Annotated in this window: 39 protein-coding genes; 30 read left to right on the top strand and 9 right to left on the bottom strand. The window is 71.6% G+C overall.

All coding sequences use genetic code 11. The annotated features are described in order from the left end of the window. Window positions 1-376 precede the first annotated feature (376 nt). From AB0E02_RS33500 to folE, 5 genes are all read left to right on the top strand, one after another. A complete protein-coding gene (locus tag AB0E02_RS33500) occupies window positions 377-1,522 on the top strand; it encodes a zinc-dependent metalloprotease (protein ID WP_030414977.1) in 1,146 nt (381 codons plus the stop codon). Between the two features lie 191 nt (window positions 1,523-1,713). Then, on the top strand, window positions 1,714-2,721 hold the full coding sequence (gene tilS, locus AB0E02_RS33495) for a tRNA lysidine(34) synthetase TilS (RefSeq protein ID WP_362146580.1): 1,008 nt from the start codon (window positions 1,714-1,716) through the stop codon (window positions 2,719-2,721). Between the two features lie 86 nt (window positions 2,722-2,807). After that, window positions 2,808-3,347, top strand: coding sequence for a hypoxanthine phosphoribosyltransferase (hpt, locus tag AB0E02_RS33490; RefSeq protein ID WP_030414979.1), 540 nt, complete (start codon window positions 2,808-2,810; stop codon window positions 3,345-3,347). A 280-nt stretch (window positions 3,348-3,627) separates the two neighbouring features. Beyond that, window positions 3,628-5,640: an ATP-dependent zinc metalloprotease FtsH gene (gene ftsH, locus AB0E02_RS33485; RefSeq protein ID WP_362146577.1), complete on the top strand. Its 2,013-nt coding sequence runs from the start codon at window positions 3,628-3,630 to the stop codon at window positions 5,638-5,640. Between the two features lie 117 nt (window positions 5,641-5,757). After that, window positions 5,758-6,363: a GTP cyclohydrolase I FolE gene (gene folE, locus AB0E02_RS33480; protein ID WP_030414981.1), complete on the top strand. Its 606-nt coding sequence runs from the start codon at window positions 5,758-5,760 to the stop codon at window positions 6,361-6,363. Between the two features lie 79 nt (window positions 6,364-6,442). On the opposite strand, the gene AB0E02_RS33475 is transcribed toward folE, so the two are convergent. After that, entirely contained in the window at window positions 6,443-7,558 is a 1,116-nt protein-coding gene (locus tag AB0E02_RS33475) for an alpha/beta hydrolase-fold protein (RefSeq protein ID WP_362146573.1), read from the bottom strand. Between the two features lie 140 nt (window positions 7,559-7,698). Between AB0E02_RS33475 and AB0E02_RS33470 the strand changes: the two genes are divergently transcribed. The 10 genes from AB0E02_RS33470 (at window position 7,699) to AB0E02_RS33425 (ending at window position 17,379) form a co-directional block, all read left to right on the top strand. After that, entirely contained in the window at window positions 7,699-9,540 is a 1,842-nt protein-coding gene (locus tag AB0E02_RS33470) for a phosphatidylglycerol lysyltransferase domain-containing protein (protein ID WP_362146570.1), read from the top strand. A 121-nt stretch (window positions 9,541-9,661) separates the two neighbouring features. Beyond that, window positions 9,662-10,585, top strand: a complete 924-nt coding sequence (gene folP, locus AB0E02_RS33465) for a dihydropteroate synthase (RefSeq protein ID WP_362146567.1) — start codon at window positions 9,662-9,664, stop codon at window positions 10,583-10,585. A 5-nt stretch (window positions 10,586-10,590) separates the two neighbouring features. Then, complete coding sequence (locus AB0E02_RS33460) at window positions 10,591-11,061, top strand: nuclear transport factor 2 family protein (protein ID WP_362146592.1); 471 nt, start codon at window positions 10,591-10,593, stop codon at window positions 11,059-11,061. Between the two features lie 403 nt (window positions 11,062-11,464). Continuing rightward, window positions 11,465-11,839 carry a dihydroneopterin aldolase gene (folB, locus tag AB0E02_RS33455; protein ID WP_030414985.1) on the top strand — a complete coding sequence of 125 codons (375 nt, stop codon included), beginning with the start codon at window positions 11,465-11,467 and terminating at the stop codon, window positions 11,837-11,839. Continuing rightward, window positions 11,823-12,419, top strand: a complete 597-nt coding sequence (folK, locus tag AB0E02_RS33450; RefSeq protein ID WP_030414986.1) for a 2-amino-4-hydroxy-6-hydroxymethyldihydropteridine diphosphokinase — start codon at window positions 11,823-11,825, stop codon at window positions 12,417-12,419. Before folB ends, folK begins: the two co-directional genes overlap by 17 nt. A 131-nt stretch (window positions 12,420-12,550) precedes the next feature. Further along, window positions 12,551-13,036 (top strand): DUF3180 domain-containing protein, encoded by a 486-nt coding sequence (locus AB0E02_RS33445; RefSeq protein WP_030801654.1) that lies wholly within the window; start codon window positions 12,551-12,553, stop codon window positions 13,034-13,036. Window positions 13,037-13,328: 292 nt separating this feature from the next. Further along, a complete protein-coding gene (locus AB0E02_RS33440; protein WP_362146562.1) occupies window positions 13,329-14,081 on the top strand; it encodes an ABC transporter permease in 753 nt (250 codons plus the stop codon). A 3-nt stretch (window positions 14,082-14,084) separates the two neighbouring features. Then, a complete protein-coding gene (locus tag AB0E02_RS33435; protein ID WP_362146559.1) occupies window positions 14,085-14,804 on the top strand; it encodes an ABC transporter permease subunit in 720 nt (239 codons plus the stop codon). A 195-nt stretch (window positions 14,805-14,999) separates the two neighbouring features. After that, window positions 15,000-15,965: an ABC transporter substrate-binding protein gene (locus AB0E02_RS33430; protein WP_362146557.1), complete on the top strand. Its 966-nt coding sequence runs from the start codon at window positions 15,000-15,002 to the stop codon at window positions 15,963-15,965. A gap of 190 nt (window positions 15,966-16,155) precedes the next feature. After that, complete coding sequence (locus tag AB0E02_RS33425; RefSeq protein ID WP_362146589.1) at window positions 16,156-17,379, top strand: hypothetical protein; 1,224 nt, start codon at window positions 16,156-16,158, stop codon at window positions 17,377-17,379. A gap of 264 nt (window positions 17,380-17,643) precedes the next feature. Here the strand turns inward: AB0E02_RS33425 and AB0E02_RS33420 are convergent, their stop codons facing one another. Then, window positions 17,644-18,786, bottom strand: coding sequence for an NADH-quinone oxidoreductase subunit D (locus AB0E02_RS33420; RefSeq protein WP_030414992.1), 1,143 nt, complete (start codon window positions 18,784-18,786; stop codon window positions 17,644-17,646). Window positions 18,787-19,049: 263 nt separating this feature from the next. Next, a complete protein-coding gene (locus AB0E02_RS33415; protein ID WP_362146553.1) occupies window positions 19,050-20,120 on the bottom strand; it encodes an SAM-dependent methyltransferase in 1,071 nt (356 codons plus the stop codon). A 173-nt stretch (window positions 20,121-20,293) separates the two neighbouring features. On the opposite strand from AB0E02_RS33415, the gene AB0E02_RS33410 reads away from it, so the two are divergent. Continuing rightward, window positions 20,294-21,499 (top strand): sensor histidine kinase, encoded by a 1,206-nt coding sequence (locus AB0E02_RS33410; RefSeq protein WP_362146550.1) that lies wholly within the window; start codon window positions 20,294-20,296, stop codon window positions 21,497-21,499. Window positions 21,500-21,714: 215 nt separating this feature from the next. After that, window positions 21,715-22,398, top strand: coding sequence for a response regulator transcription factor (locus AB0E02_RS33405; RefSeq protein WP_030414995.1), 684 nt, complete (start codon window positions 21,715-21,717; stop codon window positions 22,396-22,398). Between the two features lie 277 nt (window positions 22,399-22,675). Here the strand turns inward: AB0E02_RS33405 and AB0E02_RS33400 are convergent, their stop codons facing one another. Both AB0E02_RS33400 and AB0E02_RS33395 read right to left on the bottom strand, forming a co-directional pair. Then, entirely contained in the window at window positions 22,676-23,785 is a 1,110-nt protein-coding gene (locus AB0E02_RS33400) for a DUF5937 family protein (RefSeq protein WP_362146546.1), read from the bottom strand. A gap of 529 nt (window positions 23,786-24,314) precedes the next feature. Beyond that, window positions 24,315-25,544 (bottom strand): beta-eliminating lyase-related protein, encoded by a 1,230-nt coding sequence (locus tag AB0E02_RS33395; protein WP_362146543.1) that lies wholly within the window; start codon window positions 25,542-25,544, stop codon window positions 24,315-24,317. A 454-nt stretch (window positions 25,545-25,998) separates the two neighbouring features. On the opposite strand from AB0E02_RS33395, the gene AB0E02_RS33390 reads away from it, so the two are divergent. From AB0E02_RS33390 to AB0E02_RS33345, 10 genes are all read left to right on the top strand, one after another. Then, on the top strand, window positions 25,999-27,033 hold the full coding sequence (locus tag AB0E02_RS33390) for a DUF2520 domain-containing protein (RefSeq protein ID WP_362146540.1): 1,035 nt from the start codon (window positions 25,999-26,001) through the stop codon (window positions 27,031-27,033). Further along, window positions 27,030-28,181 (top strand): pantoate--beta-alanine ligase, encoded by a 1,152-nt coding sequence (panC, locus tag AB0E02_RS33385; protein WP_362146537.1) that lies wholly within the window; start codon window positions 27,030-27,032, stop codon window positions 28,179-28,181. Before AB0E02_RS33390 ends, panC begins: the two co-directional genes overlap by 4 nt. Then, the gene (locus AB0E02_RS33380; protein WP_362146534.1) at window positions 28,178-29,953 is read left to right on the top strand and encodes an L-aspartate oxidase; all 1,776 of its coding nucleotides are present in this window, start codon (window positions 28,178-28,180) and stop codon (window positions 29,951-29,953) included. Before panC ends, AB0E02_RS33380 begins: the two co-directional genes overlap by 4 nt. 66 nt (window positions 29,954-30,019) lie before the next feature. Further along, complete coding sequence (gene nadC / locus AB0E02_RS33375) at window positions 30,020-31,102, top strand: carboxylating nicotinate-nucleotide diphosphorylase (RefSeq protein ID WP_201810397.1); 1,083 nt, start codon at window positions 30,020-30,022, stop codon at window positions 31,100-31,102. Between the two features lie 5 nt (window positions 31,103-31,107). Beyond that, window positions 31,108-31,905 carry a type III pantothenate kinase gene (locus AB0E02_RS33370; protein ID WP_030416769.1) on the top strand — a complete coding sequence of 266 codons (798 nt, stop codon included), beginning with the start codon at window positions 31,108-31,110 and terminating at the stop codon, window positions 31,903-31,905. A gap of 151 nt (window positions 31,906-32,056) precedes the next feature. Then, complete coding sequence (locus AB0E02_RS33365; protein ID WP_030416768.1) at window positions 32,057-32,674, top strand: hypothetical protein; 618 nt, start codon at window positions 32,057-32,059, stop codon at window positions 32,672-32,674. 61 nt (window positions 32,675-32,735) lie between these two features. Further along, on the top strand, window positions 32,736-32,951 hold the full coding sequence (locus AB0E02_RS33360) for a hypothetical protein (RefSeq protein ID WP_362146530.1): 216 nt from the start codon (window positions 32,736-32,738) through the stop codon (window positions 32,949-32,951). A 142-nt stretch (window positions 32,952-33,093) separates the two neighbouring features. Further along, window positions 33,094-33,654 (top strand): BlaI/MecI/CopY family transcriptional regulator, encoded by a 561-nt coding sequence (locus AB0E02_RS33355; protein WP_362146527.1) that lies wholly within the window; start codon window positions 33,094-33,096, stop codon window positions 33,652-33,654. A gap of 9 nt (window positions 33,655-33,663) precedes the next feature. Next, entirely contained in the window at window positions 33,664-34,182 is a 519-nt protein-coding gene (locus tag AB0E02_RS33350) for an amino-acid N-acetyltransferase (RefSeq protein WP_362146524.1), read from the top strand. 156 nt (window positions 34,183-34,338) lie between these two features. Next, the gene (locus AB0E02_RS33345) at window positions 34,339-34,674 is read left to right on the top strand and encodes an Lsr2 family protein (RefSeq protein ID WP_362146586.1); all 336 of its coding nucleotides are present in this window, start codon (window positions 34,339-34,341) and stop codon (window positions 34,672-34,674) included. On the opposite strand, the gene AB0E02_RS33340 is transcribed toward AB0E02_RS33345, so the two are convergent. Next, the gene (locus tag AB0E02_RS33340; protein ID WP_362146584.1) at window positions 34,605-35,219 is read right to left on the bottom strand and encodes an SCO3374 family protein; all 615 of its coding nucleotides are present in this window, start codon (window positions 35,217-35,219) and stop codon (window positions 34,605-34,607) included. The two genes, AB0E02_RS33345 and AB0E02_RS33340, sit on opposite strands and share 70 nt — an antisense overlap. Before the next feature lie 609 nt (window positions 35,220-35,828). On the opposite strand from AB0E02_RS33340, the gene AB0E02_RS33335 reads away from it, so the two are divergent. Further along, entirely contained in the window at window positions 35,829-38,354 is a 2,526-nt protein-coding gene (locus AB0E02_RS33335) for an ATP-dependent Clp protease ATP-binding subunit (RefSeq protein WP_030416763.1), read from the top strand. A 308-nt stretch (window positions 38,355-38,662) separates the two neighbouring features. On the opposite strand, the gene AB0E02_RS33330 is transcribed toward AB0E02_RS33335, so the two are convergent. Next, window positions 38,663-41,296 carry an NACHT domain-containing protein gene (locus tag AB0E02_RS33330; protein WP_362146520.1) on the bottom strand — a complete coding sequence of 878 codons (2,634 nt, stop codon included), beginning with the start codon at window positions 41,294-41,296 and terminating at the stop codon, window positions 38,663-38,665. Between the two features lie 63 nt (window positions 41,297-41,359). Beyond that, entirely contained in the window at window positions 41,360-44,596 is a 3,237-nt protein-coding gene (locus AB0E02_RS33325) for an NACHT domain-containing protein (RefSeq protein ID WP_362146517.1), read from the bottom strand. Between the two features lie 731 nt (window positions 44,597-45,327). Between AB0E02_RS33325 and AB0E02_RS33320 the strand changes: the two genes are divergently transcribed. Beyond that, complete coding sequence (locus AB0E02_RS33320) at window positions 45,328-46,026, top strand: M23 family metallopeptidase (RefSeq protein WP_362146514.1); 699 nt, start codon at window positions 45,328-45,330, stop codon at window positions 46,024-46,026. Here AB0E02_RS33320 and AB0E02_RS33315 read toward each other — a convergent pair. After that, a complete protein-coding gene (locus AB0E02_RS33315) occupies window positions 46,008-46,622 on the bottom strand; it encodes a helix-turn-helix domain-containing protein (protein WP_351535509.1) in 615 nt (204 codons plus the stop codon). The two genes, AB0E02_RS33320 and AB0E02_RS33315, sit on opposite strands and share 19 nt — an antisense overlap. Before the next feature lie 187 nt (window positions 46,623-46,809). Here AB0E02_RS33315 and AB0E02_RS33310 point away from each other — a divergent pair, with 187 nt between their 5' ends. After that, a complete protein-coding gene (locus tag AB0E02_RS33310) occupies window positions 46,810-48,384 on the top strand; it encodes an MDR family MFS transporter (protein WP_362146510.1) in 1,575 nt (524 codons plus the stop codon). The last annotated feature ends 294 nt before the right edge of the window (window positions 48,385-48,678 follow it).

The raw sequence follows: 48,678 nt of genomic DNA, 5'->3' as shown, positions 1-48,678 counted from the left end.
CGGAGGGGCCGGTGTTTGGGACGTAAAGCGACAGCAGTCCCAAACACCGGCCCCGGAGGTCCGTCACCGCACCCAACACCCACCCAGCCCGCCGCAGGCGCAACGGCGAACCACACCCCGCGGCGCAGCAGACAGGTACGTGCGGAGCGCCGCAAAGCGCAACGGCGAGCAAGCCCCTCGGCGGGACAGACGGGTACGTGCGGGGCGCCGCAAAGCGCAACGGCGAGCGAGCCCCGCGGCGCAGTAGACAGGTACGTGCGGGGCGCCGCAAAGCGCAACGGCGACCAAGCCCCGCGGCGGGACAGACAGCTACGTGCGGGGCGCCGCACAGCGCAACGGCTACCCGGCGCCCTCGCGCCCACGTACCGTGAATGGCATGACGAGCATCGGTGGAACCGAGATGGTCGACTGGAACCTCGCGGTCGCGACCGCGACCCGGTTCGTGCGGCCGGGCCCAGAGGTCAGCCGGGACGAGGCGCGGGCGATCGTCGCCGAGCTGCGCAAGCACGCCAAGGCGTCCGAGGCGCACGTGCGGGCGTTCACGCGGCTGGCGCAGCCGGACGCGCAGGGCGAGGTGCCGCACGACACGCCCGTCCTGGTCGTGGACCGGCCCGGCTGGGTCAAGGCGAACGTCGCCGGCTTCCGGGCCGTGCTCAAACCGCTGCTCGCCAAGATGGAGGACCGCCGCTCGACGGTCCCCGGTGGCGCGGTGCTGGGCGCGGTCGGCGGCAAGGTGACCGGCGTGGAGCTGGGGATGCTGCTGTCGTTCCTGGCGTCGCGGGTGCTCGGCCAGTACGAGACGTTCGCGCCGCCCAGCCGGGACCTGCCGGCCGGTGAGCAGGGCGGCCGGCTGCTGCTGGTCGCGCCGAACATCGTCCACGTGGAGCGCGAGCTCGAAGTGGAACCGCACGACTTCCGGCTGTGGGTGTGCCTGCACGAGGAGACGCACCGCACCCAGTTCACGGCCGTGCCGTGGCTGCGCGACCACATCGAGGGCGAGATCCAGTCGTTCCTCGGGGAGACCGACATCGATCCGGGCACCCTCCTGGAGCGGCTGCGGGAGGCCGCCCAGTCGCTGGCCGGTGCCCGGCCGGAGGGCGAGGAGGACGAGGACGGCGGCCGTTCGATCGTCGATCTCGTCCAGACGCCGGCCCAGCGCGAGATCCTGGCGCGGCTGACCGCCGTGATGTCGCTCCTGGAGGGGCACGCGGACTACGTGATGGACGGGGTGGGGCCGGACGTGGTGCCGTCGGTCGCCGAGATCCGGGAGAAGTTCCAGAAGCGGCGGGCCAGCGGTGCCGGGCGGCTCGACCAGGCACTGCGTAAGCTGCTCGGGCTGGACGCCAAGCTGCGGCAGTACCGCGACGGGGAGCGGTTCGTCCGCGCGGTCGTCGACGAGGTCGGGATGGACGGCTTCAACCGGGTCTGGACGTCGCCGAACACCCTCCCCACCAAACAGGAGATCGCCAAACCGGCGGACTGGGTCGCGCGGGTGCACCGGAAGGCGGACGGGGCACCGTAGGCGAACGTTGTGAGCTGGGCACACCGCGTGGCAGTAGAGCGCCCCTTCAATCACCCGTCCGAGGGACCGTTACCGATGGATAGGCGTGCAATGCTCGGGGAACCGCTCGCCTCTGTCACCATCTAGGCACTCTGTGTGACGAAAAGCCCTCACCGGCCCGAGGCACCCCAGCTGAACGATTGGAAACGGACATGGGTCCCCATCCAGCGGTCGCCGCGATACGCCTGGCGGTCCGCCGCGTACTCCACGACGTGCTCACCCACCACAGCGCACAGGACCGGCACGAGCCCCCGCTCGTGCTTGTCGCATGCTCCGGCGGCGCCGACTCGATGGCGCTCGCCTCCGCCCTCGCCTTCGAGGCGCCCAAGCTGGGCGTCCGGGCCGGGGGCGTGACCATCGACCACGGCCTCCAAGAAGGCTCCGATCTGCGCGCCGCCGAGGTCGCGCTGCGGCTGCGGGCCCTGCGCCTCGACCCGGTCGAGGTCGTCGCCGTCACCGTCGGCCGTGAGGGCGGTCCGGAAGCCGCCGCCCGTGACGCCCGGTACGCCGCTCTGGACGCCACCGCCGAGCGCCACGGCGCCACCGCCGTCCTGCTCGGCCACACCCGCGACGACCAGGCCGAGACCGTGCTGCTCGGCCTCGCCCGCGGCTCCGGGACCCGTTCGCTCTCCGGTATGGCCGCCACCAGCGGCACCGGCGGCCGCTACCGCCGCCCGTTCCTGGACGTCGACCGCCAGACCGCCCGCAAGGCCTGCCTGATCCAGTCGCTGCCCGTCTGGGACGACCCGCACAACGCCGACCCCGCGTACACCCGCTCCCGGCTGCGCCACGAGGGCCTGCCCGCCCTGGAGAAGGCGCTGGGCAAGGGCGTCGTCGAGGCGCTGGCCCGGACCGCCCAGCTCTCCCGCGACGACGCCGACGCCCTGGACGCCTGGGCGGCCGACGCCGAGGGCACGGTCCTCGACGACACCGGCGGCCTCGACGTCGCGGCCCTGTACGCGCTGCCCCCCGCGGTCCGCCGCCGGGTGCTGCGCCGGGCCGTGATCGGCGCCGGTTCCCCCGCCGGTTCGCTCTTCGCCCGCCACATCGAGGAAGTGGACCGGCTGATCACCGCCTGGCGGGGCCAGGGCGCCATCAACCTCCCCGGGCGGGTCGGTGTTCGGCGGCAGGGTGGCAGACTTGTCATCCGGCAGGGCTGAGCCGCACACGCTGCCTTGCATCTGAAGTCTCACGGCTGACGTGAACACCGAACCGAGCGAGAGTGGCACGGGTGGACGACAAGGACATGGGCTCCGACCTTCAGTCGGTACTCATCAGCAAGGAAGAGATCGACGCGAAGCTGGCCGAGCTGGCTGCCAAGATCGACGCGGAGTACGCGGGCAAGGACCTGCTCATCGTCGGTGTCCTCAAGGGCGCGGTGATGGTGATGGCGGATCTGGCGCGCGCGCTGTCCACCCCCGTCACGATGGACTGGATGGCCGTGTCGTCGTACGGCGCGGGCACCCAGTCCTCCGGCGTGGTCCGCATCCTCAAGGACCTCGACACCGACATCAAGGGCAAGCACGTCCTGATCGTCGAGGACATCATCGACTCCGGCCTGACGCTGTCGTGGCTGCTGTCGAACCTCGGCTCGCGCGAGCCGGCCTCGCTGGAGGTCGTCACGCTGCTGCGCAAGCCGGAGGCGGCCAAGGTCGCCATCGACGTGAAGTGGATCGGCTTCGACATCCCCAACGAATTCGTCGTGGGGTACGGCCTGGACTACGCCGAGAAGTACCGGAACCTGCCGTTCGTCGGTACCCTCGCGCCCCAGGTCTACGGCGGCTGACGGCGCCCGCGCGCCCGTCCGGCCGGGGTGGCCGGACGGGTCCGGCGCAGTTGCCGCGGCCCGTCGGGAACCCTTCGTGGCCGCCCGCCGTTGGAGCAGGGAGAGCCAAATCCCCGGCTGCATGTTCTCTGTCGGCGCAGGCGCCGGGTGACAATGCTGGGGTACCGTCCGAAGGCAGTTGTTTTTCGGGCCAGTAATACACCGTACGCACGACCAGCCCTCAGAGGGCGTTGTGCCTCACTGTGGCAGGAGGGACGGGGCCGCCAACGGCTCCGTATGGATGGACGTGAAGCGATACTTCCGTGGGCCGGTCATGTGGATCGTGCTGGCCGTCCTCGCCGTGGTCGTGTTGATGCAGGTCGTCGGCTCGTCCGGCGGCTACAAGACGGTGGACACCGGTCAGGTCGTCAAGGCGATCGCTGACAACAAGGTGAAGTCCGCCGAGCTCACCACCGGCGACGAGAACAAGATCAAGGTCGAGCTGTCGGGCTCCAACAAGGTCGACGGCTCCAACAAGATCCAGGCGAGCTACATCGGCGACCAGGGCGTCGATCTGGCGAAGAACCTGCAGGCCAAGTACCAGACCGGCGAGATCAAGGACGGGTACACCGTCTCCCCGTCGAAGACGAACCCGTTCGTCAGTCTGCTGATGACGCTGCTTCCCTTCATTCTGATTCCGGTCGCCTTCCTGTTCCTGATGAATCAGATGCAGGGCGGCGGCTCCCGGGTGATGAACTTCGGGAAGTCGAAGGCGAAGCTGCTCACCAAGGACACCCCCAAGACGACCTTCGCGGACGTCGCGGGCTCGGACGAGGCCGTCGAGGAGCTCCACGAGATCAAGGAGTTCCTGCAGGAGCCGGCCAAGTTCCAGGCGGTCGGCGCCAAGATCCCCAAGGGCGTGCTGCTGTACGGCCCGCCGGGAACGGGCAAGACGCTGCTCGCGCGCGCCGTCGCCGGCGAGGCGGGCGTCCCGTTCTACTCGATCTCCGGCTCCGACTTCGTCGAGATGTTCGTCGGTGTCGGTGCCTCCCGGGTGCGTGACCTCTTCGAGCAGGCCAAGGCGAACGCCCCGGCGATCGTCTTCGTCGACGAGATCGACGCCGTCGGCCGGCACCGCGGTGCGGGTCTCGGCGGTGGCCACGACGAGCGTGAGCAGACCCTGAACCAACTCCTCGTCGAGATGGACGGCTTCGACGTCAAGGGCGGCGTGATCCTGATCGCCGCGACGAACCGTCCGGACATCCTCGACCCGGCGCTGCTGCGCCCCGGCCGTTTCGACCGGCAGATCGCCGTCGACCGTCCGGACCTGCAGGGCCGTCTGGAGATCCTCAAGGTCCACCAGAAGGGCAAGCCGGTCGCCCCGGACGTCGACCTCTCGGCCGTCGCCAAGCGCACCCCCGGCTTCACCGGTGCCGATCTGTCGAACGTCCTCAACGAGGCCGCGCTGCTGACGGCCCGGAGCGACGAGAAGCTGATCAACAACCACTTCCTGGACGAGGCGATCGACCGCGTCGTGGCGGGCCCGCAGAAGCGGACCCGGATCATGTCCGAGAAGGAGAAGAAGATCACCGCGTACCACGAGGGCGGACACGCCCTGGTCGCGGCGGCCTCCCCGAACTCCGACCCGGTCCACAAGATCACGATCCTGTCCCGCGGCCGGGCCCTGGGCTACACCATGGTCCTGCCCGACGAGGACAAGTACTCCACCACCCGCAACGAGATGCTCGACCAGCTGGCGTACATGCTGGGCGGCCGCGCGGCGGAGGAGCTGGTCTTCCACGACCCGACCACCGGTGCCGCCAACGACATCGAGAAGGCCACCGCCACGGCCCGCGCGATGGTCACGCAGTACGGCATGACCGAGCGGCTCGGCGCGATCAAGTTCGGCACCGACAACTCCGAGCCCTTCCTGGGCCGTGAGATGGGTCACCAGCGCGACTACTCCGAAGAGGTCGCCGCGCTGGTCGACGAAGAGGTCAAGAAGCTGATCGAGACCGCGCACAACGAGGCGTGGGAGATCCTGGTCGAGAACCGCGACATCCTCGACAACCTCGTGCTGACGCTCCTGGAGAAGGAGACGCTCGGCAAGGAGGAGATCGCGGAGCTGTTCAAGCACGTGGTCAAACGCCCGGCCCGCCCGGCGTGGACCGGATCCTCGCGGCGTACGCCGTCGACCCGCCCGCCGGTGCTCTCGCCCAAGGAGCTGGCCCCGGCCAACGGCTCCGTGACGGCGGCCACCGTCTCCACGGAGAAGAAGGCGGAGAGCTCCGAGGAGCCGCACCCGGAGAGCTGACCTGGGCCTTCACAGGCCCTGGAATACATGCCGCGCCCCCCAGGTTTAGCCTGGGGGGCGCGGCATTTTCCGCGATGGAAACCGCGTTCGAGCGGGCGCAGAAGGAACGAGGCACATATGACGGACCCTGTGACGCTGGACGTCGACGGCACGATCGGTACGTTCGACGAGAAGCGGGCCGAGAACGCCGTGCGCGAGCTGCTGATCGCGGTGGGCGAGGACCCGGACCGCGAGGGTCTGCTGGAGACGCCGGCTCGGGTGGCACGGGCGTACAAGGAGATCTTCGCCGGGCTGTGGCAGAAGCCGGAGGATGTGCTGACGACCACGTTCGACCTGGGCCACGACGAGATGGTGCTGGTCAAGGACATCGAGCTGGTCTCCAGCTGTGAGCACCACCTCGTCCCGTTCGTCGGGGTGGCGCACGTCGGCTACATCCCGTCCGCCGACGGCAAGATCACCGGACTGTCGAAGCTGGCCCGCCTGGTGGACGTGTTCGCCCGGCGCCCGCAGGTGCAGGAGCGGCTGACCACGCAGATCGCGGACTCGCTGATGGAGATCCTGGAGCCGCGCGGCGTGATCGTCGTCATCGAGTGCGAGCACATGTGCATGACCATGCGCGGGGTGCGGAAGCCGGGCGCGAAGACGACGACCTCGGCCGTCCGCGGTCAGCTGCGCGACGCGGCCACCCGGGCCGAGGCGATGAGCCTGATATTGGCGCGCTGACGCCCGCGGGAAGGCGACGGGGCGGCGCACCGGCCGTCCCGCCGCACGGAAGGCCCTTTGAAGGGCCCGGCGCAGGGCGTCACGCCTTGAGGTGGTTGCCCAGCCATTCGAGGGCCGCGGGGATCTCGCGGCGCCAGGTGTTGAAGTTGTGGCCGCCGCTGTCGAGGATGATCGACGAGACGCGGGTGGGCGACTTCGTCTGCTCGATGAAGCGGAGCGTCTGCTTGTAGTTGCCCTCGCCCTGCTTGCTGCTGGTGACCAGGAGGTTCACCGGCGGGGCGGGCAGGTGGCGCTGACGCCACAGCAGGTTGTTCTCCCGCTCCAGCCGCAGGTCGCCGCCGAAGAGGTCGCCGGTGGTGGCGTCCAGCGGGGCCTTGTAGGCGCCGGAGAGGGCCACCGCGGTGGAGTACGCCTCGGGGTGGCGCATGGTCATCTTCAGCGCGCAGTAGCCGCCGGTGGAGTCGCCGATGACGCCCCAGCTCTTGGCCTCACGCCCTATTCGGTAGTGCTCGGTGATGTCCGCGCGCAGGTCCTTGGTGAAGAAGCTCTCGGTCTGCGGGCCGTTCGGTATGTCGACGCACTCGGTGTCCCGCGGCGGCGCGACGGTCGGCCGCATCATCACCAGGACCGTCGGCCGCATCCGGTGCTCCTTGAGCAGGCCGTGCTGGGTCTGCGGGAAATGCAGCTTTTTGTAGAGGGCCTCGGCGGTGCCCGGGTAGCCGGTGAGCACCAGTGCCGCCGGGAATTTCTTCTTCGCGTATTTCTTCTGGAAGTACTGCGGCGGCAGATAGACGAACGCCGGGCTGGCGATCCTGGAATGCTCGCCGCGGATGAGCACCTTGTCGATACGGCCGGCCGACGAGGGCCGGGAGCCGTTCTGGACGCTGATGCGTTCGGTGCCCAGCATCTGCAGCTTGGTGCCGTTCGGGCCGGTCTGGTAATTCGTCACCACACCCGGTTCCTGCTCCTGGCCGAAGAGGTCGGCCCAGGAGGCGTAGAAGCCGAAGGAGTTGTTGGCGAACAGGCCGACCGCGGCGAAGAGGGAGAGCTGGGTCGCCAGCAAAAGCCCGACCCGGCCCAGGACGGTGCGCCAGTTCCCCTTGGACAGGCGCGGCCAGAGCCAAACGGTGAGGATGAACAGTGCTACCGCGACGAGGACGGCAAGAAGCAGCACTTTCTTGCTGGTGAGACCCATGTGGTGCTTTCTTCCGGGCGGCCGGGTCATCCGTACCGCTGGTGGAACCCCGAGCCCTGAAACGCCGTCATACAGGGCGCAAAAGTCCAGATGCTGCGACTAGGCTCGCACGTCTTCTCGACCGGGGCGACGGGAAAGTGATGTCTGACAGGCTAGATGGCGAAAAGTCGGAGAAGGTTGCGTGGCGAACGCCACGCTGGCTCCGCGGCCCACGGCCCGAAGCGGTGCCCGGGCTCATCGGGACCGCCGGCGCGGCCGTCGGCCTGTTGAACCTGGTCGCCGGAGTGTTCCCGCGTTTCCGGCACAGCCGGGTGCACGCCCTGGCCGAAGTACTGCCGGGCGCGGTCAGTCCGCTGGCGGCCGCCGCCTCCATCGTCGTCGGCATCCTGCTGCTCCTTCTGGCCCACGGCCTCAAACGGCGTAAGCGGCGGGCCTGGGGAGCGGCGGTGGCGCTGCTCCCGGTGGGGATCGCCGCCCAGCTGGTGTACCGCCACTCCGTCTTCGGCGCGGTGCTCTCGACCGCGCTGCTGGGCTTCCTGGTGTGGCACCGGAAGGAGTTCGCGGCCCTGCCCGATCCGCGCAGCCGCTGGAAGGCGCTGGCCAACTTCGTGATCCTGGGCGGTGCGAGCTTCGCCATCGGCATGGTGATCGTCAGCTCCCACCCGGGCAAGATCGTCGGGTCGCCGTCCTTCCTGCAGCGTGCCGAGCACGTGCTGTTCGGCCTCTTCGGCTTCGAGGGCCCGATCGGCTACACCCACCAGGTGGACTACACCGTCGGCTACTCCCTCGGCGCGCTGGGCCTGCTGACCGTCGCCACCACCGCCTACCTCGCCTTCCGCCCCGAGCACCCGGCGGCCCGGCTGACCGACGAGGACGAGCGGCAGCTGCGCGAGCTGCTGGCCCGGCACGGCGGCCGGGACTCGCTCGGCTACTTCGCGCTGCGCCGCGACAAGGGCGCGGTCTTCTCCCCGTCCGGCAAGGCCGCGGTCTGCTACCGGGTGATCTCCGGCGTGATGCTCGCCAGCGGCGACCCGATAGGAGATGTGGAGGCCTGGCCGGGCGCCATCGAGCGCTTCATGGAGGAGGCGCGGGCGCACTCCTGGACGCCGGCGGTGCACGGTTGCAGCGAGACCGGCGGCCAGGTCTGGACCCGCGAGACCGGGATGGACGCGCTGGAGCTGGGCGACGAGGCGATCGTCGACGTCGCCGACTTCACGCTGTCCGGCCGGGCGATGCGCAACGTGCGCCAGATGGTCAAGCGCATCGAGCGCAACGGCTACACCACGCAGGTGCGCCGGGTGCGCGATCTGGAGGCGGAGGAGCTGGAGCGGGTGCAGAAGGCCGCCGACGCCTGGCGTGACACCGACGAGGAGCGGGGCTTCTCCATGGCGCTGGGCCGCATCGACGCGGTCAAGGACGGCGACGCGGTGATCGCTACCGCGCATCTGGCCCCGGCGGAGGGCGAGGAGCCCGGCCCGTTCGGTGACCTGAAGGCGTTGCAGTACTTCGTGCCCTGGGGCACGGACGGCATCTCGCTGGAGCGGATGCGGCGCGACCGCAGCGCCGACCCCGGCATGAACGAGCTGCTGATCGTCGCCGCCCTGCAGGCCGCGCCGGACCTGAAGATCAAGCAGCTCTCGCTGAACTTCGCGGTCTTCCGTTCCTACCTGGAGCGCGGTGAGAAGCTCGGCGCGGGGCCGGTGATGCGCATCACCCGGGGGACGCTGCTCTTCCTTTCGCGCTGGTACCAGATCGAGTCGCTCTACAAGTTCAACGACAAGTTCAGCCCGCGCTGGGAGCCGCGCTTCGTGGTCTTCCGCACCACGCGGGACATCCCGCGGATCGGCCTGGCCACCATGCAGGCCGAGGGCTATCTGGAGCTGCCGCGCGTACTGCGCCGCAGGAAGGCCGCGGAGCCGCGGCCCTGCGCGCACACGGTGGAGCCGGTCCGGGCCGCGGAGGCGGTCGAGCGGGTGGCCTGACGGACACCCGGACGGCCGTCGGTCGGGGGCGGCGCGGGGTGTCCCCGTGGTACGGCCCCGGCCGTTCCCGGCAGGCGGCGGTCGCAATCCGGCCGGTCGGCACACGGCCTACGCTGGTCCCATGAGTACCTTGCGTGGCCAGGTGGCCGGACTGCCGGACTGGGACCGCTGCGCGGTGATGGGCGTCGTGAACGTGACGCCCGATTCGTTCTCCGACGGCGGTGAGTGGTTCGACACCGAACTCGCCGTCAAACACGGCCTGGACCTGGTGGCGCAGGGCGCCGACCTGGTGGACGTGGGCGGCGAGTCGACCCGTCCGGGCGCGGCGCGGGTGGACGAGGCCGAGGAGCTGCGGCGGGTCGTCCCGGTCGTACGGGAGCTGTCCGCGGCCGGCGCCGTGGTGTCCGTCGACACCATGCGCGCCTCGGTCGCCGAACAGGCGGTGCAGGCGGGGGCGCGGCTGGTCAACGACGTCAGCGGCGGTGCCGCCGACCCGGCGATGGTGCCGGTGGTGGCCGCGCACCACGTGCCGTTCGTCGTGATGCACTGGCGCGGGCAGTCCATCGACATGAACAACCGCGCCGTCTACGGCGACGTGGTCGCCGAGGTCGTCGAGGAGCTCGGGAAGGCCATGGAGCGCGCGGTGGCCGGCGGCATCGACCCGGAGCGGATCGTCATCGACCCCGGTCTGGGCTTCGCCAAGCAGGCGGAGCACGACCTGGCCCTGATCGCCCGTCTGGAGCGGCTGCGGGCGCTGGGCCGGCCGCTGCTGGTGGCGGCATCGAGGAAACGGTTCCTGGGCAGGGTGCTGGCGGGGGACGAGGGAACGGCCCCGCCGCCGGCCCGGGAGCGGGACGCGGCGACGGCGGCGGTATCGGCGATGGTGGCGCGAGAGGGGGCCTGGGCGGTGCGGGTGCACGAGGTCAGGGCGAGCGCGGACGCGGTACGGGTGGCCCGTGCCGTGGAGGGCGCGGCGGCCCCGGCCGCCGGGACGGACGCGGCGGACGGTACGACGCGGACGTCGAAGACGACGGGAGCGGTGTGAGCGGCTTGGGCCCACGGACGGACATCGAGCTGGTCGAGCAGGCGAACACGACCCTGTACGAGACCATCGAGCGCGGCGATCACGAGGCGCTGTCCGAGCTGTGGCTGGACGGTCAGGTGAGCGTGGTGCACCCCGGGTGGCCGGTGCTCCGCGGGCGCGGCGAGGTGCTCCGTTCGTACGCCCTGATCATGGCGAACACCGAGTACATCCAGTTCTTCCTGACCGACGTCGAGATCGACGTCGCCGGGGACACCGCGCTGGTGACCTGCACCGAGAACATCCTCAGCGGCGGGCCGGCCGAGGACGACGGGTCGGTGGGGCCGCTGATCGGCCAGTTGGTCGTGGCGACGAACGTCTTCCGGCGCACGGACGACGGCTGGCGGGTGTGGTCGCACCACGGGTCGCCGGTGCTGGCGGACCGCGAGGACGACGAGGACGAGGACGACGAGGGGGAGCCGGACGCGGGCGCGGTGTGAACGGGACGTGGCCGGTGCGTGGCGGGGGCCGCGCCCGGGGCCGGCCGGTGTGTGAGCCTTGCCATGGCCGTCCGGACTTGCGCCGATGGCCCGGTTCTGTGCCGGCGTCAGCGGCGGGCGTCAGCCATATGGACGAGGGCGCACCCGTTCGAGCCAAGTGCGGGACGGGTAGGGGTGGGGCGCGGACCAGGGGGTAAGAGGCGCGCGGACGATCTCCCGGCCCGCTCGATGCGGCACGCCTAGCAGCAGGACGGGGTCTTGTCCATAGCCCCCGTGGGCGAGGACTGTCGGTGCTCGAAGGTAGATTCGATGGCGGGGCAGTGTTGCCGGATCGCTCCGGCGCCTGCCCGGAACCGACGAACAGTGGCGCCAGAGGTGCCGTGGACCAGACGGAGTGATTCGCGTGGATCGTGTCGCGCTGCGTGGGCTGAAGGCCCGAGGCCACCACGGGGTGTTCCCGCGGGAGCGCGAAGAAGGCCAGACCTTCATCGTCGACCTGGTGCTCGGTCTGGACACCCGTCAGGCGGCCGCCTCCGACGATCTCGCGAAGACCGTGCACTACGGCGTCGTGGCCGAGGAGGTGGTGGCCGTCGTGGAGGGCGAGCCCGTCGACCTCATCGAGACCCTGGCGGAGCGCATCGCCGACCAGTGCCTCAAGCACGAGGGCGTGCAGGAAGTGGAGGTGGTGGTGCACAAGCCGGACGCGCCGATCACCGTCCCCTTCGACGACGTGACCATCACCATCACTCGGAGTCGAGTACATGAACACCAGCAGTGACCCGACCGTACAGCCGGTGCCCGCCTCCGTCGTGGAGCAGGTGGACGCCGCCGATGTGACGCTCTCCAATCCCAAACACGCCGTGATCTCCCTCGGCAGCAACCTCGGCAACCGCCTGGAGACCCTCCAGGGAGCCGTCGACGCCCTGGAGGACACCCCCGGTCTGCGGGTCAAAGCGGTCTCCCCGGTGTACGAGACCGAGCCGTGGGGCGTCGCGCCGGGCAGCCAGCCGTCGTACTTCAACGCCGTGGTGCTGATCAAGACGACCCTGCCGCCGGACTCCCTCCTGGAGCGCGGGCACGCCATCGAGGAGGCCTTCAAGCGGGTCCGCGACGAGCGCTGGGGGCCGCGCACCATCGACGTCGACATCGTGGCCTATCAGGGCATCGTCTCCGACGACCCGCGGCTGACGCTGCCGCACCCGCGCGCCCATGAGCGGGCCTTCGTCCTGGCGCCGTGGCACGACATCGACCCGGAGGCGGAGGTTCCCGGGCGCGGTGCGGTGGCCGAGCTCCTCTCGGTGGTCGGCCGCACGGGCGTGCTGCCGCGCGCGGACCTGGAACTCCGGCTGCCGGAGTAGTCGTTGGACCGGAGGAGTCGTGGGACCGGCGCGGTCGTGGACCGGAGTGACGGTCAGGGCGACGGCGGTACGACGACGAGGACGGCCGTGGTGGCGGTAAGGGGCAGGACGGTGCGAGGGGCGATCGCTCGGTGAAACAGCTACACATCAAGGTGCTGGTCGGGCTGTTCCTGGCAGCCGGGGTGCTGGCCTGGGGCGGCGCCCGGCTGTGGGACTCCTTCGGCACGCTCCCGAGCGTGCCGGTGGCCGCGCCGATCGTCCTGGCGTTCCTCGCCGCCGTGCTCGCGGGCACCGCCTTCGAGCTGCGCGGACGGCTGCGGGCCCAGCGGGAGCGGCGGCCCGGCGCCAAGGGCGTCGATCCGCTGCTGGCCGCCCGTGCGGTGGTCTTCGGCCAGGCGAGCGCCCTGGTGGCGTCGCTGGTGGCCGGGCTGTACGGCGGCGTCGGCGTCTTCCTGCTGACCGCCGGCCTCGAAGTCGACCCCCGCCGGGACCAGGCGATCTACGCCGGTCTGTCGGTGCTCGCCGGCGCGGCCGTGGTGGTCGCCGCGATCTTCCTGGAGCGGGTCTGCAAGCTGCCGGACGACGAGGGCGACGGCGGGGCCGACGCGCGGGCCTGACCCGCACAGTGACACCGGGCGGGGCCCGGCCTGCGACAGCGAGACGCTGCGCGGGCCGGGCCCCGCGGCGTTGGGGGGCGGGCCCGTGCGCCGGCCGTGAACGGGGTGTTGCGGGTGGATGGCGATATGGGCCGGTGGGCGGCGGGGCCGGCGCGATTGTCAGTGGTCGGGTCTAGGGTCGATCACACGACATCGAAAAGTTGAGCGAACGGGTTGCGCCACGGCGCAGGTGCCGCACGGGTGCGGCCGGGCGGGCGTGGCCGGGCGAGGACCGGCGGGGGAGGTGACGGAGATGAGCGGCCGGGCGGGCGGGGCGAATTGCCTGGAGGCGAACGACTGGGTGTGCGGTGAGTATCTGCGCACCCGCAGCCAGGAGTTGCTGGACGCCACGCTCCAGCACCTCGGCATCACCGCCGTGTCCGTCGCGCTCGGCCTGCTGCTCGCCTTCCCGCTGGCGCTGGTGGCGCGGAGCCGGCGGGGCGCGGCCGGGCCGGTCCTGGGGCTGACGACGGTGCTGTACACGATCCCCTCGCTGGCGATGTTCGCGCTCCTCACGCCGGTCTTCGGGGTCTCGGCGGCGGTGGTCGTGACGGGCCTGGTGCTGTATTCGCTGACGATCCTGGTGCGCAACATCCTCGCCGGTCTGCAGGCGGTGCCCGCCGGGGTGCGGGAGGCCGCCCGCGGGATGGGGTACGGCCCGGTGCGGCTGCTGTTCGGCGTCGAACTCCCGCTGGCCATACCGGCATTGGTGGCCGGGCTGCGGATCGCCACGGTCTCGACGGTGGCGATGACGACCGTCGGCTCCGTCGTCGGCTACGGCGGTCTGGGCAATCTCATCGCCAGCGGAATGGCCGGCTTCTTCAAGGCCGAGGTGCTGACGGCCTCGGTGCTGTGCGTGCTGCTGGCGCTGGTCGCGGACGTCCTGCTGATGGCCCTGCAGCGGCTGCTGACGCCGTGGACGCGGGCCGGGGCCCGGGCCGGGGCGTGGAGCAGGGCGGCGGCGTGGGCGCGCGGCCGGGACCGTGCGGTGAAGGCGGCGGGCTGAGCGATGGGGGTGCTCGTGGGGGCCTGGCAGTGGCTGACGACGGCCGCCAACTGGGCGGGCGAGAAGGGCGTGACGCACCGCCTCGCGGAGCACGTCCGGCTCAGCGCGGTGTGCCTGGCCCTGGCCTGCCTGATCGCGCTGCCGGTGGCGCTCTGGCTGGGGCACCTCGGCAAGGGCGGTGCGCTGGCGGTCAATCTCGCCAACATCGGGCGGGCGGTGCCGACGTACGCGGTCCTGGTGCTGCTGACGCTCAGCCCGCTGGGCCGGCACGGAGACTGGCCGACGGTCCTCGCGCTGGTGCTGTTCGCGGTGCCGCCGCTGCTGACCAACGCCTATCTCGGGATGCGGGAGGCGGACCGCGATGTGGTCGAGGCCGCGCGCGGGATGGGCATGTCCGGGCCGCAGGTGCTGTTCCGGGTCGAGATACCGCTCGCCTACCCGCTGATCATGACCGGCCTGCGGTCGGCCACGGTCCAGGTGGTGGCCACCGCGACGCTGGCGGCGCTCGCCGGCGGCGGGGGCCTGGGCCGGATCATCACCGCCGGCTTCGGCAACTACGACACCGCACAGGTCGTCGCGGGCGCGCTGCTGGTGGCCGTCCTCGCCCTGGCCGTGGAGGGCGTCCTCGTCCTCGCCGAGCGCCTCCTCGACCCGATGCGGGGCGGCCGGCGGGCCACGCGGTCCGCCGCCCCGGCCAGCGCAGAGCTGATACCGGCGGACTGAGGGCTTACGGACCGACGGGCCGGCGGGCCGGCGGGCTGACGGGCGGAGAGGCCGAAGCGGCCGATGGGCCGGCGGACTTACGGACTGAACTGACGGACGGGCTGAAGGGGCATCCACATGGCATCGACGAGAAGCAACACGACACGCACCGCACGTACGGAACGCACTGCACGGACGGAACGCACTGGACGCGGGGTGCGCACGGCACGCACGGTGCGTACCGCGGTGGTCGCGGGCACGGTGCTGGCGGTGGCGGCCGGGCTGGCCGCGTGCGGCGGCCCGACCCTGGAGGAGAAGGGCGGCGGCGACGGCAAGGGCGCAAAGCGCGGCGAACTCGTCATCGGCTCGGCGGGATTCACCGAGTCCAAGGTGCTCGCCGAGATCTATTCCCGGCTCCTGCAGGACGCCGGTTACCGCACCCGAGTTCAGACCCTCACCAATCGTGAGCTGTATGAACCGGCCCTGGAGAAGGGCCAGATCGACGTCGTTCCCGAATATGCCTCCACGCTCGCCGAATTCCTCAACGCGAAGAAGAACGGCAGCAAGGCGAAGCCGGTCGCGTCCGCCGACATCGGCAAGACGGTCGCGGCACTGAAGAAGCTCGCCGGACCGCGCGGACTGAAGGTGCTGCCGGCAGGCCGTGCGACGGACCAGAACGCCTTCGCGGTGAGCAAGGAATTCGCCGCTCAGCACAAGCTCTCCACCCTCTCCGACCTCGGAGAATCGAAGCAGAAGATCAAACTCGCCTCGGGTGAGGAGTGCGAGACCCGGGTGTTCTGCAAGCCGGGCCTGGAGAAGACGTACGGCATCGACATCACGGGCCTGGACCCCAAGGGAGTCGGGACGCCGCAGGCCAAGCAGGCCGTCAAGGACGGCACCGATCAACTGGTGCTCACCACGACCACGGACGCCACGCTCGACAGCTTCGGACTGGTGCTCCTCAAGGACGACAAGCGGCTGCAGAACGCCGACAATGTGCTGCCGGTGGTGAATGCGGAGAGCGCCGGGGACAAGCGGATCGAGAGCGTCCTCGCGAAGCTCACCCGCACTCTGACCACCGAAGACTTGATCAACTTGAACCGCAAGGTGGATGCCGAGCGGCTCAAGCCCGCGGATGTCGCCCAGTCATATGTGGAGTCGAAGGGACTGGTCAGGAAGTAACCAGCCGGAAACGGATTTGTGGGCCGGGCCCCATAGATCCCGCACGCACGGTAAGTTTCTGGCCATGCCACGAGGACGCCACCGCCATTCCCCACCCCTCCACCGGCTGCTTCCTCCCACGACGGTCGCCGGTGTGTCCCTTGTCTGCGCCGCGGGCCCGTGGTTTGTCGGCGATGATCTGGTCCAACGCGTGCTCGCCGCGGGCGCGGCGGCCGCGGCCGTCACCGGTGCCGTCCTGCTGAGGAGCTGGGACCGCAAGGCCGGCCGACGGGTCGCCGAACTCACCCGCGCCCGGGTGCGCGACGAGTGGTGCACCGAGGAGCGGATAGCCGAGCTCGAAACCGACATCGAGGAGTCCCGCGAGCTCCGCGCCGCCCTCGACACCAAGCTGCGCGCCAAGCGCGCCGAACTGGCCCGGCTGCGCAGCGAACACGCCGAGCTGCTCCGCCGTTACGCCACCGCCGAGACCGAGCGGGCCAGCGCCCTGGAGGGCCGCCGGCTGCTCGCCATCGAGGCGTCCGCCCCGGCCCGCGCGCTCCCGGCCGCCGCCGGCGCCTCCCGGGCGCCCGAGTCCGCAGGAGCGGCGGTGCCCACCGCCCCTGACGCCCCGGCACCGGGCCGCCGGGGACGGGCGGACCGCCAGACGTCGGACCGTCAGGCCTCGGCGGACCGTGAGACCTCGGGCCGGCCGTCGACGGACCGGCCGGTGCCGGCCCCGACCGCCGCGGCGTACGCGCAGGCCGCCCAGGCGCTCCGTCAGTTGGCGCGCAACGCCGCCCGGCAGCGTGCGGCCGCCGAGCGGCCCACGCAGCCCGCGCCGGGCGGCCCCACCGCATCGGGCGGCCACACCGGCCAGGACGGGGACAACGGCCGGGGGAACGGCCAGGCGGCCGCCGCACAGCGCACGGGCGGCGCCCTCCCCGCCCGTACGGCCACCGCCGCCGGACCCGCGCTCCGCCCCGTCCCGTCCGCCGCCGCGGTCGCCCCGTCCCGTCCCACCGCCTCGCGCACCGTGGGCGGCTTCGACTTCTTCGGCAACGCGACCGCTGCCGGCCCCCGTCAGCTGCCCGCGCCGCTGGAGGACGACCTGGCGGACGTCGTCGGCGACGAGGCCCTCGCCGAGCACTCGGCCCGGACGGCGGCCCGTATGGCCCTCCCCGGGGCCCGTACGGAGGCGGGGGGCGCGCCGGAGGCCGGTGCTGCGCCGGCCACCGGTGAGCGGGCCGCGGGCGACGCGCAGGACGAGCAGGACGCGGCGGAGGCGCGGTCCGGGGCGCCCGCCGAGGGCGCGCAGGACGGCGTGGTGACCGCGGACGGCGAGACGACCAGCGGTGCCGGCGAGGTCATCGACCTGACCGCCCACGACGAGACCGAACAGCTCGACGTCGGCGCCCTCCGGACCGCCATTTCCTGACCGCCGTTGCCCTGACCGCCGTTTTTCGGCCCCATTTTCCGACCCGGCTCGGCGGGGCTCCCGACCGCCCGCCCGCCCTCGCTCTGCATTCGGCCCCGAAGCCCGCCCGGCTCCGGGGCCGAGTGGTTTTCGGGGCAAGCGGTCTCGAGAGCAAGCGGCTTCGGGGACGCGGGAGTGGCGTCGTGATGTTGTCCACAGCCTGTGGACAACATCGGCGCTCTACTCGCCGCGGTTCTAGTCGCCGCGGCTCTCCTCGCCCTTGCTCTACTTGTCGATGTCGCCGACGACGAAGAACATCGAGCCGAGGATCGCGACCATGTCGGCGACCAGCGTCCCCGGCAGCAGCTCCACCAGCGCCTGGATGTTGTTGTACGACGCGGAGCGCAGCTTCAGGCGGTACGGCGTCTTGTCGCCCTTGGAGACGAGGTAGTAGCCGTTGATGCCGAGGGGGTTCTCGGTCCAGGCGTACGTCGCGCCCTCGGGCGCCTTCAGCACCTTCGGCAGCCGCTGGTTGATCGGTCCCGGCGGCAGTTCCGCGATCCGGTCCAGGCAGACGTCGGCGAGATCCAGGGCGTTGTGGCTCTGCTCCAGCAGGCACTCGAAGCGGGCCAGGCAGTCGCCCTCCTCACGGGTGACCACCTTGAGCGTGGACGCCAGCTCCCCGTACGCCAGGTACGGCTCGTCGCGCCGCAGGTCGAAGTCGACGCCCGAGGCGCGGGCGATCGGCCCGGAAACCCCGTACGCGTGCACCGTCTCCGGGGCGAGCACCCCGACGCCCCGCGTCCGGCCGCGGAAGATCTCGTTACCCAGGACCAGATTGTCGAAGACGTCCATACGGGAGCGGACATCCGCGACGGCCTGCCGGGCCCGGCCCAGCCAGCCGGCCGGCAGGTCCTCCTTGAGGCCGCCGACGCGGTTGAACATGTAGTGCATCCGGCCGCCGGAGATCTCCTCCATGACGGTCTGGAGCTCCTCGCGCTCACGGAACGCGTGGAAGACGGGGGTGATACCGCCCAGTTCGAGGGGATACGAGCCGAGGAACATCAGATGATTCAGTACGCGGTTCAGCTCGGCCAGCAGTGTCCGCGTCCACACCGCGCGCTCGGGCACCTCCATGCCCAGCATCCGCTCTACGGCCAGCACCACACCCAGCTCGTTGGAGAACGCCGACAGCCAGTCGTGCCGGTTGGCGAGCATGATGATCTGGCGGTAGTCGCGGGCCTCGAAGAGCTTCTCGGCGCCCCGGTGCATGTATCCGATCACCGGCTCGGCGTGCTGGATCCGCTCGCCGTCCAGGACGAGGCGCAACCGCAGCACACCGTGCGTGGAGGGATGCTGCGGGCCGATGTTCAGCACCATGTCGGTGCTTTCCGCCGCGCCGCCGATGCCGACCGTCGTCTCCGTCATGGGAACAGTTTCGCAGCCCGCCACCCCGGTGGACGCCCTGGGCCTGCGCCGTCCCACCCCTTGGAACGCCGGCGCGCAACGAATGCCTCAGCCAACGAATGCCTCAGCCCCGTCAGCAGCCTCATGGCTTGAGCCGGCCTCTCGTACGGCCCGAGCAGGCCCGGCCTCACGGCCCGAGCAGGCCCGCCCTCACGGCCCGAGCAGGCCCGCCCTCGCGCCCGAGCAGGGCTGCCCGGCCTCGCGCCCGAGCAGGCCGCCCGCCCTCACGGCTTGAGCAGCCCCGCGCACTCCCCGCCCACCGGCTCCACGAGCCAGCCGAAGCCCCCGAGACCCGCCGGATCGGTCAGTTCCGCCGCCGCGCCGGCCGTACCGAGGGCCCGGATGTACGCGGCCGGGTCGGTGGACGCCAGGGAGAGCGGTGGACGGCGGCCGTCCACCCCCAGGGCGTGCAGCGCCTCGCGCTGGGTCAGCAGCTCGGCCGACGGCCCGGCGCAGGCGTCGAGCGCCACATGTGCCGTGATGTCACAGCTGCCGTCCGGTACGGGGCGCACCTCGCGGCCGTCTCGGAAGCCGGTGAGGGTGCCGAAGGGCGGGCGGTCCTGGCGCGCATGCGCGTAGTCGGCGGCGACCGCGAGCCCGGCGCGCAGCGTGCGGACGGCCCGCGCCCACGCCTCGTCCCGAGGGCGCCCGATCTCGGCTCGGAGCCCCGGGGAGAGCGGGGAGAGCGGGGAGAGCGCGGTACGGGCAGTGGGGGCGGGAACAGTGGAGGCGGCGGACCGGGCCGGCTGCGACGACCACCAGCGCCGCAGCCACTCCGCGTCCGCACCGTCGACCGGCTCGCCCAGCCGCTCCGTGCCGTCCGCGCGGACCAGTACCCGGCGGGCCACCCCGTCCCCGTCCGTCTCGACGACATCGACCGGCACGTTGTCCAGCCACTCGTTCGCGAACAGCAGCCCGGTGACCGAGCCCGGCGCCGGCAGTTCGCCCAGCCAGTCGATCCGCGGATCCAGCCCTCCGGGGCGCGCGGCCCGCTCGACGGCGTACGGGCGAAGCCGGGCGGCCACCTCGTCCGGCAGCGCGGCCAGCACCCCCGTCAGCAGCTCACCGCGGCCCGCGCCCACATCGACCAGCGCCAGCTCCTCCGGATGGCCCAGCGCGCCGTCCACCCGGCGCAGAAGGGCCGCGACGGCACCGGCGTACAGCGGGGAAACATGCACCGACGTGCGGAAATGGCCGGCCGGGCCGGGGCCACCGGGCCGCGTGTAGAAGCCGTCGTCCGCCCCGTACAGCGCCCGCTCGGTCGCGTCCCGCCAGCCGCACCACTCATTCGTCACCACCCCACGGTACGGGCGGGGCGGCCAGGTCGACCCAGGGGTTGATGTGCGGACCGTCCCCCGGTCCGACACATTTGGTGCATGGAGTCTCCACCTTGGGGAGTAGAGCTGACGTAGAGGATCGCCCCTCCGGTTGACTCGTACACCTATCCGCTCTGCCTACGCTGGGTGACGTGCAGCGCCTCTATGACTTCCTCCGCAGGCACCCGACGGGAGTGGACACCTTCTGGGCCGTCCTTCTCCTCGGGTTCACCAGCCTGTGGGTCGCCGGCGAGGTCAGTGGCGCGCACCAGCTCGCCGCCGCGATCTTCACGGTCGGCCTCTGCCTCGTCGTGGCGCTGCGCCGCAAGGCCCCGGTGAAGATGCTGCTGCTGACGGCCGCCATCGGCGTCGGTCAGCTGATCTTCGACATCCCGCCCAATCCCGGCAACTTCGCGATGTTCGTGATCACGTACACCGTCGCGTCCGGCACCTCCACCGCCCGCTGGGCCTCCCGCTGCGCCCTCCTCGGAGCCCTCGTCGGCCCGGCCCTGTCCCTGGTGCGCTTCGGGGAGGGGCCAGGGACCCGGCAGCTGTGGGAAAGCCTGTTCTTCACGGTCCTGCTCACCGTTCCCTTCGTGCTGGCCTGGGTCCTCGGCGACTCCGTGCGCACCCGCCGCGCCTACTGGGCCCAGCTGGAGGAGAAGGCCGCCCGGCTGGAGAAGGAGCGCGAGGCCCAGGCCCGTATCGCGGTCGCCGCCGAGCGCGCCCGGATCGCCCGCGAACTGCACGACGTCGTCGCGCACAACGTCTCCGTCATGGTCGTCCAGGCCGACGGTGCCGCCTACGTCCTCGACGCCGCGCCCGAACAGACCCGGCAGGCCCTGGAAACGATCTCCGGCACGGGCCGCCAGGCACTGGCCGAGATGCGCCGCCTGCTGGGTGTGCTGCGCACCGGGGAACAGGCCGAAGGCGGCGAATACGTCCCCCAGCCCGGCGTCGAACAGCTCACCGACCTCATCGACCAGGTCCGCGGCGCCGGCCTGCCGGTCGACTTCCGGGTGGAGGGCGAGCCGCGCCCGCTGCCCAGCAGCGTCGAGCTGACCGCGTACCGCATCGTCCAAGAAGCGCTCACCAACACCCGCAAACACGGCGGCCCCGACGTCGCCGCCACCGTCCGCCTCAGCTACCAGGACGACGACCTGGAACTGCTCGTCGAGGACGACGGTCGCGGCGCGCAGCACGAGCTCTACGAATCGGGCGGGGCGGACGGCCTCGGCCACGGCCTGATCGGCATGCGGGAACGGGTCGGTATGGTCGGCGGCACCCTGATAGCCGGCCCGCGCCCGGGCGGCGGTTTCCGCGTCAGCGCCGTACTCCCCCTGAAACCGGGCCGGTGAGGCATGTGATGCGCTGAGCCGAGCAGGGTGCCGTGCGGCAGCCCACCCAACCCACGGCCCCACTCGACCCACTGCGCCCCACACGACACATGCGATCCACTCGACCCACTGCGCCCTGCTCGACCCGCGCCATCCGCTCGACCTGCTCCACCCGCTCGACCCGCTCGACCCGCTCGACCCGCTCCGCCATCAGCCCACGAAGGGACCCCTGACCCATGACCATCCGCGTGATGCTCGTCGACGACCAGGTGCTGCTGCGCACCGGGTTCCGGATGGTGCTGGCCGCCCAGCCGGACATGGAGGTCGTCGCGGAGGCGGGGAACGGCGCCGAGGCGCTGGAGGTGCTGCGCTCCACCAAGGTCGATGTGATCCTCATGGACGTCCGGATGCCGCATCTGGACGGGGTCGAGGCCACCCGCCGGATCTGCGAGGGCGGCCAGAAGGAGGACGCCCCCAAGGTGCTCATCCTGACCACCTTCGACCTGGACGAGTACGCCTTCTCCGCGCTGAAGGCCGGGGCCAGCGGATTCATGCTCAAGGACGTGCCGCCCGGCGAACTGCTCGCGGCGATCCGCGCGGTGGAGAGCGGCGACGCCGTCGTCGCACCGTCCACCACCCGCCGGCTCCTCGACCGCTTCACGCCCATGCTGCCCGCCACCTCCGGCGAGCCCGGCCGCCCCGAGCTGGAGCGGCTCACGGACCGCGAGCGCGAGGTGCTGCTGCTGGTCGCCCAGGGGCTGTCCAACGGCGAGATCGCGGCCCGGCTGGTGCTGTCCGAGGCGACGGTCAAGACGCACGTGGGCCGCATCCTGACGAAGCTGAGTCTCCGCGACCGGGTCCAGGCGGTGGTGCTGGCGTACGAGACGGGGCTGGTGCGGGCCGGCGGAGCGGGGGCGTAGGAGCGGGCGGGAACGCAGGGCAGGGGGAAGCGCCGGCGGCCAAGAGCCGGGGGCCGGCAGGGGCTGTGCATGTGCTGGGGGAGGGGAGAGGGAGGCGCCGAGGCGTGCCGGGGGAGGGCCTCGGCGCAGTACGCCCTCCAGCGAAGTGCGCCCTCCAGCGAAGCAGGTCCTGCAGTGCAGGACGCCCGTCAGCGCAGTAGAGCCCCCAGTGCAGGACGCCCGTCAGCGCAGTAGATCCTCCAGCGCAGGGCGTACCGCGCTGCAGTAAGCAAGCCCGTCAGCGCAGTACGCCCTCCAGGAAGTCGCTGCCCAGCCGGGCGACCACCTGGAGGTCCAGCTGGTGCAGCACATAGCGCCCACGGCGCCGCGTCTGGATCAGCCCGGCCTTCTTCAACGTCGTGACGTGCCGCGACACCTCCGGTGAGGTGATGCCGTACGCGTTCGCCAGCTCCCCCGTCGTATGCGGCCCCCGCGCCAGCGTGCGGCACAGCTGCATCCGCATCGGATGCCCCAGCGCCTCCAGCCGCTGCTGAGTGAGTTCGAGCGTGACCGGCGCCGGCAACTCCCGGCTGGCGACGGGGTACTGGATCACCGGACGCCAGCCCGGGGCGTGACTGACCAGCAGATGCGGCCAGCCGAACGACGTCGGCAGGAACGTGACGCCGGGATCCTCAGGGCTCGCGAACGCCGTCGTACGGCCCCTGGCCAACTTGTCCACCACGATGCGGACGCCGCCGCTCCCGTCCTGCGCCTCGTCCAGCGACAGCGCGATCGAAGTCGCGGGCAGCGTCTCGGCCAGGCCCTTGCGCCGCAGCAGTTCGGTCTTGTGCCGGGCATCGGCCGCCAACTGGATGCCCACCCGGCGCCAGATGTCCCCGAAGAACGCGTCCTCGCAGTCCTCCAGCAGGCGGCGCAGCCAGACCCGCAGGCCGTCGGGGTCGGTGAGCATCCGGTCGGTGAAGGCCGCCTGCCGCGGACCGCGCGCGGCGGCCATCTCCCTTACCCGCGCCCGTTCTTCGGCATCGACCAGCGGCGACGGCGTGCAGCGGGTGTAGGTCGTCGAGCAGGAGATCTCGAACGCGGCGGCCACGAACCGCTCGTCGTCGATCTTGTCCAGCTCGTCCAGTTCCTCGGCCAGCGACGATCCGGGGCGGGCCGGCAGCAGGATGTCGGAACGGGAGGACCGCCACAGGAAGTCCGCCTCGCACAGCCGGTCGGCGAGGTCGGTCTTCAGGGCCGCGTTGGTGGCGGTGACCCAGCCGTGCAGCCCGGGGTGGTGCCCCGGCTCCGACAGCGCGTGCAGCGCGGCACCCAGCTCCGCGAGGGGAGAGGGGGCGAAGACGATGCGCTCCGGGGGCAGCCCGGTGATGTCGATGACGTTGGCCATGGGCCCATCATGCGCGAGCCCGCGACCTGCCCGGTCGTCGATTGACGGCTCCCGTCAATCGATGCGCCGCGGGCGGACCGTCCGTTCCAGAGTGGCGGCATGAACGCGAACCAGCAGCACCTTCTCGACGCCTACCGAGCCGCCCGACGAGGCGAGACCGCCCCGCCGCTCCCCGGCACCCACACCGTGCGCACCGTGCGCGAAATCCGTTGGTGGCGACGCCTCCGGAGGGCGACGCGGGGAGTTTTGGCTGCGGAGCGAGGGACGTCGGCTGCGGCGCGGGGGACGTCAGGTGCGGAGCGGGGAGCCTCGGGTGCGGAGCGGGGGACGTCGGGCGCGGAGCGGGGAACCTTGGGTGCGGTGCGGGGAACGTCGGGCGCGGAGCCGGGAACCTTGGTTGCGGCGCGGGGAACCTCGGGTGCGGTGCGGCCCTTGGGGGGCTAGCCCGGGGTTTCCCCCGCCTTCCCCCCGGGGCCCCGCCCCCACCCCCAGCCCCGCCCTCACCCCCACCCCATGAGACGAAAGTCCGTCAAGACCCCGACCCGGCCCGCACCTCCTCCACGCTCCGCATGAAGTCCACAACTGCCGTACGGACGTCCTGCGGTGTCCAGTCCAGGGCGGGCGCGGCGATCGTGACCTCGGTCAGGGCCACTCCCGGCGGTTCGGTCAGGCCTCGTTCGAACCAGCCGCGGAACAGCGCCGTCCTGCTCTCCTCCGCCTGCCGTATGACGGCCTCGTCCAGAACCTCGGAGGGGTACGGCAGCCACACCTGGAACTGATGGGTGTGCGGCACCTCCGGGTGGACCCTGAACCACGGCACGCCGGCCGCCGTCAGGCCCTCGCGCAGCGCCTGCGCGATCACCTTGGCGTGGGCGACGTACTCCGGCAGCCGGGGCAGTTCGCGGTCCAGGCCCGCCAGGGCGGCCAGTGCGGCGGGCCACTGCTGGAACAGCTGGCCGCCGTAGCGGTGGCGCCAGGCACGTGCCTCGGCGACGAAGTCCTCGGAACCGGCGAGCGCGGCGCCCGATATGCCGTCCAGCGACTTGTAGTAGGAGACGTAGACGCTGTCCGCGAGTGCGGTGATCTCGCGGAGCGTGCGGCCGAAGTGCGGGCCGCATTCCCACAGCCGGGCGCCGTCGAAGTGCACCACCGCGTCCCGGTCCCGGGCGGCCGCCACCACCGCGGTCAGCTCGTCCCACTCCGGCAGGACGAAACCGGCGTCGCGCAGGGGGAGTTCGAGGGCCAGGGTTCCGAACGGCTCCTGGAGGCCGTGGATCTCCTCGGCGGTCGGCAGCCGGGGCGCGCGGGTCGGATGGACCATCCGCAGTCCGCTGACCACTGCGTACGCGTCCCGTTCGTGCATCTCCAGGTGGGAGAGCGGATGGCCGGCGACCGTTGCGTTGCCGGTACGTCCCGCCCAGCAGCGCAGCGCCACCTGCTGGGCCATCGTGCCGGTCGGGAAGAAGGCGGCGGCCTCCGTGCCGAGCGCCTCGGCGGTGCGGCGTTCCAGCTCGCCGACTATCCCGTCGTCGTTGGCGTAGACGTCGGTCATCCTGTCCAGGTCATAGGCGGTGGGGGCGTCGGCCACCAGGCGGTCCAGCCGTTCGCGGACCGTTTCGGGTCGTGGGGCCGGTGCGAGCGACCGCTTCACCCGGCGCAGTGCGGCGATTCGCCGCGCGTCCCGGGAACTGTCGCTCCCGGCCTCGCTCACGCCGTGGCCGTGCTCTTCCCCCTCGCTGTCCTTGTCGCTGTCCTGCATGGGCCCTGTCGTCCCCGTCATTCCCGTCGTCCCTGTCATCCCCGTCGTCCCCCTCATTCCCTGGCCCTTCGTGAGCCTGTCTGTGGCCATGAGCCTGTCTTCGGCCGCGAGCCTGTCTTCGGCCGTGAGTCTGTCTTCGGCCTGCCCGCGGTCCGCCCGCCTGCTGTTTTCGCGACGATTCCGTTTCGCCCGTGCGATGTGTTGCCGTGCGATGGGTTGCCCTGCGGTGGGTTGCCGTCGGGACTGATTCGCCGGTGCGTGGGTCGCCGTCGGGACCGATCATGACGCAGCTGCGCACAGCCCGCGAGCCCTGTGGAAAAACCTGTGGATAACTCTGGTGAGAGATCCGCGTCTCACCCTCCGTACAGCTCTGAAGTCCCCCGGAAACACTCGCGTAGCATGGCGAGGAATCGTCCGGTACCCCCTGAGGACTGGAACGGAAGGCCATCGCCACGTGAACGCACATCCGCCCACCGAGGCCCAGGACCGCCCCGCCCGGCTGACCGTCGGGGTCGTCGGCGCCGGCCGGGTCGGCCCCGCCCTGGCCGCGTCCCTGCAGCTCGCCGGGCATCGCCCGGTCGCCGTGTCGGGGGTCTCCGACGCCTCCGTACGGCGGGCGGCCGAGTTGCTGCCGGACGTCCCGCTGGTCACCCCGGCCGAGGTGCTCGCCCGTGCCGAGCTGGTCCTGCTGACCGTCCCCGACGACGCCCTCGCGGGCCTGGTGAGCGGCCTCGCGGAGACCGGCGCCGTACGGCCGGGACAGCTGCTGGTGCACACCTCCGGGCGCTTCGGGACGGCGGTGCTGGACCCGGCCACCCGGGCCGGGGCGCTGCCGCTGGCGCTGCACCCCGCGATGACGTTCACCGGCACCTCCGTGGACGTCCAGCGGCTGGCCGGCTGCTCGTTCGGGGTGACCGCGCCCGAGGAACTGCGGATGGCCGCGGAGGCGCTGGTCATCGAGATGGGCGGGGAGCCCGAATGGATCGCGGAAGCGGATCGTCCGCTCTACCACGCGGCGCTGGCCATCGGCGCGAACCACCTGGTCACCCTGGTTGCCCAGTCGCTGGAACTGCTGCGTGACGTGGGCGTGCAGGCCCCGGACCGGATGCTGGGCCCGCTGCTCGGCGCGGCCCTCGACAACGCGCTGCGGTCCGGCGACGCCGCACTGACCGGCCCGGTGGCGCGCGGTGACGCGGGCACCGTCGCCGCCCACGTCGCCGAACTGCGCCGGCACGCCCCCCAGAACGTCGCCGGGTACCTCGCCATGGCCCGGGCGACCGCGGACCGGGCGCTGGCCCACGGTCTGCTGAAGCCGGAGCTGGCCGAGGACCTCCTCGGCGTGCTCGCCGGTGCCGCCCCCGACTCCTCGCCCACCACCGGCCCGAAGGGCCCGGGCCCGAACAGCCCCGGCCAGGACGGCCACCAGGACGGCCCCGGTCCGAACGAGCCGGGCCAGGACGGTCACGGCCCCGAGGGAGACGAGCGATGACCCTCCTCCACACCGCTGCCGCGCTCCGTGACCTGCCGCGCCGTAGTGGCACGCGGGCCGTCGTCATGACCATGGGAGCGCTGCACGAGGGCCATGCGACCCTCGTCCGCGCCGCCCGCCGGCGGGCCGGAGCGCAGGGCCAGGTCGTCGTCACCGTCTTCGTCAACCCGCTGCAGTTCGGGGCCGGCGAGGACCTGGACCGCTATCCGCGCACCCTGGACGCGGACGTCGAGCTGGCCCTGGCGGCCGGTGCGGACGCCGTCTTCGCGCCGTCCGTCGACGAGGTCTATCCGGGCGGCGAACCGCAGGTCCGGATCACCGCCGGGCCCATGGGGACGCGCCTGGAGGGGGCCAGCCGGCCCGGGCACTTCGACGGCGTGCTGACCGTCGTCGCCAAGCTGCTCCACCTGACCGCGCCCGACCTCGCGTTCTTCGGGCAGAAGGACGCCCAGCAGCTCGCCGTCATCACCCGGATGGCCGCCGACCTCAACTTCCCCGTCGAGATCATCGGCGTCCCCACGGTGCGCGAGGACGACGGCCTCGCCCTCTCCAGCCGCAACCGCTATCTGTCCGCCCCGGAGCGGCGCACCGCGCTGACGCTGTCCGCGGCCCTGTTCGCGGCCCGCGACCGGCTCACCGCCGAGGAGGCGCTGCGCGCCCGGGCCGCCTGCACGGCGCACGCGGCCCAGGACCGTTCGGCGGCGCTGGCCGCCCTCGGGGAGGACCGGGCGGCCGCCGATGCGCACGCCGTCGCGTACGCCGCCGCGGTCCCCCGGCACGCGCCGTCCGTCGCCCGCGCCGCCGCCCGCGCCGTCCTGGAGGACGCCGCCCGGCTCGACCCGCCCCTGGTGCTCGACTACCTGGCGCTGGTCGACCCGTCCGACTTCACGGAGATCTCCGACGCGTACGTGGGGGAGGCGATCCTGGCGGTGGCCGCCAAGGTCGGCACCACGCGCCTCATCGACAACCTCCGCCTCACCTTCGGCGCGGAGTCTCCGGCCTCCGCCGCCGCTTCCGATGACCGCGACGACGTGACGCCCGTCCACCAGGAAGCCCCGGCACCCGCCTCCGCCGCCCGCGAGCGGTCCGCCCCCGCGACCGCCGTACCGCCCACCCCACCCACCGGCCCCCTCGGAGCGACCCGATGACCGTGCCCGCCACCGGAACAGCCACCGGCCCCGGCCCCATACCCGGCACCGGCATACGCCTGAAGGCCCCCGCCCCCGGCTGGGCCATCGAGGCCGACGTCGTCGTCGTGGGATCCGGCGTGGCCGGGCTGACCGCCGCGCTGCGCTGCGCCGCGGCCGGCCGGCGGACCGTCGTGGTCACCAAGGCCCGCCTCGACGACGGCTCCACCCGTTGGGCGCAGGGCGGTATCGCCGCGGCCCTGGGCGACGGCGACACCCCCGAGCAGCACCTGGACGACACCCTCGTCGCGGGCGCCGGACTCTGCGACGAGGCGGCCGTACGCACCCTGGTGACCGAGGGCCCGGACGCCGTCCATCGGCTGATCGCGGCCGGCGCCCGCTTCGACACCACCCCGGACGGCGACGAGATAGCGCTCACCCGGGAGGGCGGCCACCACCGGCGCCGGATAGCGCACGCCGGCGGCGACGCCACCGGCGCCGAGATCTCCCGCGCCCTGGTCGAGGCGGTCCGCGCCGCCGGACTGCGCACCATCGAGAACGCTCTGGTCCTGGATCTCCTCACGGACGGGGCGGGCCGCACCTCCGGCGTCACCCTGCACGTCATGGGGGAGGGCCAGCACGACGGCGTGGGAGCCGTGCACGCCCCGGCCGTGGTCCTCGCCACCGGGGGCATGGGTCAGGTCTTCTCCGCGACCACCAACCCGCCCGTGTCCACCGGCGACGGCGTCGCCCTCGCGCTGCGCGCCGGCGCCGAGGTGTCCGACCTCGAATTCGTGCAGTTCCACCCCACCGTCCTGTATCTGGGGCCGGATGCGGAGGGCCAGCAGCCGCTGATCTCCGAGGCCGTACGGGGCGAGGGCGCGCATCTCGTCGACGCCGGCGGCACGCGTTTCATGGTCGGGCAGCACGAGCTCGCCGAACTGGCGCCGCGGGACATCGTCGCCAAGGCGATCCTGCGCCGGACGCTCGAACAGGGCGTCGAGCACATGTATTTGGACGGCCGGCACTTCGGCGCCCTGATGTGGGAGAGCCGTTTCCCCACCATCCTCGCCGCCTGCCGCAGCCACGGCATCGACCCGGTCACCGAACCGATCCCGGTCGCCCCGGCGGCGCACTACGCCTCCGGCGGTGTCCGCACCGACCTGCACGGCCGTACCACCGTGCCCGGCCTCTACGCCTGCGGTGAGGTCGCCTGCACGGGCGTCCACGGAGCCAACCGGCTCGCCTCCAACTCCCTTCTGGAGGGCCTGGTCTTCGCCGAGCGGATCGCCGCCGACATCGCCGGGGGCGGCCCCGCGCCGCGCCCCGCGGACGACCCCGCCCCGGTGGCCGACGGTGCGCCGGCCGCGCCCCGGACCACCCTCCCGCTGCTGGCTCCCGAGACGCGCACGGCCGTCCAGCGGATCATGACCGCCGGCGCCGGCGTGCTGCGCAGCGCCGAGAGCCTGGCCCGCGCCGCCGCCGAGCTCGACCGCATCCACCGGGAGGCCACCGAGGCGGCCGCAGCGGAGGCCGGCGCCCCCGAGGCCGCACAGAAGGCCCCCGAGCCCGGTGTGGAGGCCTGGGAGGCCACCAACCTGCTGTGCGTCGCCCGGGTGCTGGTCGCCGCCGCCCGGCGCCGCGAGGAGACCCGCGGCTGCCATTGGCGCGAGGACCACCCCGACCGCGACGATGCCTCCTGGCGCCGGCACTTCCGCATCACCCTGGACGCGGACCGCGCGCTGACCGTCCGTACCACCGAGGACGCCGGCTTCCCGCCGGCCCTCCCGTAGCCCGCCGGGCCCGCCCGCCCCGAAGACCCCCACCGACCACCCCATCCCGAAGACGGAGCCCATCCCGTGAGCAGCACCCCCGACGACCTCCCCCTCCTCCAGATCGGCGGGCCCCGCGGCGGCGCCCCCACCGGTGGCTGCGGCGACGCCTGCGGCTGTGGTGGCGGTGACGACGCCTCGTACGAGCTCGACCCGCTGACCTGCGGACTCGACCCCGATCTGGCCGCGCTCCTGGTGGCTGCCGGGCTCGACCCCGTCCAGGTCGAGGACATCGCGCACCTCGCCGTCGAGGAGGACCTCGACCAGGGCGTGGACGTCACGACCGTCGCCACCGTCCCCGAGGACGCCGTCGCCACCGGCGACTTCACCGCCCGCGAGGCCGGCACGGTGGCCGGTCTGCGGATCGCCGAAGCGGTGCTGTCCATCGTGTGCACCGACGAGTTCGCGGTCGAACGGCACGTCGAGGACGGCGACCGGGTCGAGGCCGGCACCAAGCTGCTGAGCGTCACCACCCGCACCCGCGACCTGCTCACCGCCGAGCGCAGCGCCCTCAACATCCTGTGCCGGCTCTCCGGCATCGCGACCACCACCCGGGCCTGGGCGGACGTCCTCGAAGGGACGAAGGCCAAGGTCCGCGACACCCGTAAGACGACGCCGGGACTGCGCGCCCTGGAGAAGTTCGCGGTGCGCTGCGGCGGCGGCGTCAACCACCGGATGTCGCTGTCGGACGCCGCGCTGATCAAGGACAACCACGTCGTCGCGGCGGGCGGGGTGGCCGCGGCGTTCACCGCCGTACGGACCGAGTTCCCCGGTGTGCCGATCGAGGTGGAGGTCGACCGGATCGACCAGATCCCGCCGATCCTCGCCGAAGGTGCCGACCTGATCCTGCTGGACAACTTCACCCCGGAGCAGACCAAGGAGGCCGTCGAGCTGGTCGCGGGCCGCGCGATGCTGGAGTCCTCCGGCCGGCTCACCCTCGCCAACGCCCGCTCCTACGCCGAGACCGGCGTCGACTACCTGGCGGTGGGCGCGCTCACGCACTCCTCGCCGATCCTCGACATCGGCCTGGACCTGCGCGAGGAGGACGGCGGGCACGAGGACGGCGAGGAGGCCGGCTCCCGGGACGCCGAGCCGCGTGAGGACCGCTGACCGCCATGCTGCTGACCATTGACGTGGGCAACACCCACACCGTCCTCGGGCTCTTCGACGGTGAGGAGATCGTCGAGCACTGGCGGATCTCCACCGACGCCCGCCGCACCGCCGACGAACTCGCCGTCCTGCTCCAGGGCCTGATGGGCATGCACCCGCTGCTCGGCGACGACCTGGGCGACGGCATCGAGGGCATCGCCATCTGCTCCACGGTGCCCTCCGTCCTCCACGAGCTGCGCGAGGTCACCCGCCGCTACTACGGCGACGTGCCCGCCGTCCTGGTCGAGCCGGGCGTCAAGACCGGCGTGCCGATCCTCATGGACAACCCCAAGGAGGTCGGCGCCGACCGGATCATCAACGCCCTGGCCGCGGTGGAGCTCTACGGCGGCCCCGCGGTGGTCGTCGACTTCGGCACGGCCACCACGTTCGACGCGGTCAGTGCGCGCGGCGAATACGTCGGCGGGGTCATCGCGCCGGGCATCGAGATCTCCGTGGACGCGCTGGGCGTCAAGGGCGCCCAGCTCCGCAAGATCGAACTGGCCCGGCCGCGCAGCGTGATCGGCAAGAACACCGTCGAGGCGATGCAGTCCGGCATCCTCTACGGCTTCGCCGGCCAGGTCGACGGCGTGGTCCACCGGATGGCGCGGGAGCTGGCCGACGACCCCGACGAGGTGACCGTGATCGCCACCGGCGGCCTCGCGCCCATGGTCCTCGGCGAATCCTCGGTGATCGACGCGCACGAGCCCTGGCTCACCCTCATCGGGCTGCGCCTGGTCTACGAGCGGAACGTCGCCCGGTCCTAGGAGGGGGACGGCCCGGCGCGGGAGGTCCGCCCGCGTCCGCCGTACCGGTTCTGTCGGTTTCTGCCGCGCCACCATTCACGAATTAAGCCGGTTTTGTCGGAATCGGTCGTAAAGTCGCCACATGCCAATGCCAAACGGAACCCGCGGCGGCATGGCGTTCAGCGCCGATGAGTTGCGTGTGCTCCGTCGCGCCCTCGCCCATGCCCTGACCACGACGTCCTCCGCCGCCCCGCCCGGCACCCCCGGGCCGGAGCGCGACCGGGACATCCAGGAATACCTCCGGCTGGCCGAGGCGGTCGACGAGGCGGTCCGCGAAGGCGGCCGGCTGCGCACCTTCCTGCTGGCCGACCTCGCCCGCTACCGCGACGCCCTGCCCGGCTCCGCCGCCGGCTACCTCGCGCAGCTGAAGGAGGCACTGGCCGCCGGGCACGTGCCCGGCCCCGACGACCTCGCCGCACTGCGCTCGCTGCGCACCCGCTGCGCCGGCGGGGCCGAACTCGCACGCCGCAGCGCCCTGCTGCGCCACTGCGAGCAACTGGCCGAACAATCCGTACGGGTGCGGCTCCGCGCGCTGCCAGGCGGCCGCTCAGGGGCCCGCAACGGCCGCGAACAGGAACCCGCGCGGGAGCCCGAACCCAAGCGGCCCCCGCAGCCGCAGCGCGAGCCGCGGCCCAAGGGCCCCCGCCCGGACCGGCCCATCCCCACGCCCGGCGAGGTCTTCCCGCCCCGCCGCAAGCCCGCCCCGCCCCCGGAGAGCCGCACCGCCTGAGTGCTGCGTACCCTGGCTGCGTACCCTCGGCGGCTTACGCCCTATAAGGAGGCCATACGCCATGGATTACGTCGCAGCCCTGCTCCCGCCCGTCGTGATGGCGGTGGCTTTCACCTGCCTGATCGTGACGATGATCAAGAGCCAGGGCGGTGCGAACAAGTCCAAGGAGGACGCCGCCGTGGACGCGGCGCTGGCCCGGACCGAGTCGTCGGGGGCGCCGGTAGCCTCGGGAACCTCGGTTTCCCCGGCGCCGAAGTCCACCGCGCACGGCGCCTGATCCGCCGGCCGCCGCACCGGCGGCCCGCACGCCTCCACGGCCCGGGACCGAGTGTCCCGGGCCGCCTCCTTTTCCGGCTTTCCCTCCTCCAAACGCAACGAGATCAACGGGCATTCTGGACATCTCCCACTATTGTTCTTGTGTGCCGAGACGCTTGGGTGATCTGGAAGACGCGGTGATGACGCGGGTCTGGGAGTGGAACCGCCCGGTCACCGTTCGAGAAGTCCTGGAAGATCTCCAGAAGGAACGGTCGATCGCCTACACCACGGTCATGACCGTATTGGACAACCTCCATCAGAAGGGCTGGGTGCGCCGCGAAGCAGAAGGCCGCGCCTATCGATATGAGGCGGTCTCCACCCGCGCCGCCTACGCCGCCGCACTGATGAACGAAGCGTGGTCCGCCAGTGACAACCCCGCCGCCGCACTTGTGGCCTTCTTCGGCATGATGTCGCCGGAACAACGGCAGGCTCTGCGCGATGCCGTACGGATGGTGCAGGTCGACGAGCCGGCGGAAGACCCGGAAGACACCGAAGGCACCGAAGGCACCGAAGGCACCGGAGAAGCCACCGGACAAGGCGAACGGGCGGAACAGACCGGCCCGGTGGAAGAAGACCGCACGCCCGCCGCACCGGAAGCGGCCGGCGAACCCGGAGCCGGCGAAGGGCGAGAACCCGGGGCGAACGCCGGCGGCAAGGGGCGATAGCGTCCCGGCATGCCCGCGCATTCAAAAGGCCTCACCGTCCGCCGCGCCAGGACCGGCGATGTCCCCGCCGTACGCCGTCTCATCGACGCCTACTCCCGCGACGGGATCCTGCTCGACAAAGCCACCGTCACGCTTTACGAGGACATCCAGGAGTTCTGGGTCGCCGAGCGCGACGAAGACGCCGAGGTCGTCGGCTGCGGCGCACTCCACGTGATGTGGGAAGACCTGGCCGAAGTGCGCACCCTGGCGGTGGATCCGCAGCTCAAGGGCGCCGGCGTGGGCCATCAGGTGCTGGAGAAGCTGCTGGCCACCGCGCGCCGGCTCGGAGTGCGGCGCATTTTCTGTCTCACCTTCGAAGTCGACTTCTTCGGCAAGCACGGCTTCGTCGAGATCGGCGAGGCCCCGGTAGACGGTGATGTCTACAGCGAGCTGCTGCGTTCCTATGACGAGGGCGTTGCCGAGTTCCTCGGCCTCGAACGAGTGAAGCCCAACACCCTGGGTAACAGCCGGATGCTTCTGCACCTGTGATGAGTGTTCTATGTCCGAATCGCTCCCCTATCTCATGGCTACGGAAGCATGCGTTCCCCGGTCTGCGGGCAAGTGAACCCTACCCAAGGGTTTGTGTTTTTCCCGGAAAAGCGGTTTGCTTTCCGTCGTAATCCGCATTCGATGAAAGGGAAACCGGTGGCACAGAAGGTTCAGGTTCTTCTTGTCGACGACCTCGACGGCGGCGAAGCCCACGAGACCGTGACGTTCGCGCTCGACGGTAAGGCCTACGAGATCGACCTCTCCGACAGCAACGCCGAGAAGCTGCGTGAGTCGCTCGCGGACTTCGTGAAGGCCGGCCGTCGTACCGGTGGACGTTCCGGCGGTCGTGGCAAGGCGCGTGTGGCGGCTTCCGCCGGCAGTCAGGACACCGCGAAGATCCGCGCTTGGGCGAAGGAGAACGGCTACAACGTCAATGACCGCGGCCGTGTCCCCGCCGACATTCGCGAGGCATTCGAGAAGGCCAACGCCTGATCGCCGCACACGCGGTCCGATTGGGCATTACGAGCACGCAACAACCGGGCACGGTGGCACTCCGTCGCCGCCGCGCTCACAAGCCGTACGAGGTCGGGGACGCCTCCACCGTCCCCGATTCCTGTCCCGAAGCCCGTGGCGGGCAGGGAATTCTCCGCCTCGTGCCCGGTCCGGGGAGGTCGCACCCATACCGCGGCCTCCCACGAACCGAATGCAGCAGGTGATGAGGGGTCGAAGGGGAACGCCGGTGCGGGCATCCTGCCGCCGGCCCCCCGCGCCGTGAGATCCCCGGCGAGTGCGCCCCACTCCAGCCATTCCAGGATTCCCGGAAGTTCCTCGGCGCCGCCCGGCGCGACGAGAACGAGCAATTTCGGCCGGTTACCCGGACGGTTCGCGTCGCCTCCCGGCCGCAGCAGCGCCACCGGGCCCAGCAGCGGCCACCGCCGCAGCACCGCACTCCCGGCGCCGGCCGGCATCTCCAGCACGTCGAATCGCACCCCGGTCAGCAGCTCCAGCGGCTCCGTAGGTGCCGTCGGCCATCCCATGCCGTCCTCGTAACGGCGACGGAGGGCGGAGAGCGGGCCCGAGGGGTCCTGCGGACCGGAGCCCTCGTGGGGGCCGTGGGCGGTGCGGGGGCGCGGGAGCACGCGGGGCATGACCGGTGCAACTGCCCGCAACCACGGAAGTTACGGTGAGTGCGGACCTGCATACGTACCGTGCTCGCGTAAGGGGCTCGGTGAGGCTTCCGGCGGCGTGCGGATGTTCGCCCGTAGCGGATGGAAGCGGCCCGCGCCGCATGGAGTGTCAGAGGCAGCGGGTAAGACAGTCTCAGTGGGAAGAGACGGTGTGACCGGCGCACGAAGCGCCTCGGCCCGGCTTTCGGCGGGATGCGGGCGGCGTGTCGGGGAAGGGCGCGTTCGCCACGGGCGTAGTGGCGGAGGGCGTATATGCCTGGCCTGCGGGAACATCGTCTCGCACCATCGAGTTGGAGCAGATGTCAGCTGTTCGGCAGTAAATTTCCCCGCCGGAGCGGGGGTGATCCGGACGGGTGTCGGCAGTTGGAATGAGCTGTCCCGCCCCGCGGGACTAGCATGCGGAAGGACAGGGAGGGGACCGACCCCTAACTGCCTGACCGCTCTGAGGAGCGATTAACGATGTTCGAGAGGTTCACCGACCGCGCGCGGCGGGTTGTCGTCCTGGCTCAGGAAGAAGCCCGGATGCTCAACCACAACTACATCGGCACCGAGCACATCCTCCTGGGCCTGATCCACGAGGGTGAAGGTGTCGCCGCAAAGGCCCTGGAGAGCCTCGGCATTTCGCTTGAGGCGGTCCGTCAGCAGGTGGAGGAGATCATCGGTCAGGGCCAGCAGGCCCCGTCCGGGCACATTCCCTTCACCCCCCGTGCCAAGAAGGTCCTGGAGCTGTCGCTCCGCGAGGCCCTCCAGCTCGGCCACAACTACATCGGCACCGAGCACATCCTGCTCGGCCTGATCCGCGAGGGCGAGGGCGTCGCCGCCCAGGTCCTCGTGAAGCTGGGCGCCGATCTCAACCGGGTGCGGCAGCAGGTCATCCAGCTGCTCTCCGGCTACCAGGGCAAGGAAGCCGCCACGGCCGGCGGCCCCGCCGAGGGCACGCCCTCGACCTCCCTCGTCCTGGACCAGTTCGGCCGCAACCTCACGCAGGCCGCTCGCGAGACCAAGCTCGACCCGGTCATCGGGCGCGAGAAGGAAATCGAGCGCGTCATGCAGGTGCTGTCGCGCCGTACGAAGAACAACCCGGTCCTCATCGGCGAGCCCGGCGTCGGCAAGACGGCGGTCGTCGAGGGCCTGGCCCAGGCCATCGTCAAGGGCGAGGTGCCCGAGACCCTCAAGGACAAGCACCTCTACACCCTCGACCTCGGCGCCCTGGTCGCCGGCTCCCGCTACCGCGGTGACTTCGAGGAGCGCCTGAAGAAGGTCCTCAAGGAGATCCGCACCCGCGGCGACATCATCCTGTTCATCGACGAGCTCCACACCCTCGTGGGTGCGGGCGCCGCCGAGGGCGCGATCGACGCCGCCAGCATCCTCAAGCCCATGCTGGCCCGGGGCGAGCTGCAGACCATCGGTGCCACCACGCTCGACGAGTACCGCAAGCACCTGGAGAAGGACGCGGCCCTGGAGCGCCGCTTCCAGCCCATCCAGGTCGCGGAGCCGTCGCTGCCGCACACGATCGAGATCCTCAAGGGCCTGCGGGACCGCTACGAGGCGCACCACCGCGTGTCCATCACGGACTCCGCGCTGGTCGCCGCGGCGACCCTGGCCGACCGCTACATCTCCGACCGCTTCCTGCCGGACAAGGCGATCGACCTGATCGACGAGGCCGGCTCCCGGATGCGGATCCGCCGGATGACCGCGCCGCCGGACCTGCGCGAGTTCGACGAGAAGATCGCCGACGTGCGCCGGGAGAAGGAGTCCGCGATCGACTCGCAGGACTTCGAGATGGCCGCGGGCCTGCGCGACAAGGAGAAGCAGCTCCTGTCCGCGAAGGCGAAGCGGGAGAAGGAGTGGAAGGCCGGCGACATGGACGTCGTCGCCGAGGTGGACGAGGAGCTGATCGCCGAGGTCCTGGCCACGGCCACCGGCATCCCGGTCTTCAAGCTCACCGAGGAGGAGTCCTCGCGTCTGCTCCGCATGGAGGACGAGCTCCACAAGCGCGTCATCGGCCAGAAGGACGCCATCAAGGCGCTCTCCCAGGCCATCCGGCGTACCCGTGCCGGCCTGAAGGACCCCAAGCGTCCCGGTGGCTCGTTCATCTTCGCCGGCCCGTCCGGTGTCGGTAAGACCGAGCTGTCCAAGACGCTGGCGGAGTTCCTGTTCGGCGACGAGGACGCGCTGATCTCCCTCGACATGTCGGAGTTCAGCGAGAAGCACACGGTCTCCCGGCTGTTCGGTTCGCCCCCCGGCTACGTCGGCTACGAAGAGGGCGGGCAGCTCACCGAGAAGGTGCGCCGCAAGCCGTTCTCCGTGGTGCTCTTCGACGAGGTCGAGAAGGCCCACCCGGACATCTTCAACTCGCTGCTGCAGATCCTGGAGGACGGTCGCCTGACCGACTCCCAGGGCCGGGTCGTGGACTTCAAGAACACCGTCATCATCATGACGACGAACCTCGGCACCCGGGACATCTCCAAGGGCTTCAACCTCGGCTTCGCGGCCCAGGGCGACACCAAGTCCAGCTACGAGCGGATGAAGAACAAGGTCAACGAAGAGCTCAAGCAGCACTTCCGCCCCGAGTTCCTCAACCGGGTCGACGACACCGTCGTCTTCCACCAGCTGACCGAGGACGACATCATCCAGATCGTCGACCTCATGATCGCCAAGGTGGACGAGCGGCTGAAGGACCGCGACATGGGCATCGAGCTCAGCGGCACCGCCAAGTCGCTGCTGGCCAAGCGCGGGTACGACCCGGTGCTCGGCGCCCGTCCGCTGCGCCGCACGATCCAGCGCGAGATCGAGGACGCCCTCTCGGAGAAGATCCTCTTCAGCGAGCTGCGTCCGGGTCACATCGTGGTCGTCGACACCGAGGGTGAGGGTGACAGCGCCAAGTTCACCTTCCGCGGCGAGGAGAAGTCCGCCCTGCCGGACGCCCCGCCGATCGAGTCCGCCACCGGCGGTTCGGGTCCCAACCTGAGCAAGGACGCCTGAGCGGAAACGCGCCTCACCGCGCAAAGCGGCCATAGCGCCCCAACCGAATAAATCGGAGCAGGTGCACCGGAACTGCCCGGAATCGTACGAAACGATTCCGGGCAGTTCCGTTTTCGTTTGTGTATCCGCCGCATACGGGTGCGCGGTATACCGCGGATACGCACGATGCAGTAGATACGGATGAGACACCCGACGCGGCAGAGCCATTGTTCCGGCACTTCCCCCAGCACTTCCCCAGCACTTCCGCGCCACTTCCGCAGCACTTCCGTGGTGCTTCCGCGGGCTTCCGGAACGATTAGCTCCGGTGATTACCGCCGCACCACACGAATTCCGTCCGGAACCCCCTGCACCGGCGGAATACGGCGGCCGATCCGCAGCGTGTCCAGATTCGGAAAGGCGGACAGCCACTCCATCGAAACGCCGAGGTCGTACGCGAGCCACAGCCGGGTCAGCCCCCCGGCCGGCGCGATGCCCTCGACCAGCTGGTCCGGCGTGAAGGGCCCGGCGATCCGCAGATGCGGACGGCCGCCCAGCCGGCGCAGCGCCTGAAGTTCCTCCGGGCCGGACACCGGGAAATACAGCTCGGCCGGATCGAGGTGGGCGATGATCTCGCGGGCGTAGCGGGCCGTGTCGTAACGCCGCCACGCCCCGGCGAGCTGCGCCCGGATGTCGTGGTGCGCCCGGTCGCGCAGCCCCGCCAGATAGTCGATCGCCATGTCGTCCGCGATCGAGGTGGCGGTGATCGCCAGCAGCACCGCCTCCCGGTCCGGGACGTCCGTGGGATCCGGCAGCATCTCCAGCACGATCGGCCCGATCCAGCCCAGCGCCCGCGCCGCCGACGGCGTACCCGGGCGCACCATGTCCCGCGTGAAGCGCTGCACCCGCGCCCGGACCGCCGGATCCAGCTCCGCGGCGTGCTCCAGACAGGCCGCCGCCAGCAGCTTGCGGTGCCGGGCCTCCGCGGCCCGCACACCCGGGTGCGGGGCCAGCAGCCCGTCCAGCAGCGCCGCGCACTCGTCCGGCCGGGCCAGCGCCACCGCCATCCGGATCACGTCCTCCCACGCGTCGTGGTGCGCGTGCTCCAGCAGCAGCGTGAAATCGTGCCGCTGCACCACCGCCCGCGCGGACAGATAGTCCTGGAACGTGCGGTGCACGAAGTCCACGGTGCCGGGCGTCGGCTCGCGCAGCAGCCCGGTCCGATTGAGCAGATGCCGGAACACCTCCTCCGGCCCGCCCTGCCGCGCGGCGTCCGGAACGGCCGGCAGATGCTCCGCCAGCGTCGCCACCGCCGTCGCCCGGTCCATCTCCGAACGGCCGTGGACCAGCATCCAGTGGGCCAGCTTCTGCAACAGCTGGATCTTCGGCTGCCGGGTCAGCTCCACCCCGTCGGGCGCCCCCATCGCCCGCTCCCGGTCCCGCCGCTCCAGCAGCATCGACAGCGCCGCGTCGTAGAGCTCCTTGCGGCCGTGCGGCAGATAACCGCGCCGGTCGCGGTGGAGGGCGCACAGCAGCCCGCACATCAGCGGATTGGTCGCCAGCCGCCCCAGATCGCGGGTGATCCGCACCGCGTTGAGCAGCGTCCGCTCGTAATCGGCGAGCCGGTCGAGGTCGGCCGGGCGCTGCTGGGCCGCCGCCCGGTGCCAGCGCTGGATGAACGCGGCGACGTCCTCCCGGCTCATCGGCGCCAGCGCCACCTCCGCGAAGCCCTCGGCGGCCAGCCAGTTGCCGGGCACCGCGGACGGCCGGGAGGTGACGATCCAGACGTTGCCCGGGTAGCGGCCGGCCCACTCGCCGAGCTTGCGGCGCAGCTGCTCCCGCTCCTCCTCCGGCGCCTCGTCGACCCCGTCGACCAGCAGCAGCGCCCGCCCCTCGGCCAGCACCCGCTCCGTCCACCCGGCCGGCGCCCGGTCCGCGTCCTGATGGCCGACGGCGTCCAGGAACGTCTCCGGATCGGGCAGTCCCGCCCGCGCGAAACGGCGCACCGGCAACAGGAACGGCACCCGGCCGCGCAGCTCCGCCAGCGCGTCCGGCAGCTCGTCGCGGGCCGTGGCGACGGTCAGCCACTGCAGCAGCGTCGTCTTGCCGGACCCGGCCACCCCGCGCACCAGCACCCGACCGTGCCCGGCCAGCGCCCGCTCGGCCGGCAGCGGCGGCTCGTCCTCCGGGGACCCCGGCTCACACTGCAGCCCCAGATAGGCGGCGTCCAGCGGCCAGCTGTCCGGGGAGTGCGCGAGGTCGATGCCGTAGATGGTGAGGTGGTTGTGGAGAGCAGCGGTGCGCCGCGCGTACTCCTCCTCGAAGGCGGCCTCCCTCAAGGCGTCCTCCTTCAAGGCGTCCTCGTCGAAGGTGCCCTCCTCGAAAGCGGCCTCGTCCACGGTGGGTTCGTCGACGGCCTCGGCGGGGGCGCGGCCCGGCGGTGCGGCGGTGGCCGCGGCGCCCGGCCCGTGGATCAGCTCGGCGAGCGTACGGGTCTGCTCGGGAAGGGCGTGGGCCACGTACGGCGAGCGCCGGGTGAGGAAGTACAGGACGTGCCGGGCCACCACGTCCACCAGCAGCCCGTACAGCCGCGCACGGTCCCCCGCGAGCCGGCGGGCGGCGCCGGGCACCTGCGCGCACAGCCGGCGGGCGAACTCCGCGGGCAGCAGCCGCGCCGCGTCGACGTCGTCCATCCCGGTCCCGGCCAGCGCCCGCAGCGTACGGGCCAGCGCGGCGGCCAGGCCCGGGTCCGCGCCACCGGTCGCCTGCTCGACGAGGGACACGGCGAGGTCGTCCAGCCCGGCCCCGCTCAACTCCGGCTTCTCACCGGCGAACGACACCAGCAGCGCGATCGGAACGGGCCGGCCGACCAGCTCGGTGACCGGCCCGTCGGTGCGGAACAGCTTGCGGACGAGGGGATCGACGGTGTGCGGGGCGAGACGTGCGGCGAGGCTCATGGGATCCATGGATTTCCCGTAACTGCGGTACCGGGCAGGGGGGTTGAGTGCCTGTGGTGCGGTCCGGCCAGCCTAGGCGCGGGGGCGGGGACGGAGGGTGAGTTCGACGCCGGGCGGGAGGTCGGGGGCGGGGTCGGGGCGGAGGTCGAAGAGACCGACTTCCTGCAGTTCGGACAGGCCGGTCAAGGGGGGAAGGGCGATCGGGGTGCCGAGCGTGCCGTAGAGGTGGAGATTGCGGAGGCGGGGGAAGGCCGGCAGCAGCGTTGCCAGCAGCGCGCTCAGCCGGGGAGCGGAGACCTGTGCCGGATTGACCAGGTTGAGGGTCGTGACCTGGGGGAGCCGCACGCCTGCCGGGAGGTGCAGCGACACCCCGTCGGATGCCACGCCCACGGACAGCCAGTGCAGTTCCTCCAACGAGGCCAGCTCGACCCATTGGGCCTCGCCGAAGGCGTCCGTGAGCCGCGGGAGGGACAGGGTGCCCAGACCGGGCCAGCGTGCCAGGCCGGCGAGCTCGGCACCGAGGGGTTGGCCCAGTGACAGATGGGCCAACGGGGCGCCCGCGGGCAGCGCCGCGGTGCCGTCCGGCAGCCGGGTGAAGACGCCCAGCGTGGTGAGGCCGGTCAGCGCGTCGAGCCCGGGAGGGGTCGCCAGGTCCTGCCCCGGCGGCGCGGCGAGGTTCAGCGTACGAAGGCCGAGGTCCGCGAGCGGGGTGAGGCTCTCGACCGCGGGGCAGCCCCACAGCGAGAGCCACTCCAGGTGCGGGAACGCGTGGAGGAAGCTCAGGTCGGTGATCTCCGGATTCGCCTCGATCGCCAGGCTTCTGAGGGGCTCGTGGACCAGCTCGTCGAGGAGCTGGCGGGCGGTGAACGAGCCGTTCACCACGATGCGTCGTCGCCCCCCGAGCGCCTTGAGTGTGCGCAGCTGCTCGATCGACCCGGCGGTGATCGTCACCTCCTCGTCGAGGTGCCGGAGGACGTCCCGGGCATAACGCTCGGTGTCGAACGCCTCCCAGGACGTGGCGAGTTGGTGCCGGGCCCCAACCGCCGCGTGGCCCCGGAACCGCTTGATCACCTCGAACGCCGCATCCGACCCGACCAGCGCCGCCGTCGCCACCACCTCCTGCGCCTCGTCGTCCTCCAGCCCCTCCGGTCCCGGCAGCAGCTCCACCACCAGCGGCCCCACCGAGGCCAGCAGCCGTGATTCCTCCCGGCTGCGCGGCGGCAGGATCGCCCGCGCCCGCGCGTTCACCTCCTCCCGTACGGCCGGGTCGAGCTCCGTCGCGTGCTCCAGGCAGGCCAGGGCGAGCAGATGGACCCGCAGCCGGGTCGCCGCGTCGTCGGCGGCGTCTCCGGGGACGAGCAACTCCCGTAGCAGCTCGGCCCGTTCGCGCGGCCGGGCGTGCGCCACCGCCATCCGGATCACGTCCTCCCACTGGACGTCCTCCGCATGCGCCACCAGCAACCCGATGTCACCGTCCTCGACGGCCGCCTTCGCGCCGAGGTAGTCCTGGAACGTGCGATGGACGAACTGCACCGAACCGGCCACCGGCTCGCGCAACAGCCCGCTGCGCAGCAGCAGATGGCGCAGCACGGCCGCCGCGTCCCCCTGCCGGGCGGCCGCCGGCACCGCCGGCAGCGCCTCGGCGACGATCCGCTCGGCCCGGTCCCGGTCCAGCTCCGTCCGGCCGTTGCGGATCAGCCAGTACGCCAGCCGCTGCAGCAGCTGGATCTGCGGCTCGTCGTTGAGCTCGATGCCCGTGGGGGCGGCCATGTCGCGTTCGCGGTCGCGGCGGGAGAGCAGCATGACCAGCGCCGCGTCGTACAGCTCCTTGCGGCCGGTGGGCAGATAGCCGCGCCGGTCGCGGTGCAGGGCGCAGATCAGCCCGCACATGAGGGGGTTGGTGGCGAGCCGGGCGAGGTCCTGCTTGGTGTGGACGGCGGCCAGCAGCGACTGCTCGTACGCGTCGAGGCGGGCGGGGTCCTCGGCGCCGCGGCGGGCCGCGTCGTGCCAGCGGCCGATGAACGCGGTGACCTCGGCGCGGCGCAGCGGCGCCAGCGTCAGCTCGTCGAAGCCGTCGGAGGCGAGCCAGTCGTCGCGCACCGCGGAGGGCCGGGTGGTGACCAGCCACAGGTTCTCCGGGAACGCGTCGAGCAGATCGCGCAGCCAGCGCCGGGCCCGGTCGCGCTCGTGGTCCGGGATCTCGTCCAGCCCGTCGACGAGAAGCAGGCCCCGCCCGGAGGCCAGGACCCGGTCGGTCCAGCCGTCGGGCCGGGCGCCGGACAGCGGGCAGCCGACGGCCGTCAGGAAGCGGTCCGGGGTGGGCAGCGGCGCACCGTTACGGGTGAGGGTGCGCAGCGGCAGGACGAACGGGATCCGGCCGTAGAGGTGGGGGAGGGGCGTCTCGCCGGGGGCCTTGGTGCAGGAGACGGCCAGCCACTGCACGAGGGTGCTCTTGCCGGAGCCGGCCACACCGCGCAGCAGCACCCGGTCGCGGCCGGCCAGGGCCTGGTCGGCGGGCAGGGGCGCCGGGGCGCCGGCCGGGTGGGCGCCGTCCTCCTCCCACGGGGCGGTGGTCTCCGGTCCGCGCCCGGCGGCCGGCGTCGCCGCGAGGCTCATGTACGCGGCGTCGAGCGGCCACCGGTCCGGGGAGTGGGTCAGGTCGATGCCGTAGATGGTGAGCCGGCTGTGTTTGCGCGCCACGTAGGTGAGATAGCTGCGCTCGAAGGCGAGGTCCGCCGCCCGCGGGGACGGATGCCGTTCGAGGAACGCGTCCATGGTGGTGATCAGGCCGTCCAGGCTGCGGCTCTGCTGGACGAGGGTGCGGGCGACGAAGGCCGAGCGCCGGCTGAAGAAGTGCACGATGTGCAGGCAGGCGGTGTCGAGCAGGGCGCGGTGCAGCAGCTCGGCGTCCCGGGACAGGCCGCGGGCGGCGGACGGAGCCGCGGCGAGCAGGCGGCCGGCGAGGGCACCGGCGCCGAGACGGACGGCCTGTACGTCGTCCATGTCGAGGTCACCGAGGGCGTGCAGGGTGTCGGCGAGCGCGTCGGCCACGGCCCGCTCCTCGTCCGCGGGGACCGGCCGTTCGCCGGGGCCGCAGCTGCGTAACGCCCGCTGCACCAGCTCCGCGGCGAGTTTGTGCAGGTCCTTGCGGGTGAGGGTGCGCTGCTCGCCGGTGAAGGAGACCAGGGCGGAGATCCGTACGGGGGCCGGGACGAGGCCGGCGCCCGGCCCCTCCTTGACGAAGAGCTTCCGGACGAGCGGGGCCACCGCGCCGGACGCGAGCCGGACAACCACTGCTGACGGGTCCATCGTGTGCGCCGCCTCCCCCTTGGCCGGTGATCCGCGACCGGTGGTCCGTGACCGGTGATCCGCTGCCGGTGGTCCGTGACCGGGGGTCCGCGGCCGGTGGTCCGTGACCGTGATGTGGCCGGTGATGTCGTGGGGCCAGGCTAGCCGGGACGGTGTGGCGGCGGTCACGGAATTCGCCATCCCGCGGCCCCGGACAATCCCTCCGCAATAACCGGATCAGCGCCCGCGAGTAATGCGGGTCACAGCCTTCCGGTAATCCAGGTCACATCGCCCGGGTAACCCAGGTCACAGAAAAGCCGGGCCGGTGGTGACATGGCGCACAGCCGGATTTGGGCCTACTAGCGGAATTAGAAGAAAGGGCGGGTGGGGAGGCAGGGCTTTTCCGGGGGTGGAGCGGGGTGCGGCGGGGGTGGCGGCCCGAGCGGGACCACCACCTGGGCAACGTATGGGTAAAAGCCCTGATCAGCCGCAGTTTTGGCGGCGGCCCTGCTGTCCGGAATGCGGTGATTCGTACGGGTCATGCAAAGGCCCGGGCGGAATGCAAGAGGCTCTTTCCCGACGTCTTTCGTACGGGCCTGCCTAGTAGCAGGGGCTCTTGGCGGGGCGGCCCGGACCGGTTACCAAGGAATGGCGCTTCCGGGCCGCAGCCGGACTCGCGAAATCCCTGATCTCCCTGATCCATTCCGATCTCGCAGATCTTCCTGATCGAATTCCGGAAGGAAAAAACCCGCATGTCGAAGTTCGCCGCCATTCGCCATTCCAAGAACTCCGCCGGTACCCAGAAGACCGCGACGTCCCTGCTGCGCCGCCGGGCCGCCGTGGTGGCCGCCGGTGTCGGTGTGACCGTCGCGCTCGGCGCCGGTGCCGCCTCCGCCGCCGACGGTGGTCTGCTGGGCCTCACCTCGCACGTCGGCTCGACCGTCAGCGCGCAGGCCGACGCCCAGGCCAAGGCCGCCACCAGCGCCAAGGCCGCCGCGGCCAAGGCCGAGAAGGACGCGGCCAAGAAGGCCGACGCCTGGGTCAAGCCGGTCGACAAGTACACGCTGGGTGAGCCCTTCGGCATCCCCGGCAGCCACTGGGCGCACAAGCACAGCGGCCAGGACTTCGTCGTGCCGAGCGGCACCGCGGTCAAGGCCGTCCACCAGGGCACCGTCATCAAGGCCGGCCCCTGGGGCGGCGGCGACGGCCCGGCCTACGGCAACGCCATCGTGATCCAGCACGCCAACGGGGTGTACACCCAGTACGCGCACCTGTCAGCGATCCAGGTCCACGTCGGCCAGCAGGTCGGCGCCGGCCAGCAGATCGGCCTGTCCGGCAGCACCGGCAACTCGACCGGCCCCCACCTGCACTTCGAAGTCCGCACCGGCCCCAACTACGGGTCGGGCATCGAGCCGACCGGATTCCTGCGGGCTCACGGCGACGCCGTCTGAGCTGAATCCGGCCGGGCTGGCCGGCGGTTCGGCGGGTTTGCCGCCGTGACCAGTTCTGTGGCGACCTCGAGGATGGCCCTGCGCTTCTCCTCGGGGTCGCCTTCGACGTGCTGCATCGCGAACATGCCCGCGTGCATGGAGAACAGCGCCGTGATGCAGCGCACCTGATCCGTCAGCTCCGCATCGTCCTCCTTCAGGAGGCCGAAAAGGGTCAGCATGCGCGCCTTGAAGGTCTCGCCGATGCTCAGATCGCGCACCGCGGCCTGGTTCTCCTGCATGAAGCGGAACAGCGGCTCGGCCGAACGCAGAGCCTCGTTGTAGCGGCGGATCACCTCAAGCTTCGTCTCCAGCGTCCGCGGCTGCCCCTCCGCCCAGGCGATCAGCTCGTCGCACGGCCTGGCCAGGTCCTGGAACAGGCTGATGACGATGTCTTCCTTGGTCTTGAAGTGGTAGTACAGCGCCGCCTTGGTGACCTCCAGCTTCTCCGCGATCTCCCGGAGCGAGGTCTTCTCGTAGCCGTGCTCGGAGAACAGTTCCAGAGCGACGTCCTGAATGCGCTGGCGGGTGTTCCCACGGCGCGTCTGCCCGGTGCTCATGGTGCTCTCCTGCGTCGTCGGTGCTGGTGGGAGGCGTGCCCAGGACCGGGCCAAAGAAACTTACTTGACGCCCGGCTAGTTAGCGGCCTACCTTCCTCACTGTACTGAACTAGCCGGGCGGCAAGTAAGTAGGAGAGAGTGAGTGATGGGGAAGTCGCAGCCTGCGACCCCGACGGGGGACGGACGAATGACCGCGACCGGGGCGAATCCCCCGGACGCACCGCAGGGCAAAAAGCCTTCGAGCGTGCGGATGGTGGTCTTCGCGCTGATGATCGCGATGCTCCTCGCGATGCTGGACAACATGATCGTCGGCACCGCGATGCCGACCATCGTCGGTGAACTGGGCGGGCTGGAGCACCTGTCCTGGGTCGTCACCGCCTACACGCTCGCGACCGCCGCCTCGACCCCGATCTGGGGCAAGCTCGGCGACATGTACGGCCGCAAGGGCGTCTTCCTGACCTCCATCGTGCTCTTCCTGGTCGGCTCCGCACTGTCCGGCATGGCCCAGGACATGGGCCAGCTCATCGGCTTCCGCGCGGTCCAGGGACTCGGTGCGGGCGGCCTGATGGTCGGCGTCATGGCGATCCTCGGCGACCTGGTCCCGCCGCGCGAACGCGGCAAGTACCAGGGCATGATGGCCGGCGTGATGGCCGTCGCCATGATCGGCGGCCCGCTGGTCGGCGGCACCCTCACCGACCACCTCGGCTGGCGCTGGAGCTTCTACATCAACCTCCCGCTCGGCGCGATAGCCCTGGCCATGATCACCGCGGTGCTGCACCTGCCGAAGAAGCGCTCCAAGGCCCGCATCGACTACGTCGGTTCCGCACTGCTCACCCTCGGCATCACCGCCCTCGTCCTGATCACCACCTGGGGCGGCACCGAGTACGACTGGCTGTCGACGCAGATCGTCGGCCTCGGCGTCTTCGGTGTCCTCGCCCTGATCGCGTTCGTCCTGGTCGAGCGCAAGGTCGCCGAGCCGGTGCTGCCGCTGCACATCTTCCGCAACGGCAACTTCTCGCTCGTCACCGTGATCGGCTTCCTCGTCGGCTTCGTGATGTTCGGGTCGATGACCTTCCTGCCGCTGTTCCAGCAGACCGTGCAGGGCGCCTCGGCCACCAACTCCGGCCTGCTGCTGCTGCCGATGCTGCTGGCGATGATGGTCGTCTCGCTGTTCGCCGGCCGGGTCACCACCCAGACCGGCAAGTACAAGGTCTTCGTCGTGGTCGGCGGCGGTCTGATCACCGCGGGCCTGGCCGTGCTGTCCCTCATGGACACCGGCACCAGCCGCTTCACCTCGGGCCTCTACATGGCCGTGCTCGGCGCCGGCATGGGCTTCCTGATGCAGACCACGATGCTGATCGCCCAGAACAGCGTCGAGCTGAAGGACATGGGCGTCGGCTCCTCCTCCGCCACCCTCTTCCGCACCATCGGCGGCTCCTTCGGCGTCGCGATCCTCGGCGCGATCTTCACCAACCAGGTGCAGTCCACGATGGTCGAACGGCTCGGCAAGGCCGCCGGCGCCAAGATGACCGGCGGCGGCGCCCAGATGGACCCCAAGCGCATGGCCCAGCTCCCGCCCATGATCAAGGACGCGTACGCACACGCGGTGGCGAACGGCACCCACCAGGTCTTCCTCTGGGGCGCCCTGGTCAGCATCATCGGCTTCGCGGCCGCATGGTTCCTCAAGGAGGTCCCCCTGCGGGGTGGGGCCGCACCCAAGGCGGCCCCCAGCCCGGAGGAGCGGGTGCCGGCGGCTGTCTGACGCCGTACGTAGCCGTCTGCGGCGTCGCGGGGCGTCTCGCCGTTGCGCTTTGCGGCGCCGCGCACGTACCCGTCTGTCCCGCCGCGGGGCTTGCTCGCCGTTGCGCTTTGCGGCGCCCGCACGTACCTGTCTGCTGCGCCGCGGGTGTTGTTCGCCGTTGCGCCTGCGGCGGGCTGGGTGTGTGTGGGTGCGGTGACGGACCTCCGGGGCCGGTGTTTGGGACTGCTGTCGCTTTACGTCCCAAACACCGGCCCCACCGGCCCCTCCCCACCCCGTGAGGGGTTGGAAGTAGGT

Source organism: Streptomyces sp. NPDC048196, assembly GCF_040652715.1.
Lineage (GTDB): Bacteria > Actinomycetota > Actinomycetes > Streptomycetales > Streptomycetaceae > Streptomyces > Streptomyces siderophoricus.
The sequence above is the reverse complement of the archived record's forward strand: the minus strand, read 5'-3'. Positions and strand labels throughout refer to the sequence as shown.

Excerpts from the sequence above, each read along its gene's own strand:
- AB0E02_RS33325 (WP_362146517.1), bottom strand. The coding sequence starts at position 44,596 with ATGGACCCGTCAGCAGTGGTTGTCCGGCTCGCGTCCGGCGCGGTGGCC.
- AB0E02_RS33400 (WP_362146546.1), bottom strand. The coding sequence starts at position 23,785 with ATGGCCAACGTCATCGACATCACCGGGCTGCCCCCGGAGCGCATCGTC.
- AB0E02_RS33395 (WP_362146543.1), bottom strand. The coding sequence starts at position 25,544 with ATGCAGGACAGCGACAAGGACAGCGAGGGGGAAGAGCACGGCCACGGC.
- AB0E02_RS33335 (WP_030416763.1), top strand. The coding sequence starts at position 35,829 with ATGTTCGAGAGGTTCACCGACCGCGCGCGGCGGGTTGTCGTCCTGGCT.
- AB0E02_RS33360 (WP_362146530.1), top strand. The coding sequence starts at position 32,736 with ATGGATTACGTCGCAGCCCTGCTCCCGCCCGTCGTGATGGCGGTGGCT.
- AB0E02_RS33470 (WP_362146570.1), top strand. The coding sequence starts at position 7,699 with ATGTCTGACAGGCTAGATGGCGAAAAGTCGGAGAAGGTTGCGTGGCGA.
- AB0E02_RS33475 (WP_362146573.1), bottom strand. The coding sequence starts at position 7,558 with ATGGGTCTCACCAGCAAGAAAGTGCTGCTTCTTGCCGTCCTCGTCGCG.
- AB0E02_RS33440 (WP_362146562.1), top strand. The coding sequence starts at position 13,329 with ATGAGCGGCCGGGCGGGCGGGGCGAATTGCCTGGAGGCGAACGACTGG.
- AB0E02_RS33330 (WP_362146520.1), bottom strand. The coding sequence starts at position 41,296 with ATGGATCCCATGAGCCTCGCCGCACGTCTCGCCCCGCACACCGTCGAT.
- ftsH (WP_362146577.1), top strand. The coding sequence starts at position 3,628 with ATGGACGTGAAGCGATACTTCCGTGGGCCGGTCATGTGGATCGTGCTG.
- AB0E02_RS33365 (WP_030416768.1), top strand. The coding sequence starts at position 32,057 with ATGGCGTTCAGCGCCGATGAGTTGCGTGTGCTCCGTCGCGCCCTCGCC.
- AB0E02_RS33320 (WP_362146514.1), top strand. The coding sequence starts at position 45,328 with ATGTCGAAGTTCGCCGCCATTCGCCATTCCAAGAACTCCGCCGGTACC.
- AB0E02_RS33340 (WP_362146584.1), bottom strand. The coding sequence starts at position 35,219 with ATGGGATGGCCGACGGCACCTACGGAGCCGCTGGAGCTGCTGACCGGG.
- hpt (WP_030414979.1), top strand. The coding sequence starts at position 2,808 with ATGGGCTCCGACCTTCAGTCGGTACTCATCAGCAAGGAAGAGATCGAC.
- AB0E02_RS33370 (WP_030416769.1), top strand. The coding sequence starts at position 31,108 with ATGCTGCTGACCATTGACGTGGGCAACACCCACACCGTCCTCGGGCTC.
- tilS (WP_362146580.1), top strand. The coding sequence starts at position 1,714 with ATGGGTCCCCATCCAGCGGTCGCCGCGATACGCCTGGCGGTCCGCCGC.
- folK (WP_030414986.1), top strand. The coding sequence starts at position 11,823 with ATGAACACCAGCAGTGACCCGACCGTACAGCCGGTGCCCGCCTCCGTC.
- AB0E02_RS33500 (WP_030414977.1), top strand. The coding sequence starts at position 377 with ATGACGAGCATCGGTGGAACCGAGATGGTCGACTGGAACCTCGCGGTC.
- AB0E02_RS33350 (WP_362146524.1), top strand. The coding sequence starts at position 33,664 with ATGCCCGCGCATTCAAAAGGCCTCACCGTCCGCCGCGCCAGGACCGGC.
- AB0E02_RS33420 (WP_030414992.1), bottom strand. The coding sequence starts at position 18,786 with ATGACGGAGACGACGGTCGGCATCGGCGGCGCGGCGGAAAGCACCGAC.
- AB0E02_RS33435 (WP_362146559.1), top strand. The coding sequence starts at position 14,085 with ATGGGGGTGCTCGTGGGGGCCTGGCAGTGGCTGACGACGGCCGCCAAC.
- folP (WP_362146567.1), top strand. The coding sequence starts at position 9,662 with ATGAGTACCTTGCGTGGCCAGGTGGCCGGACTGCCGGACTGGGACCGC.
- AB0E02_RS33315 (WP_351535509.1), bottom strand. The coding sequence starts at position 46,622 with ATGAGCACCGGGCAGACGCGCCGTGGGAACACCCGCCAGCGCATTCAG.
- AB0E02_RS33405 (WP_030414995.1), top strand. The coding sequence starts at position 21,715 with ATGACCATCCGCGTGATGCTCGTCGACGACCAGGTGCTGCTGCGCACC.
- AB0E02_RS33380 (WP_362146534.1), top strand. The coding sequence starts at position 28,178 with ATGACCGTGCCCGCCACCGGAACAGCCACCGGCCCCGGCCCCATACCC.
- panC (WP_362146537.1), top strand. The coding sequence starts at position 27,030 with ATGACCCTCCTCCACACCGCTGCCGCGCTCCGTGACCTGCCGCGCCGT.
- folE (WP_030414981.1), top strand. The coding sequence starts at position 5,758 with ATGACGGACCCTGTGACGCTGGACGTCGACGGCACGATCGGTACGTTC.
- AB0E02_RS33310 (WP_362146510.1), top strand. The coding sequence starts at position 46,810 with ATGACCGCGACCGGGGCGAATCCCCCGGACGCACCGCAGGGCAAAAAG.